General features: G+C 66.1%; 53 protein-coding genes and 2 pseudogenes (1 of these 55 only partly in view). 29 read left to right on the top strand and 26 right to left on the bottom strand.

From position 1 onward, the window contains the following. Positions 1-45, top strand: partial view of a class I SAM-dependent methyltransferase gene (locus FDW83_RS14395; RefSeq protein WP_240720994.1) — the 3' end only. The gene continues 597 nt to the left of window position 1, outside the view; 45 of the gene's 642 nt are visible here — the last part of the coding sequence; the start codon falls outside the window, past its left edge; it ends in the stop codon at positions 43-45. An 82-nt stretch (positions 46-127) separates the two neighbouring features. Here the strand turns inward: FDW83_RS14395 and FDW83_RS14390 are convergent, their stop codons facing one another. Continuing rightward, positions 128-1,669, bottom strand: coding sequence for a sodium:alanine symporter family protein (locus FDW83_RS14390; RefSeq protein WP_138138767.1), 1,542 nt, complete (start codon positions 1,667-1,669; stop codon positions 128-130). Positions 1,670-1,873: 204 nt separating this feature from the next. Between FDW83_RS14390 and FDW83_RS14385 the strand changes: the two genes are divergently transcribed. Together FDW83_RS14385 and FDW83_RS14380 are read left to right on the top strand one after the other, a co-directional pair. Beyond that, positions 1,874-3,139 carry a S8 family serine peptidase gene (locus FDW83_RS14385; RefSeq protein ID WP_138138766.1) on the top strand — a complete coding sequence of 422 codons (1,266 nt, stop codon included), beginning with the start codon at positions 1,874-1,876 and terminating at the stop codon, positions 3,137-3,139. A gap of 140 nt (positions 3,140-3,279) precedes the next feature. After that, a complete protein-coding gene (locus tag FDW83_RS14380) occupies positions 3,280-3,762 on the top strand; it encodes a DUF2087 domain-containing protein (protein WP_138138765.1) in 483 nt (160 codons plus the stop codon). 20 nt (positions 3,763-3,782) lie between these two features. Here the strand turns inward: FDW83_RS14380 and FDW83_RS14375 are convergent, their stop codons facing one another. Continuing rightward, positions 3,783-4,586, bottom strand: coding sequence for an alpha/beta fold hydrolase (locus FDW83_RS14375; RefSeq protein ID WP_171027568.1), 804 nt, complete (start codon positions 4,584-4,586; stop codon positions 3,783-3,785). A 2-nt stretch (positions 4,587-4,588) separates the two neighbouring features. Continuing rightward, positions 4,589-4,981, bottom strand: a complete 393-nt coding sequence (locus FDW83_RS14370) for a TfoX/Sxy family protein (protein ID WP_138138764.1) — start codon at positions 4,979-4,981, stop codon at positions 4,589-4,591. Positions 4,982-5,904: 923 nt separating this feature from the next. On the opposite strand from FDW83_RS14370, the gene FDW83_RS14365 reads away from it, so the two are divergent. Continuing rightward, complete coding sequence (locus tag FDW83_RS14365; protein ID WP_240720993.1) at positions 5,905-6,753, top strand: hypothetical protein; 849 nt, start codon at positions 5,905-5,907, stop codon at positions 6,751-6,753. A 17-nt stretch (positions 6,754-6,770) separates the two neighbouring features. Here FDW83_RS14365 and FDW83_RS14360 read toward each other — a convergent pair whose 3' ends face one another. The 3 genes from FDW83_RS14360 to pdxA all read right to left on the bottom strand — a co-directional run bounded on the left by FDW83_RS14360 (position 6,771) and on the right by pdxA (position 10,208). Next, positions 6,771-6,989, bottom strand: a complete 219-nt coding sequence (locus FDW83_RS14360; RefSeq protein WP_138138762.1) for a hypothetical protein — start codon at positions 6,987-6,989, stop codon at positions 6,771-6,773. Beyond that, the gene (locus FDW83_RS14355) at positions 6,986-7,759 is read right to left on the bottom strand and encodes a DeoR/GlpR family DNA-binding transcription regulator (RefSeq protein WP_138138761.1); all 774 of its coding nucleotides are present in this window, start codon (positions 7,757-7,759) and stop codon (positions 6,986-6,988) included. Before FDW83_RS14355 ends, FDW83_RS14360 begins: the two co-directional genes overlap by 4 nt. Before the next feature lie 76 nt (positions 7,760-7,835). Beyond that, a complete protein-coding gene (gene pdxA / locus FDW83_RS14350) occupies positions 7,836-10,208 on the bottom strand; it encodes a 4-hydroxythreonine-4-phosphate dehydrogenase PdxA (protein WP_138138760.1) in 2,373 nt (790 codons plus the stop codon). Between the two features lie 192 nt (positions 10,209-10,400). Here pdxA and FDW83_RS14345 point away from each other — a divergent pair, with 192 nt between their 5' ends. The 10 genes from FDW83_RS14345 (at position 10,401) to FDW83_RS14300 (ending at position 19,762) form a co-directional block, all read left to right on the top strand. After that, entirely contained in the window at positions 10,401-11,975 is a 1,575-nt protein-coding gene (locus FDW83_RS14345; protein WP_138138759.1) for an ABC transporter substrate-binding protein, read from the top strand. A gap of 3 nt (positions 11,976-11,978) precedes the next feature. Beyond that, entirely contained in the window at positions 11,979-12,914 is a 936-nt protein-coding gene (locus FDW83_RS14340) for an ABC transporter permease (RefSeq protein ID WP_138138758.1), read from the top strand. Then, positions 12,911-13,831: an ABC transporter permease gene (locus FDW83_RS14335; protein WP_138138757.1), complete on the top strand. Its 921-nt coding sequence runs from the start codon at positions 12,911-12,913 to the stop codon at positions 13,829-13,831. The genes FDW83_RS14340 and FDW83_RS14335 overlap by 4 nt, the downstream gene beginning before the upstream one ends. Position 13,832: 1 nt before the next feature. Beyond that, entirely contained in the window at positions 13,833-14,732 is a 900-nt protein-coding gene (locus FDW83_RS14330) for an ABC transporter ATP-binding protein (protein ID WP_138138756.1), read from the top strand. After that, complete coding sequence (locus FDW83_RS14325) at positions 14,729-15,559, top strand: ATP-binding cassette domain-containing protein (protein WP_138138755.1); 831 nt, start codon at positions 14,729-14,731, stop codon at positions 15,557-15,559. The genes FDW83_RS14330 and FDW83_RS14325 overlap by 4 nt, the downstream gene beginning before the upstream one ends. A 36-nt stretch (positions 15,560-15,595) precedes the next feature. Next, a complete protein-coding gene (locus FDW83_RS14320) occupies positions 15,596-16,585 on the top strand; it encodes an aldo/keto reductase (protein ID WP_138138754.1) in 990 nt (329 codons plus the stop codon). Between the two features lie 44 nt (positions 16,586-16,629). Beyond that, positions 16,630-17,406 carry an HpcH/HpaI aldolase/citrate lyase family protein gene (locus FDW83_RS14315; RefSeq protein WP_138138753.1) on the top strand — a complete coding sequence of 259 codons (777 nt, stop codon included), beginning with the start codon at positions 16,630-16,632 and terminating at the stop codon, positions 17,404-17,406. Positions 17,407-17,411: 5 nt separating this feature from the next. Next, positions 17,412-18,668: an exo-alpha-sialidase gene (locus FDW83_RS14310; RefSeq protein ID WP_138138752.1), complete on the top strand. Its 1,257-nt coding sequence runs from the start codon at positions 17,412-17,414 to the stop codon at positions 18,666-18,668. Beyond that, complete coding sequence (locus FDW83_RS14305) at positions 18,661-19,350, top strand: SDR family NAD(P)-dependent oxidoreductase (protein WP_138138751.1); 690 nt, start codon at positions 18,661-18,663, stop codon at positions 19,348-19,350. The genes FDW83_RS14310 and FDW83_RS14305 overlap by 8 nt, the downstream gene beginning before the upstream one ends. Positions 19,351-19,558: 208 nt before the next feature. Next, on the top strand, positions 19,559-19,762 hold the full coding sequence (locus tag FDW83_RS14300) for a cold-shock protein (protein WP_138138750.1): 204 nt from the start codon (positions 19,559-19,561) through the stop codon (positions 19,760-19,762). 140 nt (positions 19,763-19,902) lie between these two features. On the opposite strand, the gene FDW83_RS14295 is transcribed toward FDW83_RS14300, so the two are convergent. After that, a complete protein-coding gene (locus tag FDW83_RS14295; RefSeq protein ID WP_138138749.1) occupies positions 19,903-20,637 on the bottom strand; it encodes a FadR/GntR family transcriptional regulator in 735 nt (244 codons plus the stop codon). A 189-nt stretch (positions 20,638-20,826) separates the two neighbouring features. On the opposite strand from FDW83_RS14295, the gene FDW83_RS14290 reads away from it, so the two are divergent. Next, positions 20,827-21,372, top strand: coding sequence for a gluconokinase (locus FDW83_RS14290; RefSeq protein ID WP_138138748.1), 546 nt, complete (start codon positions 20,827-20,829; stop codon positions 21,370-21,372). A 43-nt stretch (positions 21,373-21,415) separates the two neighbouring features. After that, a complete protein-coding gene (locus tag FDW83_RS14285; RefSeq protein ID WP_138138747.1) occupies positions 21,416-22,819 on the top strand; it encodes a GntP family permease in 1,404 nt (467 codons plus the stop codon). 135 nt (positions 22,820-22,954) lie between these two features. On the opposite strand, the gene FDW83_RS14280 is transcribed toward FDW83_RS14285, so the two are convergent. Next, positions 22,955-24,538, bottom strand: coding sequence for an alkaline phosphatase (locus tag FDW83_RS14280; RefSeq protein ID WP_138138746.1), 1,584 nt, complete (start codon positions 24,536-24,538; stop codon positions 22,955-22,957). Positions 24,539-24,681: 143 nt separating this feature from the next. Between FDW83_RS14280 and FDW83_RS14275 the strand changes: the two genes are divergently transcribed. After that, the gene (locus FDW83_RS14275; protein ID WP_138138745.1) at positions 24,682-25,506 is read left to right on the top strand and encodes an SDR family NAD(P)-dependent oxidoreductase; all 825 of its coding nucleotides are present in this window, start codon (positions 24,682-24,684) and stop codon (positions 25,504-25,506) included. Here FDW83_RS14275 and FDW83_RS14270 read toward each other — a convergent pair. The 4 genes from FDW83_RS14270 to FDW83_RS14255 form a co-directional block, all read right to left on the bottom strand. Then, a complete protein-coding gene (locus FDW83_RS14270; RefSeq protein ID WP_138138744.1) occupies positions 25,503-25,802 on the bottom strand; it encodes a hypothetical protein in 300 nt (99 codons plus the stop codon). The genes FDW83_RS14275 and FDW83_RS14270 overlap by 4 nt on opposite strands. Positions 25,803-25,810: 8 nt before the next feature. Then, complete coding sequence (locus tag FDW83_RS14265; RefSeq protein ID WP_171027567.1) at positions 25,811-26,527, bottom strand: GAF and ANTAR domain-containing protein; 717 nt, start codon at positions 26,525-26,527, stop codon at positions 25,811-25,813. Positions 26,528-26,606: 79 nt separating this feature from the next. After that, on the bottom strand, positions 26,607-26,975 hold the full coding sequence (locus tag FDW83_RS14260; RefSeq protein WP_138138742.1) for an ANTAR domain-containing protein: 369 nt from the start codon (positions 26,973-26,975) through the stop codon (positions 26,607-26,609). 137 nt (positions 26,976-27,112) lie between these two features. Continuing rightward, positions 27,113-28,525: a PLP-dependent aminotransferase family protein gene (locus FDW83_RS14255; RefSeq protein WP_138138741.1), complete on the bottom strand. Its 1,413-nt coding sequence runs from the start codon at positions 28,523-28,525 to the stop codon at positions 27,113-27,115. Here FDW83_RS14255 and FDW83_RS14250 point away from each other — a divergent pair. Continuing rightward, positions 28,524-29,450, top strand: coding sequence for a DMT family transporter (locus FDW83_RS14250; RefSeq protein ID WP_138138740.1), 927 nt, complete (start codon positions 28,524-28,526; stop codon positions 29,448-29,450). The two genes, FDW83_RS14255 and FDW83_RS14250, sit on opposite strands and share 2 nt — an antisense overlap. A gap of 19 nt (positions 29,451-29,469) precedes the next feature. Beyond that, entirely contained in the window at positions 29,470-30,096 is a 627-nt protein-coding gene (locus FDW83_RS14245) for an FMN-binding negative transcriptional regulator (RefSeq protein WP_138138739.1), read from the top strand. Between the two features lie 2 nt (positions 30,097-30,098). On the opposite strand, the gene rlmC is transcribed toward FDW83_RS14245, so the two are convergent. Further along, positions 30,099-31,226, bottom strand: a complete 1,128-nt coding sequence (gene rlmC, locus FDW83_RS14240) for a 23S rRNA (uracil(747)-C(5))-methyltransferase RlmC (RefSeq protein WP_138138738.1) — start codon at positions 31,224-31,226, stop codon at positions 30,099-30,101. A 25-nt stretch (positions 31,227-31,251) separates the two neighbouring features. Between rlmC and mmuM the strand changes: the two genes are divergently transcribed. Further along, a complete protein-coding gene (mmuM, locus tag FDW83_RS14235) occupies positions 31,252-32,202 on the top strand; it encodes a homocysteine S-methyltransferase (RefSeq protein WP_138138737.1) in 951 nt (316 codons plus the stop codon). A gap of 82 nt (positions 32,203-32,284) precedes the next feature. Here the strand turns inward: mmuM and FDW83_RS14230 are convergent, their stop codons facing one another. Next, positions 32,285-32,836, bottom strand: a complete 552-nt coding sequence (locus FDW83_RS14230) for a dihydrofolate reductase family protein (protein ID WP_138138736.1) — start codon at positions 32,834-32,836, stop codon at positions 32,285-32,287. A gap of 207 nt (positions 32,837-33,043) precedes the next feature. Between FDW83_RS14230 and FDW83_RS14225 the strand changes: the two genes are divergently transcribed. Continuing rightward, complete coding sequence (locus FDW83_RS14225) at positions 33,044-33,481, top strand: hypothetical protein (protein WP_138138735.1); 438 nt, start codon at positions 33,044-33,046, stop codon at positions 33,479-33,481. Between the two features lie 2 nt (positions 33,482-33,483). On the opposite strand, the gene FDW83_RS14220 is transcribed toward FDW83_RS14225, so the two are convergent. Then, entirely contained in the window at positions 33,484-35,664 is a 2,181-nt protein-coding gene (locus tag FDW83_RS14220) for an EAL domain-containing protein (RefSeq protein ID WP_138138734.1), read from the bottom strand. A 164-nt stretch (positions 35,665-35,828) separates the two neighbouring features. Further along, positions 35,829-36,098, bottom strand: a complete 270-nt coding sequence (locus FDW83_RS14215; RefSeq protein ID WP_138138733.1) for a GlsB/YeaQ/YmgE family stress response membrane protein — start codon at positions 36,096-36,098, stop codon at positions 35,829-35,831. Positions 36,099-36,286: 188 nt separating this feature from the next. Here FDW83_RS14215 and FDW83_RS14210 point away from each other — a divergent pair, with 188 nt between their 5' ends. Beyond that, on the top strand, positions 36,287-37,183 hold the full coding sequence (locus FDW83_RS14210; protein ID WP_370281318.1) for an HAD hydrolase family protein: 897 nt from the start codon (positions 36,287-36,289) through the stop codon (positions 37,181-37,183). A 60-nt stretch (positions 37,184-37,243) separates the two neighbouring features. Here the strand turns inward: FDW83_RS14210 and FDW83_RS14205 are convergent. Beyond that, positions 37,244-38,614 (bottom strand): annotated as a pseudogene (locus tag FDW83_RS14205) (UDP-glucose/GDP-mannose dehydrogenase family protein); the annotation flags it as partial. Then, the gene (locus FDW83_RS14200; RefSeq protein WP_205754682.1) at positions 38,611-39,768 is read right to left on the bottom strand and encodes a glycosyltransferase family 1 protein; all 1,158 of its coding nucleotides are present in this window, start codon (positions 39,766-39,768) and stop codon (positions 38,611-38,613) included. The gene FDW83_RS14200 and the pseudogene FDW83_RS14205, both read right to left, overlap by 4 nt. Before the next feature lie 252 nt (positions 39,769-40,020). Between FDW83_RS14200 and FDW83_RS14195 the strand changes: the two genes are divergently transcribed. Next, positions 40,021-40,566 carry a PRC-barrel domain-containing protein gene (locus FDW83_RS14195; RefSeq protein ID WP_240720992.1) on the top strand — a complete coding sequence of 182 codons (546 nt, stop codon included), beginning with the start codon at positions 40,021-40,023 and terminating at the stop codon, positions 40,564-40,566. A 417-nt stretch (positions 40,567-40,983) separates the two neighbouring features. Further along, positions 40,984-42,297: a DUF6350 family protein gene (locus tag FDW83_RS14190; RefSeq protein ID WP_138138732.1), complete on the top strand. Its 1,314-nt coding sequence runs from the start codon at positions 40,984-40,986 to the stop codon at positions 42,295-42,297. A gap of 21 nt (positions 42,298-42,318) precedes the next feature. On the opposite strand, the gene FDW83_RS14185 is transcribed toward FDW83_RS14190, so the two are convergent. Then, positions 42,319-42,750 (bottom strand): hypothetical protein, encoded by a 432-nt coding sequence (locus tag FDW83_RS14185; RefSeq protein WP_138138731.1) that lies wholly within the window; start codon positions 42,748-42,750, stop codon positions 42,319-42,321. A 39-nt stretch (positions 42,751-42,789) separates the two neighbouring features. On the opposite strand from FDW83_RS14185, the gene purN reads away from it, so the two are divergent. Both purN and FDW83_RS14175 read left to right on the top strand, forming a co-directional pair. Next, positions 42,790-43,365: a phosphoribosylglycinamide formyltransferase gene (gene purN, locus FDW83_RS14180; protein WP_138138730.1), complete on the top strand. Its 576-nt coding sequence runs from the start codon at positions 42,790-42,792 to the stop codon at positions 43,363-43,365. 128 nt (positions 43,366-43,493) lie between these two features. After that, entirely contained in the window at positions 43,494-44,447 is a 954-nt protein-coding gene (locus FDW83_RS14175; protein WP_138138729.1) for a hypothetical protein, read from the top strand. Between the two features lie 49 nt (positions 44,448-44,496). On the opposite strand, the gene FDW83_RS14170 is transcribed toward FDW83_RS14175, so the two are convergent. After that, a complete protein-coding gene (locus tag FDW83_RS14170) occupies positions 44,497-45,849 on the bottom strand; it encodes an MFS transporter (protein WP_138138728.1) in 1,353 nt (450 codons plus the stop codon). A gap of 142 nt (positions 45,850-45,991) precedes the next feature. On the opposite strand from FDW83_RS14170, the gene purH reads away from it, so the two are divergent. Further along, positions 45,992-47,677: a bifunctional phosphoribosylaminoimidazolecarboxamide formyltransferase/IMP cyclohydrolase gene (purH, locus tag FDW83_RS14165; RefSeq protein ID WP_138138727.1), complete on the top strand. Its 1,686-nt coding sequence runs from the start codon at positions 45,992-45,994 to the stop codon at positions 47,675-47,677. A 181-nt stretch (positions 47,678-47,858) separates the two neighbouring features. On the opposite strand, the gene FDW83_RS14160 is transcribed toward purH, so the two are convergent. Continuing rightward, complete coding sequence (locus tag FDW83_RS14160) at positions 47,859-48,077, bottom strand: hypothetical protein (protein ID WP_138138726.1); 219 nt, start codon at positions 48,075-48,077, stop codon at positions 47,859-47,861. Continuing rightward, the gene (locus tag FDW83_RS14155) at positions 48,061-49,020 is read right to left on the bottom strand and encodes a serine protease (RefSeq protein ID WP_138138725.1); all 960 of its coding nucleotides are present in this window, start codon (positions 49,018-49,020) and stop codon (positions 48,061-48,063) included. The genes FDW83_RS14160 and FDW83_RS14155 overlap by 17 nt, the downstream gene beginning before the upstream one ends. Before the next feature lie 332 nt (positions 49,021-49,352). On the opposite strand from FDW83_RS14155, the gene FDW83_RS14150 reads away from it, so the two are divergent. Continuing rightward, on the top strand, positions 49,353-51,572 hold the full coding sequence (locus tag FDW83_RS14150; RefSeq protein WP_138138724.1) for an NADP-dependent isocitrate dehydrogenase: 2,220 nt from the start codon (positions 49,353-49,355) through the stop codon (positions 51,570-51,572). A gap of 87 nt (positions 51,573-51,659) precedes the next feature. Here FDW83_RS14150 and FDW83_RS14145 read toward each other — a convergent pair whose 3' ends face one another. Further along, entirely contained in the window at positions 51,660-52,580 is a 921-nt protein-coding gene (locus FDW83_RS14145) for a DMT family transporter (protein WP_240720991.1), read from the bottom strand. An 84-nt stretch (positions 52,581-52,664) separates the two neighbouring features. Between FDW83_RS14145 and FDW83_RS14140 the strand changes: the two genes are divergently transcribed. Then, the gene (locus tag FDW83_RS14140) at positions 52,665-53,561 is read left to right on the top strand and encodes a LysR family transcriptional regulator (protein WP_138138723.1); all 897 of its coding nucleotides are present in this window, start codon (positions 52,665-52,667) and stop codon (positions 53,559-53,561) included. A 52-nt stretch (positions 53,562-53,613) separates the two neighbouring features. On the opposite strand, the gene FDW83_RS14135 is transcribed toward FDW83_RS14140, so the two are convergent. From FDW83_RS14135 to FDW83_RS19200, 3 genes and pseudogenes are all read right to left on the bottom strand, one after another. Then, on the bottom strand, positions 53,614-54,174 hold the full coding sequence (locus tag FDW83_RS14135; protein WP_370281303.1) for a hypothetical protein: 561 nt from the start codon (positions 54,172-54,174) through the stop codon (positions 53,614-53,616). After that, the gene (locus FDW83_RS14130) at positions 54,171-55,388 is read right to left on the bottom strand and encodes a serine/threonine-protein kinase (protein ID WP_138138722.1); all 1,218 of its coding nucleotides are present in this window, start codon (positions 55,386-55,388) and stop codon (positions 54,171-54,173) included. The genes FDW83_RS14135 and FDW83_RS14130 overlap by 4 nt, the downstream gene beginning before the upstream one ends. Positions 55,389-55,671: 283 nt before the next feature. Beyond that, positions 55,672-56,343, bottom strand: a pseudogene (locus tag FDW83_RS19200) (hypothetical protein); the annotation flags it as partial.

The raw sequence follows: 56,343 nt of genomic DNA, 5'->3' as shown, positions 1-56,343 counted from the left end.
GCGCACATCCTCGGCAGGGCCACGAGCCCGGGTCTTCCCGATTGAACCGGCTGCGGCCGTTAACGGCAGTGCGCCGCGCCGACTAAGCGGCGCGGCGCACTGCCGCGTGGCTGGAATGCCTTGCGCGTTAGACGCGCGTGGCGTCCTTCTCGAGGTCCGCCTTCTTGTAGGACTCCCAGAAGGTGGCCCCGGTGATATCGAGGGGCCGCGGGTCGAAGACCGGATCCAGGCCGAGCTTCTGCTGCCGCTCGTAGTCCTTGAGGGCCTTGAGCGCGGGCTTCTGCAGGATCAGGATGCCGAGGATGTTCAGCCAGGCCATGAGTCCGACGCCGATGTCACCCATGGTCCACGCGTCGGCGGCCGTGTTCACGCAGCCGTAGGCAACCGCAATGAGGATCGCTACCTGCAGGGCCATGGTGGTCACCCGGCCGAGGCTTGCCCGGATTCCGGGGACCAGCCTGTTCGAGGACTTGCCCAGGAGGAAACGCAGGTTGGTTTCCGCCATGTAGTAGTAGGCGATGATGGTGGTCAGGCAGAAGAAGAACAGCGTGATGGCGATGAACGCGGCGCCCACCCCGGGGAAAACGGAATCAAAGCCCGTCTGCACGAACTGCGGACCCACCGTGGCGGTGGCAGAGAGCAGGCCGCCCTCAGCGAGGACTTCGCCGTCCTCGCTTCCTCCGGCGAAGACGCGGTAGGCGCCGGTGGAGAGGATCAGGAAGCCGGTGGCCGAGCACACGAACAGCGTGTCGATGTAGACCGCGAACGCCTGGACCAGGCCCTGCTTCGCCGGGTGCGAAACTTCAGCCGCGGCCGCAGCGTGCGGGCCGGTTCCCTGCCCGGCCTCATTAGAGTAGACGCCGCGCTTGACGCCCCACATCACGGCCAGGCCGATGATCGCTCCAAGGGCAGAGTCCATGCCGAATGCGCTGCGGAACACCAGGGAGAGGATTTCCGGTAGCTGGCCGGCGTTGAGGATCACGACGATCAGCGCAAGGAGGATGTAGCCGGCGGCCATGAACGGCACCACGAAGGATGCCACGCTGGCGATGCGCTTGACGCCGCCGATGATGACGAAAGCCAGGACGATGACGGTTCCAACGGCCACGATCCACGGTTCCACGGTCCACGCGCCGCCGATGGCGGTGGCCATCGAGTTGGCCTGGACTCCGGGGAGAAGGACGCCGCAGGCCAGCACGGTCACGGCCGCGAAGACGTAGCCGTAGACCTTGAAGAAACCGGCGCCCTTGGTGTGGGCGAACGCGCGGGAGAAGTAGTAGGCCGGGCCGCCGCGGTACTCGCCGGTCAGTGGGTCGCGGGTCTTGTAGATCTGGCCGAGGGTGGACTCGATGAAGGACGTGGATGCGCCGAGGAAGGCGACGGTCCACATCCAGAACAGGGCGCCCGGCCCGCCAAAGGCGATCGCGGTGGCGACGCCGGCGACGTTGCCGGTGCCGACGCGGCCGGACAGGGACATGGCCAGGGCCTGGAACGAAGAAACGCCGGAGGCCGACTTCTCGCCGTGCACCAGTTGCTGGAGCATTCCCTTGATATGCCGCACCTGCAGGAAGCGGGAACGGACGGAGAAGTAGACACCGGTGGCGAGGCACAGGTAAACGAGCCAGTCGCTCCAGATCACGCCATTGATGGCGGACAAAACATCGCTCATAAGTGTGGGTTCCCTCCATAAAGAGCGTGGGTGATGCTGTTTGTGCGGCGCATGGTCGGATGGACACACAGGGCGCGCACAGCACAAAAACCTGTGAAGCATCTCACATGGCAGCGGTGTTAGTCCAAACGGCTGTCGGGATCAACAGATTTTGGGGGCATTTACCCCTATCCAGCAGGTGCCCCCGCGCGCACTATTGGCGCTATGGGAAAAGTCGTCCTGGCTATCTTCGCCGCAATCATGATGGTGCTCGGCACCATCGCCTTGGCAGTTCCTGGCAGCGCAGCCCCGCCCGATCAGTCCCAAGCGGGCCGGATCCTGGTCAAATTCCGCGACAACGGCGCCGCGGCCGATATCCTGCGCCGCTACGGTCTCGGCGAAGGAGCCGAAATCGGTGGCACCGGCACCCGCGAAATCCCGGTGTCTGCCAGTCGGGAATCCCAATTGATTGCCGCGCTCAGCAACAACCCCGCGGTTGAGTACGCGGAACCGGACCACGTTGTCTACGCAGCCTCCGCTGACCCCCTGTTCGATTACCAGTACGCGTTGAAAAACGTCGGCCAGTCATTTCCCAACAACAACCCCGACTACCCCATAAACGTCCCCGGCGGCACGCCAGACGCTGACGTCGACGCCGACGAAGCCTGGAACGTCACCACCGGCATCGGCCTCAAGGTGGCAATCCTGGACTCCGGCGTGGACGGCAACCATGAGGATATTTCGCCCAAAGTGGTTGCGCGGGCGAATTTCAGCAGTTCATCAACCAGGACCGGGGACGTGATCGCCGAGGACTACTACGGGCACGGCACCCATGTGGCCGGGATTGTGGCGGCCACTGCCAACAACAGCCGTGGTGTTGCAGGAGTGTGCCCAGGCTGCACCATCCTTGCAGGAAAAGTGCTCAATGACAGCGGCGTCGGTACCAGCTCGAGCGTGGCGAACGGCATCAACTGGGCAGTCAGCAACGGCGCGAAGGTGATTAACATGAGCCTCGGCGCGCAGGCGTCACGAACACTTGAAGCTGCCGTGAACAAGGCCTGGAGCAAGGGGGTGGTGCTCGTTGCCGCGGCAGGCAACGGCGGCAACCAGGCCCGGATCTACCCGGGCGCCTATTCCAACGTGATTGCCGTCGGTGCCACCGACAACAACGATGCCAAGGCGGCCTTCTCAACCTACGGCTCAAGCTGGGTGGACATCGCGGCGCCGGGGGTCAACGTCTACTCCACCTTTCCGAACCACCCGTATGCACTGGCCGGGCCGAACAACCGCGCCTTGAGCTACGACGTCGGCAGCGGCACATCGATGTCCTCACCGATTGTCGCCGCGGTCGCGGCGCTGGTTTGGAGCTCGCATCCAGGGGCCACTGCCGCGTCAGTCCGGGAAAAGGTCGAATCCTCGGGCGAGGTCAAGAGCGGTATGGAAACGTTCTGGGCGCACGGCCGCGTCAACGCCTACCACGCCGTCGAGTAGCGTCGGTCTGCTCCTTCCGGAAGGCTCAGGAAGCTGGGTTTATGAATCAGGTGCCATACTGAGCCATGGTCTCTTCGTTTGGTCGAAGCACTATGGGAGCGGCGGCGGCAAGCCAAAGCGGTCCGCACTGGCGCCGCGTAATGGCCGCCCTGGCAAGCGATGACGCGCGGACTGCTTACGCCCAAATAGTCCTCGGTGCCCGCCCTGCGGATGTACTTCCTGACGTGAAGGAGCAGCGGCGGGACAAGGCCATGCGGGTCCTGCTGGAAGCAGGCCTGGTGGAGACGACGGCGGACGGCGGGCTGGGAGCCTCCGGAACCATCTTCCGCGACTTGCTGTCGCAGCAGCCGCGGCAGCCGAAGACCGGGGTGGCCAGGTTTTTGCGCCTGGGCCGCATCGACAGGTATCCATCGAGCCTGAGTGAACGCCGGGAACTGTTGGCCTGGGTTGCCGCCGACGCCATCCGCCCGGACGAGGTCCTCACCGAACGGCAGGTCAACGACCGGCTCCTGAACTACACCGACGACGTCGTCCTCCTTCGCCGCTACCTCGTCGACTTCGGCCTGCTGGAGCGGACGCGGTCCGGGTCAGCCTACGCCCGGCCGGCAGCAGACGCCTCCTAGGCATCCACGGGCGGACGGTGTTAGCCGGTCCGGGATCCCGTCCGTTCGTGCCGGTCTTCGGCCTCTCCTTCCGCGGCTGCCCAGTGCCTGCGGAGCCCATCCGCTAGCCGCTCCGGCTCCACCCGGTGAGGCGGGTCGAAGTGGTGGCGCCGGGGGAAAACCTCCAGGTGGAAGTCGGGAAAGAACACCCGGGCCAACCGGGCGGCAACCTCTCCATAGTCCTCCTGGCGGCTGAGGCCGCCCAGGGCAAAGAACACCGGCTTGCTGAAAGCGGCGAGCCGCGCACGGTCCAGGTCATAGCTCGTGAAAGCCCGCAGGAAAGCCCTGATTCCTGCCAGCCGCTTGCCCATCCACGGCGGCGGGGGACCGGGCTCCGGAGGCGGCAGGACGACGTCGTGCTTCACGCCCAGCCTCATAAAGGCGGGCAGGAGCTCCTCCTGCGGGAGCGCCTGCAGTTCGTCGTACTTCCGCCGGTGTTCGGCGTAGGACGGGCTCCAGTCCCAACTGCCCGCCCAGGCCGGCTCCAGCAGGGACAGGCTCTGCAGGCGCCCGGGGTGCCGGGCAGCGAACGCCAGTGCCACGCTTCCGCCGTCGGAATAGCCCACCAGGTGGAAGGTCTGCCAGTTCCGGGCGTCGGCCTCCCGCAGGACACCCTCAACCTCGATGTCCAGGGTCCAGCCCGACGGCGGCTGGTCGTCCCGGTACAGCTCAAGGTCCTTGGCCACGGCCTGCACGTCCGGACCGAGGGCTTCGATGAGGGGCCCGTACGCAAGGTCCGCGGGGAGCACCGAGCCGGGGAGCAGAATCACGCGGGTTGGCTCCATGGCTACTTCCTGGCCGTATTCTTCGCAGTCTTCGCCGCCTTGGGCTCCTTGGGCGGCAGGGTGCAGACGTATTCGTAGGCTTTGGTGGCCCAGGCCCTGGCTCGTGTATCGTCGCCGTCGCCCTCCTCATTCCACACCTCCGGCAACCCCGAATAGCCGGCCATCGGGCGGTCCGCCGGTCCGAACGGCACCGTCCGCTCGGACGACTCGAGCATCACGCGGTCCTCGTCCGAGAGCTTCACGCCGATGGTTGCCCCGAAGAGTCCAGCGAACATGTTGCCGTTGACGAAGGCGCCCATATTGCCGAACATCGGCTTGACCACGACGTCCGGCCGGTCCGGCACTACCTGCCGGAAGCGTTCCTTGTCTTCCTCGGTGGCTTTGGGCATTTCCATGGCTGGCTCTCCCGTCCGCAGGCGTTTCCGCAGGTCTGGATGCAGGATATGCCCGGGCTCCGGCAGGCTCAACCACCATCCCTCCCGCCACCCCAACTGACTCGCAGTTAACGTGGCGAACTCGCGTTTTCACGACGTTAACTGCGAGCTACTTGGGTGGGGAAGGGGAAGACCGGGAGAACCAGCCCTTGCGCATGCCTTCGTACCAAGGCCTACCCCGAGGGAGTTCCGGGGAGGCCTATTCGCGGGATTTCAAGGCATCAAACTGTTCCTGCCAGAGGGCCAGTTCTTGGTCCTTGTACCGCCGGTGGGATGCGTTCCACTTTGGCCAGATTCCGGACGGGTCCGTGGGGCCTGCACCGACGGGTGCAGGGGGAGTGCCCGGAGGCCCGGGCCGGGCCGAAACCGGCATGGCGTTCCGGCGACTAAGGCTGGACGCGCGTCTTCTTGCGCTTACTGTCCCGTCCACGAGTTCCAGCAGCCACCAAACTGTCTTGCCGACAATCCAGAGAATTTCGCACAGAACCAGGATGGCGAGCAGGAATGCGACCAATAGAAAGAGCCCAATCAGCACCATGGCCCATTTTACCGAGGGTGGGCCCTGTTGGACGAGGTTTGGTTTTCGAAGGCCTGGCTCCGATAACGCCCATCCGGTTCCCATCCCTTGACAGCCAGTCCGACCGTTTAGGAGTATCAAGGGGCCGGGGGGCTTGCTTGGGTGTTTTTCGTGAGCCGGCCTGCGGTCCGGCTTCTGGAAGGGGGTTCGGATGCAATCGGCATCCCGGTTGAGACCCTTCAAGCGTGTGGCCGCGATCGCTGCGGTCCTTTTCGCGGTTTCTGTTTCCGGTTGCACAAATCCTCCTCCCGAGCCGCCTCCGTCCCCGACCCCGGTACCAGATGTCCATATTGCCGCCGTCGGTGACATGAACCCCGAACGCAACGTTGACCCGGACAGCCCCTCTGGCCGGAACGCCGCGGCAATTACCCGGCTCGTCGAAAACAACGAGATAGACGCGTTCCTTGGACTCGGCGACTTCCAGTACCGCACCGCATATTGCGAGGACTACGTGGAGTACTGGGCGCAACTGTGGGGCGGCACGATGCCCAAGTTGTACTGGGTGTCCGCCCCGAACCACGACTGGGAACCGGGCCGCAACACGGACCTGGACAACTTCATGGACGGCCAATGCCCGGGATCCACCGCGAAATCCGCGGCGAACCAGGAGCTGGGATTCATCTGGAACGGGCAACCGTACTCAAAGGACTTCGGCAACTGGCACTTCGCGTTCCTGTCCTCGGCGCACTGGAAGTACAACACGAAGCGGGCCCGGGAGCTGACGAAGTGGCTGGACAAGGACCTGGAAAAGGCGAAGGCGGCAGGCAAGCACCTGGCGGTGGTGTACCACGAACCGTATTACACCTCGAATACCGAGGCGCACAGGCGGGCCGACGACCATAAGCCGTGGATCAACGTGATGTGGAAGCACCGGGTCCGTTTGACCCTTTCAGGGTCGCAGCACAACTACGAGCGGTCTTGCCCGGTGAACGCTTCAGACCGGTGCGTTGATGACGGGATGACGGCCTTCCAGGTTTCCACTGGAGGTATCGACCTCCGCGAATTCACCAGCAGGCCGCGGTACATCGAGGAGCGGATCAGCGACACCCACGGGTTCCTCCGGCTGACCCTGCGGGGTGACGGATCGTTCGACTGGAACTTCGTTGCAACCACCGGTGACGGCACGGACTCCGGGACGCGTTCCGCGCCGGAGTAGGACTGGTTGCGGCTGGTTTAACTCCCGTCACCAACGGCTCCGCCCAACAGAGGCTCGCCCCGTTCGACTGCCTCCCACGCCGCCTTCAGGTGGACTGGGCGGTATTTCTCGCGGGTCTCAAGGTAGTTGTCCTCGTAGGTGTATTCGAGCACGGCGTACATGCGTGTCTCCAGTCCGTGTTCGGTCTTGCTCGTGGTTAGTAGAAGAGTACCCAGCGCGATCAATTCCGGGCTCAAGCGCCGACTGATGCCACCTCAACCTGGATTCCCGCGTCCCGGAACTTCTGCACCTGGCCGGGGTCGGCGCCGTCGTCCGTCACCAAAGTCCAGGGCAGAGCAAGCCGCGCCCAGGCGTGGAACGGGCGGTGGCCGAGCTTGGAGGAGTCCGCCAGCACATATACCTCGCGTCCGCGGCGGGCCATCAGTTCCTTGAGCCGGGTCTGGGCGTGGTCCGCCTCGCAAATGCCGTCCTCGGCGGTGACGGCGTCGGCGCCCAGGAAGACGCGGTCGAAGCTCATCCGCTCCAGGGCCGCCTCGGCGAGCGGTCCCACGAAACTCTGCGAAACGCCCCGGAGCCGGCCGCCCAGGCAGTCCACCTCGATGCCCTCCGAATCGGCCAGCTCCTGCAGCGTGTTGATACCCGGCGTGGTGACGGACAATGGACCGAACCCGCGCAGTTCGTGGGCAAGGGCACCCGCGGTGGAGCCGGCGTCGAGCAGGATGTTTTCCCCGGACTGGATCACGGACGCGGCCCACCGCGCGATCGCGTGCTTCTGCTCGAACGCCTCGCCCGTGCGTTGCCGCAGCGACGCCTCCGGGTGCGCGCCCAGGGCCATGGCCCCGCCGTAGGTGCGGGCCAGCCGGCCCTGGCTGTTCAGGAGCGCGAGGTCGCGGCGGATTGTGGACGCCGTCACCTCGAACCGGGCGGAGAGCTCCTCCACGGAGGCCAGGCCGGTGGTGACGGCGAGGTGGTAGATCTCCTCGCGGCGCGCGTTTGCGCTCAGCATTCCCGGGCTCCTTCCCGCGGCAATGGTAACCATGCTAGTCACCAGTGGGTTTCGACAGGTTTCAACCAACGGTAAGCTACACGGCGACGGATGGCCGGGTGGCCATCTCCGCAGCCTGGTGCAACGCCTCCACCATGGAGCGGGAGTCAGCGATGGCCCTGCCGGCGATGTCGAACGCGGTGCCGTGGTCCACGGAGGTGCGGATTACGGGCAGGCCCACTGTGATGTTGACGCCGGCCTCGATGCCCAGCACCTTCACGGGGCCGTGCCCCTGGTCGTGGTACATGGCCACCACCAGGTCGTAGTCGCCGCGGCCGGCCAGGAAGAACAGGGTGTCCGCCGGGAGCGGGCCCACGGCGTTGATTCCGTCAGCCTGCGCAGCCTTGACGCCGGGTTCGATTTTCTCGGCTTCCTCGCCTTGCCCGAACAGGCCGTTCTCGCCGGCGTGTGGGTTGATGGCGCAGACGCCGATCTTCGGGTTCGGGATGCCCGCCCGGACCAGTGCTTCGTGGCCGCGGCGGATGGTGCGCTCCACCAGGTCCGGGTTGATCTTGCGGATCGCGTCCATGAGCCCGATGTGTGTGGTCACGTGGATGACGCGGATTTTGGGGGTGGACAGCATCATGGACACTTCCTCGGTGCCCGTCAGGTGGGCCAGCAGCTCGGTGTGTCCGGGGTAAATGTGCCCGGCGGCGTGCAACGCCTCCTTGTTCAGCGGCGCGGTGCAGATGGCCTGCACCTTGCCGGCCATCGCCAGTTCGCTGGCAACGCGAATGTATTCATACGCGGCGTGGCCGGCAACGGGAGAAAGCTGTCCCCAGGCCAGGTCCTCCGGCAGCAGGTTCAAGTCGATCACGTTCACCCGGTTCGGCGTGAACACGGCGTCCTCCACGTTCTCGATAGTCTGGATGTCCGCCTCGACGCCAACAATCCCGGCGGCCTGGCGCAGCCGCAGTGCGTCGCCCACCACCACCGGCCGGCATTCCTGCAGGATGCCCTGGTCCAGGACGGCCGGCACGATGACCTCCGGGCCGATGCCGGCGCCGTCGCCCATGGTCACGGCCACGTAGGGGAGGGCGTTCTGCTGGGTCTTGCTTGCTTCGGTTGTCATGGGTGCTCCAGAGGGTTGGTCCAGCGGGGGAAGGTTAGTGGTGGGAGCCTGCGCGGACTGTCCGCGGCGCTCCCGAATTGCGTCGTAAAGCTGTAAGAGGGCCAGGCCATCGCCGAAGCTGCCGGGCTTGGTGCCCACCAGCGTCCCGTCATCGGCGCGGCTGAGCACCGCCCCGTGCTGCACCGCGGCGAGCGGCACCAAACTGGAGCGGCCGACGGCGTTCAGGACTTCCCGGGCCGTCTCACCGCCGGTGAGGATCAGGTCAGTGGGTGTTGCTTTTGCTGCCTCCGCGGCGAACGTCGAGAGGGCCCGCATGATGCGCGCTGATCCAGAGGGGTCCACTTTCGCGGCCGCAAGCGTGATGGCCACGCTGGTTCCTGCGTACAAAAGGTCCCAAACCTGGGCCAGTTGGGAAGCATAGGCATCCCTGGCACCGGCATACTGCGGATGCAGCCGGACCACTGTGACACCGCGCGCTTCGAGCCGGGCCAACTGCGCCTGCGCGGTTCGGGACGCTGAGCCGACGACGGCGAGTACCGGTCGGGCGGCACCCTGCGGTTCCGCGGTGGATGTTTCCGCCGCTGTCATGCTTTGCGCATTCCGCGCAGTTTGTGCTTGGAGATGCTGCGCGAGGACGTCAGCGGTTCCGCCGGTTCCCACCAGCACGATGCGCCGGCCACCGGCCTGGAAATCCAGCTCCAGCAGGGCGTCCACCACGTGCTCCAGGTCCTGCACGGTTTCGCCGTCTGCCACCACCAGTTGCGGCTGGGTGGGATCCAGCAGCGCGGACAGTTCCTTGGCCAGCGAACCTGACCGGACAGCGGGCAGATCCAGTGTCTTAACCGAGGTCGGATCCTCCGGGCGCAGCAATGCCGGAATGTCGGCCGGCGGAGCCGACTGTTCCGCCTGCCACAGGTCCGTCTCCGCCAGGGGAGTGCCAACCATCAACGGCCTGCCGTCCACCACGGAGCGCTGCAGCTGGGGGAGGGCTCCTGCAACAACAGCATGGAAACCATGGCTTGCCAGCGCGGAAACCTCGGTGCGGACGTTGCCGCGCCACAGGGAGTCCATCTTCTTGAACATCACCTGTGCACCCGATGCTTCGGGACTGGAAAAGGCGTCCTTCACCAGCGCCTCGGCAGCAGTCTCAGCAAGTCCGCGGGTGTGTGTATCCGCCACCACCACGTCGGTGAGGGACCCCTCAAAGGAGGCGCCGTGCCTTACCGAAGCAATGTTCCCGCCCAGCAGGACCTGCGCGGAGAGCCCATGCCGGACAAAGCAGTAGCCAACCTCCGCGGCGCCGGAGAAATCGTCGGCCTGCACAAATACGGAAGCCACGTTGCTCCTCTCGTCCGTAGTCGGCTGGGATCCCGCCACTAAGCGGGAAGCTCCCCATCATCATGTCACGGCTGCGCGAATCGCGCTAGAGGGGTTGCGTAATTCGCGCAAGAGTGGCAAAGTGATGGACACAACATTTCGGCGCAGCCACTCCGGCCGGCAGCCGTCCCCCGATCTACCGAGAGGTCAACGATGACCGTTCTTCCTCAAGGAAGTGAGATTTCCCGCCGCCGCCTGCTGCAGTTCAGCGCGGCCGCTGGGTTTCTGCTGGGCACCGGCAGCCTCGCAGGCTGCGCCGGCCCCACCGGCCTTCCCGGACCCAGCTCCCTGACCCTCGCCCTGAACCGCTCACTGGTCAGCCTTGACAACAAGCTCAACCAGTTCGACGCCGCCGTCACCGTGCAGCGCGCCGTCCGCCAGGGCCTCACCGCCATCGGCCCCGAAACCAAGCCCGTGCTGGTCCTGGCCGAACGCTTCGAGATGACCGGCGCCACCGAGTGGACCGTCCGGTTCCGCGAAGGCATCCGCTACTCTGACGGCAGCCCCGTGACAGTGGAGGATGTTGCCACCGCCCTGAAGATGTACCAGCAGGTGCAGGGCTCCTTCGTGGCCGGCTTCTTCCCGGAATTCCCCGAGGTGGTGCCGGTGGATGACCGCACCTTCAAGATGGTGTCCAAGAAGCCCATCCCCATCCTGGACTCGCTCATGAGCATGATCCTGATTACCCCCGCCGCGCAGAACAAGCCGGAGGAACTGCAGGAAGGCCTGGGCACCGGCCCCTACGTGGTCACCAGGTTCAACCGCGGCGCCGGCACCTACAGCCTGGCCCGCAACGAGAACTACTGGGGTCCGGCCCCGCAGGTGGACAACGTGGAAGTCCGCTTCCTCCCCGAGGAATCCAGCCGCGTCATCGCCCTGCGCAGCGGCGAGGTGGACGTCATCGACTCCATCACCCCCGATTCGCGTGAGCAGCTGGCCGGACTTCCAGGCGTCGAGCTGCAGGAAGCGTCCAGCCTCCGCCTGAACCAGATTTTCTTCAACTTCCGCAAGCCCGCCGGCCACCCGCTGGCCGATCCCCGCGTCCGCCAGGCACTGAGCATGGCGATCGACGGCGAGGCCCTGGTCCGCGACGTGCTGGTGGACTCCGTCACCCAGGCCGAGGGCGTCACCCCCTCCAGCCTCACCGGCTACTACAAGACGGGCGAGTACGTTTACGATCCCGAGAAGGCCAAGGCCACCCTCGCCGAGCTTGGCGTGAAGGACCTGACCGTGAAGATCATCTGGGAAACCGGCGAGTTCGCCTCCGACACCTCCGTGATGGAGGCGCTGGTGGAGATGTTCGGCAAGATCGGCGTCAAGGCCGAGCTGCAGCAGTTCGAACCCGGCGGCAACATCCTGGCCTGGCGCCAGGGCAAGCAGGGCGACTGGGACCTGCTCGGCAACGGATACCCCAGCCCCACCGGTTTGGCCATCACCATGCTGCAGGGCATGTACGCCGGCACCCCCGAAAAGGAAGCCACCCGCGACACCTACCAGGGCTACGTCATCCCCGAGGTCACCGCCAAGATCCAGGCCGCCTCAGAGGAGGCGGACCCGGCCCGCAGGACCGAACTGCTCAATGAAGCCCAGCAGGCCGTGTGGGACACCTGGCCCTGCGCCTGGGCGTTCGTTCCCAAGTCCGTCCTCGCCCACCGGGAACGGGTGTCCAACATCAACCTGGCACCCACCAACTCCTACCCCCTCGTCGATGTCCGGCTGGAGGCCTAAGCCATGACGAACTACATCCTCAAGCGCCTGGGACAGGGCCTGCTCACCGTGTTCCTCACGGTGTCCACCGTGTTCATCCTGATCCGCATGGCACCGGGCGATCCCGCCGTCTCTTATGCCGGGCCGCTGGCCACTAACGAGCAGCTCGCCGCCGTCCGGGAGCAGTTTGGTTTGGACCGGCCCGTGCTGGAGCAGTACTGGATCTTCATCCAGCAGCTGTTTACCGGCAACCTGGGCCAGTCCTACTCCTTCCAGGCCCCCGCCATGCAGGTTGTCTTCGAGCGCATGCCGTACACCCTCACCCTGGCAACGTCGGCGATCCTGCTGACGGCCGTCGTCGCCATTCCGCTGGGTGTGTGGATGTCCCGCCGCCCGGACACCGGCCGCGAATTCGGCGTCAACGTGCTCACCATCGCTGGGCAGTCCATGCCCGACTTCTGGACCGGCATCATGCTGCTCACGGGCTTCGCGGTGCTGATCCCGTTGTTCCCGGCCTCCGGCTTCGCCACCTGGGGCGGACTGGTGCTCCCCACCATCACCATCGCCATCCTGCAGATCGCCCTGATCTCCCGCATGGTCCGGCGCGAAATGACCAACAACCTCGCTGCGCCGTACCTCACGGTGGCCCGCTCCCGTGGTGTCAGGAACTCCCTACTCACCTGGCGCTACGCCATGGGCAACTCCGCAATCCCCGTCTTCACCGCTTTGGGCACCCGCTTTGCCGCGATGCTCAACGGCGTGGTGGTGGTGGAAGTGGTGTTCGCCTGGCCCGGCGTCGGCTCCCTGATTGTGCGGGCCCTCGAAACCCGCGACTACCCCCTCATCCAGGCGACCGTCCTGGTCACGGCCCTCCTGGCCGTGGCCGTGCAGCTGCTGATCGACCTCGCCTACCCGCTCCTTGATCCCCGTGTTCGTCTCGGAAAGGCGGCAACAGCATGAGCCTCGACACCGCAACACCTGCCGGCACCCCGGCGCGGCAGCCCAGCCCCAGCGCCGTCACCAAGGCGGACATCGCCAGGGCAGGCGCCACCCGCCGTCGTAAATCCGCCCAGTGGAAGCTCATCATCGGCACCGTCTGCACCCTGCTGGTGATCATCCCGATCATCCTGGCCCAGGTGCTGCCGCTGCCGGATGCCAACTTCCAGGACCTCTCCGCCCGGCGCCTGCCGCCGCTGACGGACGGACACCTGTTCGGCACGGACCAGCTGGGCCGCGACCTGCTCTCCCGTGTGCTGCACGGCGGCCAGGTCTCGCTGACCATCGGCCTGCTGGCTGTCCTGGTGTCAGGCGCCATCGGCGTCATCCTCGGTGCGGCCGCCGGCTACTACGGCGGCTGGGTGGACGCGGTGGTCTCCCGCCTCCTTGAAGCCCAGATGTCCCTGCCGCTGCTGATGATGCTGCTGCTGGTGGTGGCCCTGTTCGGCCCCTCCATCCCCGTGATCACGTTTGTGATCGCCATCGCCCAATGGCCGGAAGTAGCCCGCCTCACCCGCTCCATGGTGCTGGTGGAACGCGAAAAGCCGTACGTCTCCGCTGCCCGGATCCTGGGCCTGCACAAGATCCAGATCCTGATTCAGCACATCATCCCCAACGTCATCAAGCAGGCAACCCTGGTGGTGCTGCTCCTGCTGGCCCAGGCCGTACTTCTGGAATCCGCGTTGTCCTTCCTGGGCGCCGGCCCGCAGCGGCCCTTCGCCACCTGGGGCCGCATTATCTCCGACGGCCAGGACTACATCACCACCTCCTGGTGGATGGTCACGCTGCCCGGCCTGGTGATCGTGCTCCTGGTGGTGGGCGTGAACCTGCTGGGCGACGGCCTGCGCGACCGCCCCCGCCGCAAGAAGAAGGGTGCCTGACATGAACGCTTTCAAAGAACAGCCGCTCCTGGAGGTCCGCGACTTCCAGGTGGAGCTGATCACCGACGCCGGTATCATCCGTGCCGTGGACTCCGTCAGCTTCAGCATCCACCGCGGCGAGACCGTCACCATCATCGGCGAGTCCGGCTCCGGCAAATCCACGACGGCGATGGGCATCCTCCGCCTGCTGCCCGAGGACCTGGCGGTCCTGTCCGGCACTGTGATGATTGACGGCGTCGATATTTCTGCAGATACCAAGGCCATCGACAAGGTGCGCGGCAAGACCCTCGCCCTGATCCCGCAGGACCCCATGACGGCGCTGAGCCCGGTGCACTCGATCGGCAGCCAGCTCTTCGAGGCCATCCGGATCGCCGGTGCCGCCTCCGCCAAGGACAAGGGCGCGCTGCAGGCGCGGGCCGTCCGGCTGCTGGAGCAGGTGCACATTCCGACGCCGGAGAAGCAGCTAAAGAAGTACCCGCACCAGCTCTCCGGCGGCATGCTGCAGCGCGTGCTGATCGCCATCGCCCTGGCTTCCGAGCCGCAGTTGCTGGTGGCGGACGAGCCGACGTCGGCCCTGGACGTCACGGTGCAGGGCGGCATCCTGGACCTGTTGCTGGAGCTGCAGGAGCAGCGCGGCATCGGCATCCTGATGATCACCCACGACCTCGGCGTGGCCCGGCTGATGTCTGACCGCATCCACGTGATGAAGGACGGCTCCTTCGTGGAGTCGGGCGACGTCCAGCAGATCGTGGACCACCCCGCCACCGAGTACACCCGGACGCTGCTTTCCGCCGTGCCGGTGCTGGGGCCGTGGGACGAGACGCCCGCCGCCTCCCGTACCGGTGGCGCCCATGCCGCGACCCCTGACCCTGCCCTCACCCAGACCGGAGCAAAGCCATGACCAAGCCGTTCCTCGCCGTTGACAATTTGGTGGTGGACTACCATGTGCCCGGCGGCACCTTCCGGGCCGTTGACGACGTCTCCTTCTCCGTGGACAAAGGCAAGACGATCGCCGTCGTGGGTGAATCCGGCTGCGGCAAGTCCACCGTGGCCAAGGCACTCATGCGCCTGGTCACGCCTACCAGCGGAAGCATCACCCTGGACGGGACGGACATTGCCGGCATGAGCGAGGCCAAGCTGCGGCCGCTGCGCTCCAAGTTCCAGATGGTGTTCCAGGACCCGTACGGCTCGCTGGACCCGCACATGACCGCGCAGGAGATCGTGGCCGAGCCGCTGAAGCTGCAGGGCATCCGCTCCAAGGCTGAGCGGCACAAGGCGGCGGCCAAGCTGATTGACCAGGTGGGCCTGCCCGTCCGGTCCCTGGACAAGCGCCCGTCCGAGTTCTCGGGCGGCCAGCGCCAGCGCATCGGCATCGCCCGCGCGCTCGCCTCCAAGCCGGAACTGCTGGTCTGCGACGAGGCCACCAGTGCCCTGGACGTGTCCGTGCAGGCCCAGGTGCTGCGGCTGCTGAAGTCCATCCAGGACGAAACCGGCATCACCTACGTGTTCATCTCCCACAACCTCGGCGTGGTGCAGGAGATCAGCGATACGGTCATGGTGATGCAGCGCGGCAAGCTGGTTGAGCACGGCACCACCGCGTCCGTCCTGACCGCCCCCAAGGAGGACTACACGCGCAAGCTCCGCCGCGCGGCGCTGGACCCCACCGTAATGACAGGCCTGAAGCCGCGGCACGTGGTCCGGTCCCTGGCTCTCGCCAACCAGGCCTAACTCCTATTCACGAACGCAACCACGAGGAATCAACACATGAGCACGCAGCCCGAAGGCGCCCAGGTGGGCGGCCTAAAACTTCCCATCTCCCGGCTGGTCCTGGGGACCATGACGTTCGGCGACACCGCGGACGAGGCCACCGCCGGGCGGATGGTGGAGGAGGCGCTCGCCGCCGGCATCACCACCATCGACACCGCCAACGCCTACGTGGGCGGGGTGACGGAGGAGATGCTTTCGCGCATCCTGAAGGGAAAGCGCGACGGCGTCATCCTGGCTTCCAAGGCCGGCATGCCGCATGCGGACCACGGCTCTCATTCACCGCTGTCGCAGGCGGGGCTGCGTGCCAGCGTCGAGGGGAGCCTGCGCCGGCTGGGCGTGGACAGCATCGACCTGTTCTACCTGCACCAGCCGGACCGGGCCACGCCTTTGGCTGACACTTTGTCCACGGTGGCCGAGCTGGTGGACGAGGGGAAAATCGGCGCGCTGGGCGTGTCCAACTTCGCCGCCTGGCAGATCGCCGACGTGATCCACACCGCCCGTGAGGTGGGGGCACCGCGGCCCGTGGCCGCGCAGCAGCTGTACAACCTGGTGGCCCGCCGGCTGGAGGAGGAATACCTCGAGTTCGCCGCCACCCACAACGTCCACACCATGGTCTACAACCCGCTGGGCGGCGGTCTGCTCACCGGCAAGCACAGCTTCGACACCAAGCCCACCGAGGGGCGCTACGGCGATTCCAAGCTCGCGGCCATGTACACCCAACGGTACTGGGACAAGCAGCTGTTTGACGCGATTGGCGAGTTGTCCCGCCTCGCCTCGGACGCCGGTATTTCCCTGGCCGAACTGTCCCTGCGCTGGCTCGCCTACCGTCCCGGTGTGGGGTCCATGCTGCTGGGCGGGTCCAAGGTGGAACAGCTGCGCGCCAACATCGCCGCCGTCGCCAACGGGCCGCTGCCAGCCGACGTCGTCGAAGCCTGCGACGCCGTGGGCACCTCGCTGCGCGGCCCGATGCCCGCCTACAACCGCTGACCCCTTTCCTCACCTCCTGAACCGACTCTGACTGAAGGACTCTGATGACCTCCGAACTGGCCCTCGAATTCGCCCGCAAGATCCGCGCCCGTGAGCAGGCGGTGGGCTACTGGGCAGTGCTGGACGCGCCCGTGGCCACCGAACGCATCGGCCGGCTCGGCTACGACTACGTGGCCCTGGACGCGCAGCACGGCCTCCTCGGCTACTCGGGGGTCCTGAACGGGCTGATGGCCATCGACGCCGGGCACGTTGCCGTCGGCATGGTCCGGGTGGAGGCCAACGACTTCACCGCGATCGGCAAGGCGCTCGACGCCGGCGCCGTGGGTGTTATCGTCCCGCTCATCAACAACGCCGAAGATGCCGCCGCGGCGGTTGCCGCGGCCAAGTACCCGCCTTTGGGCGGCCGCTCCTACGGGCCCATGCGCTCGGCTTTGCGGATTGGCCCCGTGCCCGCTGATGCGAATGCGAGCACCCTGGTGTTCGCCATGATCGAGACGCCCGAGGGGCTGGCCAACGTCAAGGAAATCTGCGCCACGCCGGGCCTGGACGGCATCTACGTCGGCCCGTCCGATCTGTGCATTGCAGTGGGCGGCGCATTCCCCGGGGATCCCGCCGTCGACGCCGAATTCAACGCCGCCCTGGAAACCATCGCACAAGCGGCTGCTTCTGCAGGCATCGCCGCCGGCATTCACACCCCTGCCGGCACCGTCGCGAACCAGCGGCTGAAGCAGGGCTATACGTTCACCACCATCGCCTCGGACCTGACGCACCTGGAACAAATCGCCAGGTCCCACCTCGACGCTGCCACCAAGAAGGACTAATTCTTATGCAGAACACCACCACCGACGCCTACAGCACCATCACCCCGGACGGGCAGGTGAAGCGGGCCGACGGCGCCGACTTCGCCTACCTGCCGGCCCCCACTGTGCAGAGCCATGCGGCTAACCTGCTCATCCTGCCCGACGGCCGGCTCGGCTGCGTCTGGTTCGGCGGAACCCAGGAAGGCGTGCCGGACATCTCCATCTGGTTCTCCGCCCTTGAACCCGGCAGCAGGCAGTGGTCCTCACCCGAGCAGCTGTCTGATGATTCCACCCGCTCGGAGCAGAACCCCATCCTGTTCACCGCCCCCGACGGCCTGCTCTGGCTGCTGTACACCGCGCAGAAGGCGGGCAACCAGGACACCGCCGAGGTCCGCCGTCGTATTTCCACGGACAGCGGCCGCACCTGGGGTGAGGTGGAGACGCTCTTCCCCGCGAACGAAACCGGCGGAGTGTTCGTCCGCCAGCTGCCCGTAGTCCTGCCGTCCGGACGCCTGATCGTGCCGATCTTCCGCTGCATCACCACGCCGGGGGAAAAGTGGGTGGGCAACAGCGACGACAGCGCCGTGATGATCTCCGACGACGCCGGCGCCACCTGGACCGAGCGCGTCCTGCCGGGAAGCCTGGGCTGCGTCCACATGAACATCCAGCCCGTGGCCGACGGCTCGCTGCTGGCCCTGTTCCGCAGCCGCTGGGCCGACTCCATCTACGAATCACGCTCCACGGACGACGGCTCCACCTGGAGCGAACCGGTCCCCACCGAGCTGCCCAACAACAACTCGTCCATCCAGTTCACCGCGCTCGCCGACGGCCGCCTGGCTTTGGTTTACAACCACAGCCGGGCAGGGGCTTCCACTGAACGGCGCCTCTCGCTCTACGACGAGATCGACGACGACGGCCTGGTCGAGGAGCAGGGGCAGGTCGCCGAGCCGGACTCATCCGTCACGGACGACGGCGCCAAGAGCGCGTTCTGGGGCACACCGCGCTCGCCGATGACCCTGGCGATCTCCGAGGACTCCGGCCGTTCATGGCCCATCCGGCGGAACCTGGACGTGGGGGACGGGTACTGCCTGTCCAACAACTCCCGCGACGGGCTCAACCGCGAATACTCCTACCCGTCCATCCACCAGGGCCCGGACGGCTCCCTGAATATCGCGTACACGTACTTCCGTCAGGCCATTAAATTCGTCCGGGTGGACCCGCAGTGGGCATATGAGGGCACTCAGACCCCAGGCGGCCTGGAAGACGGCTCAATCAATGCCTGAGTCAAGGCCTGCGCAGCATGCCGTTGTGACGGGCTGCAGTTCCGGCATCGGCCTGGCCATCACCCGCCGGCTCCTGGCCGACGGCTGGTCGGTGACCGGGCTGAGCCGGAGCGAGACGGCCCTGGACGGGAAGTTCGAGTGGCTGCGCGCGGACCTGTCTGAACCGGAGTCCCTGGCTGACGCTGTGGAGGGGCTGCGGCCGGTGACCGCGCTGGTGCACGCTGCCGGGTTCCAGCGGACCGCGCACCTGGGTGATCTGGATCCGGCTGCGCTGGAGGGGATGTTCACAGTGCACGTCGCGGCCGCTTCCGTGCTGGCGAATGCCCTGGTGCCGTCCATGCCCGACGGCGGCAGGATCGTCCTGCTGGGCAGCCGCACATCGACGGGATCGCCGGGCAAGAGCCAGTACGCCGCGACGAAGGCCGCGCTGATGGGGCTGGGCCGGACGTGGGCCCAGGAACTCGCGCCTCGGGGGATCACGGTCAACGTGCTCTCCCCGGGCCCGACAGACACCCCGATGCTCAACGACCCGGGCCGCGCCGCCACCCCGGTGAAGCTGCCTGCCCTGGGCGCCCTGGTGGACCCGGATGACGTGGCTGCCCTCGCAGCTTTCCTCCTGAGCCCGCACGGCAAGTCCATCACCGGCCAGAACTACGTCATTTGCGGAGGTGCCTCGCTGTAGCCCTGGGGTTAGCCCGTTTGGACACGTGGTAGGTGGTGGCCGCAAACTCATGTAGTGTTGAACCTGTTGTTGTGTTTATGCAGTTGGTAATTCAGGCAGTACGCGCGGTCGAAAGTCCGCGTCCTTCTGAAGTAGCGGTTTTTGAACACCCCACACCGGAGGCCCCGAAAGTCGGGACTTTTCCTCCACCTTCACGAAGGACAAAATAATGGCTACTGGCACCGTCAAATGGTTTAACGCTGAAAAGGGCTTCGGCTTCATCTCCCCGGACGACTCCTCGCAGGATGTTTTCGCGCACTACTCCGCGATCAACTCCTCCGGCTACCGCTCCCTCGAAGAGAACCAGAAGGTTTCTTTCGACACCGAGCAGGGCCCCAAGGGTCCCCAGGCCACCAACATCCAGGCACTCTAATTTACTAGGGTTTCCGGGACCGTTAGGTTTCCTCGAAGCAGGGCTTGCCAATGGCAGGCCCTGCTTTTTCTTAACCCACTTTGTGCGGGCGCCCCACTTCGGTTTCAATCGGCCCAACCACCGGCGAGGGTTTCGGCGACTCAGCCACCGAGGCCCATCGCCTCCCGTACTTCATCCAAAATGTGGTGCATCGCCCGCTCCGCCACCACCGTGTCGCCATTGGCTACGGCCGCAGCAACATCCTCGTGCGCCCGCAGGGCCTCGTTCCGCGGCTTGAACGGCATCAGTCCCTGCTGCGTGCGGCTGGTGAGCACCTCGGCCACCATGTCCTCAAGTGCCCGGAACATCTCGTTGCCGCAGCTCCGCAACAGCAGTTGGTGGAATTCGATGTCCGCCGCGAGGAAGTTTTGCAGGTCGCCGGCCTCACCCAGCCGCCGTAGTTCGGCTCCCAGAGCCACAAGCTGGGCGCGTTCGGCCGCACTCGCCCGACGTGCTGCTCCGGCGGCAGCAATGGGCTCGACGGCGATGCGCAGCTCGGTCAGGCTGCTGTACTGCTCGGCACGGCGTTCGGACGCGAGGCGCCACCGCACCAGCTTGGGGTCGTACACGTTCCAGAGCGCCGGGTCCTGCACCACGATGCCCACCCGGCGGCGCGAGTAGACCAGGTTCATGGACTCCAGGACCTTCATGGTGTCCCGCGCCACGGTCCGCGAAATGCTGTACTCCTGCTGCAACCCCTCTAGCGTGAGCCGGCTGCCCGGGGCCAGCCTCGAGGAAGCGATGGCTATGCCAACCGCCTCCAGAACGCGCTCATGCATCGCGGGGGAGGCCCCGCCGTCGTACGCGTTTTCCGCGTCCCCTGCTGTCGCCGACATGTCCGCCGCCTCTCTCTGCGCCGCAGCGCTTCTCCAGAATACCGGGAAAGGGGCGAAAGGTATGACTTGTGACACCGATAGGTAGTACCTAAAAGCAAGAAAGGTGATACCTTATGGCGTAGCCCACTTCACAGGGGCCCCGCAGTGCGCTTCTTCGAAAGCCAAAGACGTCTTCTCCGGAGGTATGACATGCAGTATCCACCCACGCACCTCGTGGTGATGGGCGTTGCCGGATCCGGCAAGTCCACGCTGGCCGCGGCCCTGTCTGAGAAAACGGGCTGGGCCTGCGCCGAGGCCGACGAGTTCCACCCGGAAGCCAACATCGCCAAGATGAGCCAGGGCATCCCGCTGCAGGACGAGGACCGCTGGCCGTGGCTCCGCGAGATCCGCGACTGGATGACTGCCCAGGCCAAGGCCGGCTGCAGCACCGTCCTCACCTGCTCTGCCCTGAAGAAAAGCTACCGCCGGCTGCTCTCCCAAGCTGAGGGGCGGGTGATCTTCCTCCACCTGCACGGTGGCCCGGACCTGATCAGCCAGCGCATGCAGGGCCGCGAAGGCCACTTCATGCCGCCCACGCTGCTGCCGAGCCAGCTCGCCACACTGGAGGCGCTCAGCCAGGAAGAACTCGACGCCGGCAGCCTCCGCCTCGATATCTCGCACACACCGGAGGAGCTGGTCGCCGCCGTCGTGCAGGCTTTGGACCTTCCCACCGGCCAGGCACCCTGCGCCTCCTAAACCCCCAAACCCCAACAATTCCCTTCTGTTTCAAAGGAGAACCATGACCATCGAAGGATGGACCCAAACGCTGGGAGCAGGCCCCCTGCTGCTCATCGCAGCGGCAGCGATTGCCGTCCTGCTGTTCCTGATCATCAAACTGCGCGTTCATGCCCTGATTGCCCTGATCCTGGTCAGCCTCGGCACCGCATTCGCCACCGGCATCCCCGCCAACCAGGTGGTCCCGGTCCTGATCAACGGCTTCGGCACCACCCTCGGGACCGTGGCGCTCCTGGTGGGCCTGGGCGCGATGCTCGGGCGCATCGTGGAAACCAGCGGCGGCGCCAAGGTGCTGGCCGACTACCTCATCGGCGTCTTCGGTGAGAAGCGCGCCCCGTTCGCGCTGGGCCTGGCCTCGCTGATCTTCGGCTTCCCCATCTTCTTCGACGCCGGCCTGGTGGTCATGCTGCCCGTCGTCTTCGCCGTTGCCCACCGTCTGGGCGGGGGAGTTCTCCGCTACGGCCTGCCCGCCGCCGGTGCGTTCTCCGTGATGCACATCTTCCTGCCGCCGCATCCCGGTCCGGTTTCCGCCTCCGCGTTCTTTGACGCCAACGTCGGCCTGGTCACCATCGCCGGCCTGATCGTGGCCATTCCCACCTGGTACGTCACCGCCTACCTTTACGGCCTGTACACGGGCAAGAAGCTCGTCCTGCCCGTGCCGGAAATCCTGGGCCACGCCAGTGCCGAGGCCGAAGCGAACCCGCCCAAGTTCCGCACCATCGTTGGCCTGTTGCTCCTCCCGCTGGTCCTGATCTTCATGAACACCGGCCTGAACACCCTGGCCTCCTCCGGCGTCCTCCCCGAAGGCGCCAAGGACGAGCAGTGGTTCCAGGTCCTGCGCACCATCGGTGAAACCCCGGTGGCCCTGCTGATTGCCGTGCTCGTGGCCATGTTCGTCCTGGGTGCCAAGCGCGGCAAGGACGCCGGCGCCCTGGAGAAGCTGCTCGAGTCCTCCCTGGGTCCGGTCTGCTCCGTCATCCTGATCACCGGCGCCGGCGGCATGTTCGGCGGCGTCCTGCGCACCTCCGGCATCGGCAAGGCACTGGCGGACGTCCTGGGCGGCGTGGGCATCCCGCTCATCCTCGCAGGCTTCCTGATCTCGGCCATCCTCCGCATCGCCCAGGGCTCGGCCACCGTGGCGCTCACCACCACGGCCGGCCTGGTCGCTCCCGCTGTGGCCGCCGCCGGTTTGAACGGCATGCAGGTGGCCGCCATGGTCCTGGCCGTGGCTGCCGGTTCCGTGGTGGTCTCCCACGTCAACGACTCGGGCTTCTGGCTGGTGGGCCGCTTCTTCGGCATGGACGTCAAAACCACGCTGAAGACCTGGACCGTGATGGAAACCTTGATCGGTGTGATGGGCTTCGCCATCGCCGCGGTGATCTTCCTGGTGGCCGGCCTGGCTGGCTAGCCCACAACTGGCTCGCGGTTAACGTCGTGAAATCACGTTTTCAGGACGTTGTCTGCCAGCTACTTGATGACGAAAGGGCGGTCCAGCAGATGTGCCGGGCCGCCCTTTCGTCGTCATTCCCGGGCTCCGGCTGGCTCAGGCCTGAAGGCCCGGGACACCGTCCTGGATCTTGAAGGAGGCCAGCGTCTTGACGGGGGATCCCGGCGTCGTGACGTAGTCCAGCACCCGGAAATCGGCGGTCATCGCGTCCCTGGTGATCCTGGTGTTCACGTAGCCGCGGCTGTCGTTGTAGAACTTCAGGTGCGGGTTCCAGGCCATCACCGGGTCCGTGGTGGAACCGCTGCCGTTGCCGGTGGACGTGATGGACGTGCACACCAGCTCGGAGCCGACCACCGGCGACGCGGGATCCTTGTAGTCCACCTTGAGGTCGTTGGCCCAGTTACGGTGCACGTCGCCGGTCAGCACGACGGCGTTACGCACCTTCGCGTCGATCCACCCCTGCGTGATGCGGCGGCGGGAGGCGGCGTAGCCGTCCCATCCGTCCATGGAGACGTCGTCGACGTCCAAAGCCCGGGCACGGTCGCGTTCGGCGAAGAAGACCTGCTGGCCCAGGATGTCCCAGCGCTGGGTGGAGTTCTTAAACCCTTCCAGCAGCCACTGCTCCTGCTCGGCGCCGGTGATGGACCGGTTCTCGGCGAGCCGCTCGGCCACGTTTTTCTTCCAGCCGTCGCCGGCGAGCTGGTCGTCGCGGTACTGCCGGGTGTCCATCATGTGGAAGTTCGCGAGCTGGCCCCACTGGATGACGCGGTAGATCTTCATGTCGTATCCGGCCGGCACGGACGAGGCGCGCAGCGGCATGTTCTCGTAGTACGCCTGGAACGCGGCCGCACGCCGCTGCCGGAACCGCTCGGTGGTGTCGTTCATCTGGCCCGCGTCGTTGTTCTCCGGGACCTCGTCGGCCCAGTTGTTGTCCACCTCGTGGTCATCCCAGACCACCAGCCAAGGTGCGATCGCGTGCGCTGCCTGCAGGTCGGCGTCGGACTTGTACTGAGCGTGCCGCTGCCGGTAGCCCTCCAGCGTGACGGTCTCCGGGCCCCGGTGGTCACGCGGGTTGCCGCCGCCGATCACGTAGCTGTCCTTCTTGTACTCGTAGAGGTAGTCGCCCAGGTGCAGCACCAGGTCCGGGTGGTCCTCGGCCATGCGGGTGTAGGCGGTGAAGTAGCCGTGCTCGTACTGCGAGCAGCTGGCGAAGGCCATGGCCAGCGCGGCCGGAGTCTCGTGCAGCGCCGGGGCGGTGAGGGTGCGGCCCACTGCGCTGAGGTGCTTGCCTGCGCGGAACCGGTAGAAGTATTCGCGGCCGGGCTTCAGGCCGCGCAGCTCAACGTGGACGGAGTGCGCGGTTTCGATCCGGGCGTGTTCGACGCCGCGGGCTACTACAGAGCGCATGTTCGGGTCCTCGGCCACTTCCCAGGCAACGGCGACGTTGCGGGACGGCATGCCGCCCAGGCCGTTCCCGGCCAGTGGATCCAGTGCCAGGCGGGTCCAGATGACAAAGCCGTCCGCCCAGGGCTCGCCCGACGCGATGCCGAGCGTAAAGGGATCAGTGCGGAGGCCGGCGTCGTCAGCTGTTGATACAGCGACGGCGGCACTCGGCAGGGCGGCGACAAGGCCGGCCCCCAGGCCGGCGGAAATAAGGGATCTGCGGGAAATATTATCCATGCGTGCAACGTAGTAAAGCTGGTTGGACGGGCGGGGAGGAGGACGTGAATGGGGGGTTAAGGGAACGTGGCGGGTGACGCTGTCGTTATTCTCCTTTGTGCCCTGCAACCAGCAGTCACATCCACCGGACCAAAGGACAACCCGTGACTCCTCGAACCATCGTGATCACCGGCGCAAGCGACGGCATTGGCGCTGCAGCCGCCCGGACGCTGGCGAAGGCGGGGGAGCAGGTGGTGGTTGTCGGCCGGTCGGAGGAGAAGACGCGGGCCCTGGCCAAGGAACTGAACGCGGACTATCTCCTGGCGGATTTCGCCGAACTGGACCAGGTCCGCGCCCTCGCGGCCCAGCTGAAATCCGACTACCCGCGTATCGACGTCCTGGCCAACAACGCCGGCGGCATCATGGGCAAGCGGACCCTTACCGTAGACGGGAACGAGGCCACCTTCCAGGTCAACCACCTGGCGCCGTTCCTGCTCACCACGCTGCTGATGGACACCCTCAGGGCGAGCAGCGCGAAGGTCATCAACACGGCCAGCATGGCCAACAACTTCGGGCGGCTGGACCTGGCGGACCTCGCGGCCGGGCACGGTTATTCCACCAACCGCGCGTACGGCACGGGCAAGCTCGCCAACATCCTGTTCACGTCGGAACTGCACCGCCGCTTCCATGATCAGGGAATTACGACGGCGGCCTTCCACCCGGGCGTGGTCCGCACCAATTTCGCGGCGGACTCCAGCAGCTGGTTCCGGCACGTCTACACCACACTATTGAACCGCTTTATGCTCACCCCCGACCAGGGCGCCGACACCCTGCTCTGGCTCGTCAACGGCACCCCGGGCAAGGACTGGATCTCCGGCGGCTACTACGCCAAGCGTGCGCTGGCGAAGGCCAACCCGCAGGCGTACGACGCCGGCCTGGCCCGCGGGCTGTGGGACAAGAGCGAGGAACTGGTGGCGGTCCGGCCCTAGCCGTTCTCCTCCGCCGAGTCACGGTCCAGACGGGGTTGTAGCTGGTTGGTGCTGTAGGGCGCCATCCGCGGGGGCGGAAGTTCCTTAATCAATTCATTGACGGCATGGGCCAGCAGATCCCGTTCGTGTGCCGGGAGTTCCAGTGATCCGTTGAGATAGGCGTCGATCTCGTATTCACCTGCAGCGCCGGTAAAGCTGAAATATCGCATCCAGACGGCATTGACCGAAATTCCGGCTTCTTCCATGGCTTGCCGGGTCGCCTGTGCCTGGTGTTCGCGCTTATCAAAGTCGTCCATGGAGGCTCCTACCGGTCAGCGATACCATAAACGATTTCCCGTGCGACCTCCTGGAGCGGCTTGTCTTCTTCCCGGGAGGTGCTGAGCATCATGGTAAGCGCTTCCGGGGAGCTTATCTTCATCCGCTCAATCAGGATGCCCTGGGCCTTGGAGATCATGTCCCTGTTGGAGAGGGCCTCCGCCAGCTGTGAGCTCAGCCGCTGGGTGGCTTCCCTGTCCCGGGCGTGGCCAAGGATGACGGCGGCAGGGCTGGCAAGGCGTTCAATCATAAAAACCGAATGGTCATCGAAGACGAGCGGGGAAGGGGAGTAGACCTTGAGGGCTCCGATCCGCCGTCCCTCTGTAGTCAACGGTGCGCTGAGGACGGACCGCAGCGGAAGGTCCGCAACGGCCGCCGTCCATTTCGGCCAGCGGGTTTCCTGCCTGGTGTCCTGGATGATGATGGCGCGCTGTTCCGCCCAGGCACTCAGGCACGGACCTTGGCCGAGCTCGTACTGCAGCTTGTCGGCGCGCAGCACCACGGGATCCGTGGCACCGGCCGTTTCACGGCGGCCGCGGGAGTTGATGATCGAAGCTCCGGCTCCCGCTGCCCGGGGTACCGAGTCACGAAGCACGTATGCCAAGGACTGCACCGCCTTGGCGGCATTTTCCTCCGTGAGGAAACCGCCTGCGACCTGACCGGTCAGCCCGGCCAGCACGTTTGCCAGCGGTTGGGAAGCGTCCATCGTTGTCACCTTTTGTCTAAGCGGGCAACCCTCGGTTGCTGCTGGGCCTGTAAATGCGGTTGCTCCTACTGCAATGGAGCTATATCGAGTCAAAGTGGGTGGTGGGTTTCGTGTCCCCGCTGAACCTGGCCAGAATGGGATGCGCCACGTCGCGCATCTTTTCATTGCGGTTGTTCGAGGCTTTCATCATGATCTCCACGGCCTGCTGTTGGTCACAGCCGGTCTGGGCCATGTTGACGCTGGCGGCGAGGTCGATGGCAGTCCGTGATTCGAGTGCTGCTGTGAGGTCCGCGGACTTGTCCGCCTGCGGGGCCTCGCGGCTCGAGGCCGGGGCGAGTTCTGTCCCCGCTATCGTCATCAGGCGCTGTAGGAAAACAGCCATGTCCGGGCTGTCAAGGAGCGCGTCGATCAGGACCTCAGTCCCGGACGAGGTCAATGCATCGTTCAACGTACCTCCTGTTGCCCACCGGCGGCAGTTCTGCGAAGTCCCCGTCTCCAGAGTTGCGCATACCTGTCGATGTGTCGGGACGAGGGCCGGCCGGTGCAGCCCATTGCCTAGTCCAACAGTAGTATCTGGGGGCCATGCTAAAAACTGTTAATGGCGAGCGCCTCGCCAATGATCCGGGCACCTCCCGGATATGCCCCCGGATTCGGGCCGGAGTAGTTGAGCCGGATGAAGGGGCCGGCGGGTTCGGCCGGGAACCACTCGGTGCCGGCGGCGATCACTACACCTCGATCCTCGCAGTCGCGCGCCAGGCGCGGCAGGTCGGTTCCGTCCGGCATGCGCAGCCAGAGGTTCAGCCCGCCCTTGGGAAGGGATTCGAGATGGGCCTGGGGAACGTGCTCCCGGACACTTGATACCAGCAGGTCCCGCCGCGACTGCAGTTGCTGGCGCAGGTTCCGCAGGTGCGTCTGCCACCCGGGCTGCGTCACCACATCGAGCGCCGCTGCCTGCAGCAGCCCGCTCACGTACATGGACTCGGCGGCGCGGTGCGCCAGGATGCGCTCTCGGGCCGGGCCACGGGCAATAACGGCGGCGATCCGGATGGCGGGGGACACGCTCTTGGTCAGCGACCTGATGTAGATGACATGCCCTGAATCGTCCCGGACCGCAACCGGCATGGAGTCTGACGTGATGCCGAAGTCGTGCGCCCAGTCATCCTCGATCAGGAAGGCCCCGTGCCCGCGGACCACATCCAGGACCTCATCACCCCGGCCGCGCGACCATTGGGCACCCGTGGGGTTGGCGTAGTTCGGCTGCGCATAGAACGCCCGGGCCCCGGTTTCCTCGAACCCGCGGGACAGTTCCGCCGCGTCGGGACCGTCGGGACCACTGGCCACCGGCACCACCCGCACACCCGTCTGCGCGGCTGCCAGGATGGCCCCCCAGTAGGTGGGCGACTCCATCAGAAGTGGCTGCCCGGCACCCACCAGGGCACGGAAGATCGAACTCAGGCCGCTCTGGCTGCCCGGGAGCACAATCACGTCGCTCGACGTCGGGGGTGTGATGCCCGACGGCGTTGCGGATCCCAACTCATGGGCGAACCACTGCTGAAGTTCAGGTACGCCGGCCGCCGGAGGGCGGAACAGTGCCGCATCGGCGCGGGCTGCCCGGGCCAGGGCCGCGCGGACCAGCCGCTCCGGCAGCAGCTCGCGGTCCGGGTAGCCGGAGTGGAACGCGATCACGCTGTTGGGGACGTCGCGCATGGTGCCTGACGCCGTGGGAAGGGCCGACGGCGGGGTCCCCAGCGCCGCCGTCTGCCAGCCGTAGTCAGCGGGCCGGGCAGTCCGTACCGCCCGGACGAAGGTCCCGACGCCGGGACGGCTTTCAATCAGCCCCTGTGTGGTGAGTGCCTGCAGCGCTTTCTGTACCGTCACCGGGCTGGCCGAGTATTCGGCCACGAGCGAGCGGGTGGACGGAAGCCTGGCACCCGGGGCGGCGGCCGAAATCCACTTCCGAAGTTCCAGCACGATGCGGGAACTGCTATCGTTTGTCATGAGAGATCATAGTAGCGCTACTCACCAGGTTCGCCCAGTGATATCACCGCGAACCTCCGCCGGCATCGGATGGGGACTCCTGGGCGTGGTGGCGTTTTCCTTTACGGTTCCCTTCACCCGCGTGGCCGTGGCGGACCTGTCCCCGCTGCTCATCGGCTCAGGCCGGGCCGTGGTGGCCGCCGTCCTCGCAGCCGCAGCCCTGGCACTCACCCGGCAGCGGCTTCCGCAACCACGCATCCGGGCGCGGCTCGCGCTGGTGGCCGGAGGCGTTGTCGTCGGCTTTCCGCTCCTCACCTCCTACGCCTTGACCGCCGTCCCGGCCGGGCACGGCGCAGTGGTCATCGCCCTGCTCCCCGCCGCCACTGCAACAGCTGCCGTGCTGCGCACCCGCGAGCGACCGCCCGCAGCCTTCTGGGCAATAACAGTCCTGGGCTCGTTGGCCGCCGTTACCTTTGCCTTCCTGCAGTCCGGCGGCATCGGCCGCCTGCACTGGGCGGACCTTCTGCTGCTCGGCGCCGTGGGATGCGCCGCCGTCGGATATGCGGAAGGCGGACTGCTCGCAAGGGAGGTGGGGCCCTGGCAGACCATCGCGTGGGCCCTGGTCCTCGCAGCACCACCGATGCTGGTCCTGGCGGTGCTCGCGGTGGCCGCCCGGCCGCCGTCGGCCGCGCCGGTGCAGTGGGCCGCCTTCGCCTACCTCGCCGTGGTCAGCATGTTCCTCGGCTTTTTCGCCTGGTACCGGGGCCTGGCGATCGGTCCTATCGCGCAGGTCAGCCAGATCCAGCTCACCCAGCCGGTGATGAGCATTGCCTGGGCTGCCCTCCTGCTGGGCGAAGCCATCACCTGGACCACCATCGTTGGCGGCTTGGCCGTCATCCTTTGCGCCGGCGCCGCCGTCCGCGTCCGGCTCAGCCCAACTTCCTGACCAACCGAAAGGACCTTCCATGTACATTCCCGCACACTTCGCCGCCCGCCCGGACGCCGTCAAGGACCTCCTGGCCCGCCCCGGGGCGGCCAACCTGGTCACAATGACCGGCGGCGGCCTGCTGGCAACACTGCTGCCCCTCGTGTTCGAGCCGTCCGTGGGGGAGCACGGCGCCCTGCACGGCCATCTCGCCCGGAACAATCCGCAGGCGCTGGCCCCCGCGCTGGGCGAGGCAATGGCCATCCTCCAAGGCCCCGACGCCTACATCTCGCCGTCCTGGTATCCCTCCAAGGCGGAGCACGGCCGGGTGGTGCCCACCTGGAACTACAGCACCGCCCACGTGTACGGCGAGTTGAGGATCCATGACGACGCCGGCTGGCTGGCACGGCACGTCCGTCGCCTGACCGGGCTGCACGAGGGCGGACGGAAACATCCCTGGAGCGTGGACGATGCGCCGGACAAGTTCATTGCCGGGCAGCTGCGCGCGATCGTGGGGGTTGAACTGATGATCACCCGGATCGAGGCGAAGGAGAAACTGAGCCAGAACCGGTCCGCCGCGGACGCCGCGGGGGTCGTTGCGGGACTGCGGGCGGGCGGGCAGGAAGCCAGCGCGGCCGCCGTCGAACGGGTGCGGGCGCAGCTGTAAGGTCAGGCGGCCCGCTCCAGCAGGACCATCACCTCGTAGTGCTTCGTCTGCGGGAACATGTCCAGCACCCGTGCCCGCCTCGCCGTGAATGACGGAAGGGCCGCCAGGTCGCGCGCCAGCGACTGGGCGTTGCAGCTGGAGTAGACCACGTGCTGCACGTCCGACGATTCCAGCCAGCCGCAGAGCTCCTTGCCGATGCCGCGCCGGGGCGGGTTCACGATCACCAGCCCGGGCGACTGCCCTGCTTCGACGGCAAAAGCCGTGGCGTCCCCGGCCTGGAAGTCCATTCCCTGCAGCCCCGCCTCCTCGCTGCTGATCCGGGCGGACACGATGGCCTCGCTGCTGAATTCGATGCCGGTGACCGTACGGGAGGGATCGGCAACATGCAGGGCGAAGCCGCCGACGCCGCAGTACAGGTCCCACACCGAGGCGGGCGCCAGCTCGTTGACCCACTCGCGGCCCTGCCGGTACAGCGCCGCGGCCATCTCGCTGTTGGTCTGGAAGAAGCTCTGCGGCCGCAGGTGCAGGTTGATATCGTTGACCCGCATGTTCAGGGTGGACTGCTCCGTCAGCAGGATCTCCCGGTCGCCCTCCAGGACGGCTTTGTGTTCCGGAAGCAGGTTGACCGAGACCACCTTCACCTGCGGCAGGGCGGCCAGGAGCGCGGGGAGGTTTTTCCGGATCCGCGGCACCAGCTGCTCCGAGCGCAGGACCAGGCGGAGCATGATCCCGCCGTCCGGTGATTCGGTGATGATGACGTGCTTGAGTTCCCCGCTGCGTCGCGGGATATCGTAAGGCGTCAGGCGGTTGGAGCGGATGAATCCGGCCAGTACGGGGAAGCATGCGCGAAGGCCCGGGGAGCAGACGCCGCATTTGCGCAGATCCACGCCGTAGCCGTCGGCGTCGAGGATTCCGATGGTGGGCCTTGAGGCTGTTCCACCGATCACCATCTTGGCCTTGTTCCGGAAACCGGATTCGCGGCTTGCCAGGGGCGGCAGCCATTCCAGTTGCGTGTGGCCGGCGAGGAGGGTCTGGCAGTGCGACTGCTTGCCGGCCAGCTGTTCCTCGTAGGGGGTGCCCATGAGGGTGCACGAGCGGCAGCGGGCGGCATCAAAGTAGGAACACTGCATGACCGGTCAATTATAGTGGCCATTTATGTCCGGCAATCCATCGCTGTCCGCCCTGCTCCCGCGCCACGGTTTCCTCGTCTCGGATGGCGCCCTCGCCACCGAACTCGAGGCGCGCGGCTGTAACCTTGACGATCCGCTGTGGTCAGCAAGAGTCCTGCTGGAACAGCCCCAGCTGATCAAGGACGTGCACCGGGACTACTTCGCCGCAGGCGCCAGGATCGCCACCACGGCCAGCTACCAGGCTACGCCGCAGGGCTTCGCGCGGCGCGGGATCAGGGGGGACGAAGCGCTGGAGCTCATCGCCCTGTCGGTCAGGCTCGCGGACGAGGCGCGGCAGGAACACCTTTCCGGACGGTCCGACGCCGGTCCTTTGCTGGTTGCCGGATCGGTAGGGCCCTACGGCGCTTACCTCGCGGACGGATCCGAATACCGCGGCGACTATCTGCTGTCCGTGGACGAGTTCCGCGACTTCCACCGTCCCCGAGTGGCGGCGCTGGTTGAGGCCGGCGCGGATTTCCTCGCGTTCGAGACACTGCCTTCCTTCGCCGAGGCCGAGGCGCTGCTGGCGCTCGCGGAGGAGCTCGACGTCGAATCCTGGTTTTCCTTCTCCCTCCGGGACGGCGGGCACATCAGTGACGGAACGCCCCTGGCGTCTGTTGCCGAACTGCTGGACGGCAAGGCGAACGTGGCGGCGGTCGGCGTGAACTGCGTTCCGCTGCACCTCGTGACCCCGGCGCTTGCCGCCCTGGGCCAGGCCACGGGCACGCCGCTGCTGGCCTACCCCAATTCAGGGGAGACCTATGATCCGGACACCAAGACCTGGGGGCCGGCCGCCGGCGAAACCGGACAGCCGGCCCCGCATGACCTTGCCGGCGGGGCCAAGGCCTGGCAGGAGCTTGGCGCCCGCATCATCGGCGGCTGCTGCCGGACAACTCCGGCGGACATCGCCGCCGTCGCCCGCGGCGGGGCACTATGAGACGGATCTTAGGCGCCTGAGCCCTGGTCTTCGGCGTGTCCGTGTCAATGTGCCCCGGGACGGCAGCGGGAATCTGCCGGGGCTATGCCTCGAGCCGCCCGTAGGTGCTGATCACGTTGCCCTTGCTGGTGGTCCGCTGGTCCTGGAGCACCAGGCGCGTGGTGGGATCGCCGTCCTCGAAAAGGCGCCGGCCGGTCCCGGCGATCACCGGGTGGGTCATCAGGGTGAGCGAGTCCAGCAGCCCGGCGAACAGCAGCTGCCGGGTCACCGAGATGCTGCCGCAGACCGCAATCTCACCGCCGTCGCGGGCCTTCAGCTTCGCGACGAACTCCTCCAGCGGCGCATCCATTAGATGCGAGTTCTGCCATTCCAGCGGTTCGGTGAGGGTGTGCGACGCCACGTGCTTCTCGATGGGGTTGATAAAGGCGGCAAAGTCCTCGTCCACGGAGGCGTTGGGCCAGTACGCCGCCCACTCCTGGTAGCTCACCCGGCCCAGGACCACAGTGTCCACGGTCTCCATCATTTTGGTGAGGCCTTCGCCCAGTTCGTCATCAAAGCTGTCGAACTGGAATTTGTACGGATCGGACACTACGCCGTCCACGGAATGGAACAGTCCGGCGGTTACTTTGCGCATTCAAAGCCTCCTGGGAATCGGGCGAACAAACCCACCGTAATAGGGCTTTTTGAAGCGCGGAAGAACCTTGGAAAAACGCACGACGGCGGCCTTTCAGTTACGTTCATCACTCGCCACGGTGTCTTGCACGGTTTCCGTAATTTCCAACCCCATACTTGTGTTGATGCGGCCACTTTCCGCAGCCCCCGGCCAGGCAGGAGGAAGTGCATGGAAACCTTGAAAAAAATTGTGAACAGCCAGTATTTTCCCGCCGCCGCCGTCCTGGCGGCAGTGCTCCTCTTCTGGGCCGTGGGACTGCTGGGCGGACTGTCCCTCCTGCACAACAACCAGCCGCCGCTGACTACCCTGGCCTGGATGCTGTTTGTCTACGGCGCCGCAGTGCTGACGCCCCTCGCCGGTGCGCTCGCCGCCGCCGACCTCCTTCGCCGCTGGCGCCGGAACAAAGACGCCGCAGCCGCGGATGAAGCTGCGTCATCCGCAGGAGAAGCCGTGGCCGCCGGCGAGGCAGAACCGTCCGGCTTTGCCCCCGCCGAACCGTCCGCTGGGGACACTGCCGCGCCGGCACCTGCACCGGCTGAACCGTCCGTAGCCAAACCGGCGGGCGGGAAGAACGGCAAGCAGCCGGGGCGAAAGCAGGCCGCCTAGGCTTAGCGCGCCTTGAGCGCCTGCAGGGCTTCTTCGGCGTGCCGCAGCGCGTGCCCCAGCCGTTCGCCGGGCTCAGGCAGCGAGAACAGGTACCCCTGCAGCGAGTCGCATTCCAGCGCCGTCAGGTAGTCCGCCTGTGCCGCGGTTTCGACGCCCTCCGCGGTGACCGTCAGCCCCAGGCTGTGCGCCATGTTGATCATCGAGCTCAGGATGGGCAGCCGCTCCTGGCCGGTACGCACCATCGACACAAACGTCTTGTCGATCTTCACCGTGTCCACGGGCAGGTCCTGCAACCTGCCCAGGGAGGAATAGCCCGTCCCGAAATCGTCCAGGGCCACGCGGGCGCCCGCATCCCGCAGCGTGCTGAGCTGCTTGATCAGGCTGCAGTCGGCGTCGAAAAAGACACTCTCGGTCACCTCCAGCACCAGCTGGTAGGCAGCCACGCCGCTGGCTTCAGCCAGCGTGAGCACACTGGCCGCGAAGTCCTGGTCCTGCAGCTGGACACCGGAAACGTTGACGGACAGGGACCGGGACGGGTCCTCGCCCAGCCACTCCGCCAGCTGCACCATCCCCAGGGCCATGACTTCGGCCCCGATTTCGTTGATAAGCCCGGTGCGTTCGGCCAGCGGGATGAAGACCGACGGCGGGATGCGCTCGCCGCCCCGGTTCCACCGCGCCAGCGCCTCGAGTTTCACCACCTGTCCCATCCGGTGCGAAACGATTGGCTGGTAGTCCACCGTGATTTCGCCTCGCGGAACGGCCAGCTGCAGGGCACTTTCCATGTCGGTCCGCCGCACCAGGGCCGTCATCATGTCCGGGTGGAAGCGCAGGAAACGGTTCTTGCCGGCAGCCTTCGCCGCGTACATGGCGATGTCCGCCTGGCGCAGGAGTTCGGAGGGGCCGACGCTGTCCTGGCCCAGCGATGCCAGCCCCAAACTAAGCCTGGGGCGCAGCACAGTGCCGTTAATGGTGACGGGGACATGCAGGCAACGGACGATGCAGGCGGCGATTTCGTCAGCATCGGGGCACGCGGTCAGCAGCACCACGAACTCGTCGCCGCCCAGCCGGGCCACGACGTCGGCGGTCGTGACGCAGCCGCGAAGCCGCCGGGAGACCTCTATGAGCATGTCGTCGCCTGCCTGGTGGCCCAGGATGTCGTTGACTTCCTTGAAATCGTCGAGGTCCAGAAGGAGGACATCCACCGCTTTGAGTCGGGGTTCCTGCAGTGCCTCGGCCAGGGCATCATTGAAGACCGCCCGGTTGGCCAGCCCGGTCAAGGGGTCCTGGAAGGCCATGGCCCGGAGTTTTTCCGCCTGGGCCGCCAGGTTCAGCATGGCCTGGTGGGCCTGCTCCTGGGCCTTCCGCCGCGGGGTTACATCGCGGAAGCTCCATACGCGGCCCACGATGTTGTCACCCACCCGCTGGGGGCGCGAGTACCGTTCGAACGTCCGGCCGTCCTTGAAGTCCAGCACGTCATGGCTTTCGGCTTCCGGATCGTCCTCCAGTTCCTGGAGCCGGGCTGCAAAAGCGATGGGATCGGAAACCTGGGCGCCGATGAGGCGCATGATGGGCTCCTCGCTGTCACCCCTTAGGAGTTCCGCGTGGATATTCCACATGGTGAGGAACTGCTCGTTGAAGCCTGCCACGTGTCCGTCGGAGCTCATCACCAGGATGCCGTCGGCAGTGGACTCGAGGGTGGCGGTCAGCAGGGACATGGCCTCCCGCAGGTCCGCGTCGGCGGCCTGCCGGTGTGAAGTACTCCGGACGGACAGGAGGAGCCGCGTGCCGGCCGGGACGCCGTCGTCGAACTCTGCCTGGCCGTTGCCTGGCAGATCGCCAGGACGGCCCCGGGAAGGAATGCGGGAACCTGCTACCTCCGCGGGAAATTCGGTTCCGTCACTATGCACAGCCGTGATCCCGCGCGGCGGCGGAAACGCTTCGGCTCCGCTGGCAAGCTGCTGTATGAGGTGTTCCGCTTCCGCTCGGGAGGCGGGTGAAAGGAGGTTCAGGTAGTCCCGGCCCGCCAGTTCCTCCCGTGGGTAGCCGAACAGCCTGGCCGCTGCGGCGTTGGCCAGGGTCACGGTGCCGTCCCCGGCGAGGGCCAGGAGGGCGTCGGGATTCGCATCCAAAATCGAACCGAACGCATGAGCCGCCGAATTCCTGCCGTGGCCTGAACCAGCCATAACATCACCCCCCTCGCACATCATAATTGCCCGCGCAGGACTTTTCCGTGCAAGAGGGAAACGGTCACCAGCAGTTGTCCGGGATTTTGGCCCGTCGGGCTGGAAGCAAGAACGCCGCCCTCCTTGTGGAGGACGGCGCTTTGCTTTGGAAATTAGTGGTGCCGCTACACCCTGCGGTGGCTGCGGTTGGTGACTGCCCCGTAGACCAGCAGCACGATGACCGAGCCGAGAATGGCCAGGAGCCAGGTGCGGATATCGAAGAATTCCGCCAGGCCGCCGCCAAAGATCAGCGAGCCGATCCAGCCGCCGAGGATGGCGCCAACAACGCCCAGTACCAAGGTGACCAACCAGCCTCCGCCTTGGCGGCCCGGCAAAATTGCCTTTGCAATAGCGCCGGCGATCAGGCCCAAAATGAGAAATCCGAGAATGCCCATGTTGTCACTCCTTAATCAGTAAGTTGTGCCGGGCCCCCATTTCCGGTGTCCTAATTCAATCAGTGTGCTTACTTCCCTGCAAGACTTTGAATGTCACAGGATGACTGTCAGTTGGCGGCCGGGAAAAAGTTACTTCCACCCTTTGACGTGCGGAAAGATTCCAATTTCGGGGGCTTCGGTAGGATTGAATGCCCCGCCAGCAGACTAAGGAGCCCGGCATGTCCAGCCAGCAGACCCAGCGGCCGCGTGCCATTTTCCTCGACATCGACGGCACTTACGCGGACCACGGACTGGCTCCCGAAGCCCATGTTGAGGCGGTCCGGACCGCCCGTCGGCTGGGCCACCTGGTGTTCGTCTGCACCGGCCGGCCGCTGTCCATGGTCCCCGGGCACATCCTGGACGCCGGGTTCGACGGCACCATCACCGGCGCCGGCGCCCGCGTTGAACTCAACGGCGAAGTCCTCAAGGACACCCGGTTTGAGCCGGAGGTGGCGGCCCGGATTGTGGAAACACTCGATGCCAATAACGCGGCCTACATCCTGGAGGCGCCGGAGGCCCTGCACGGCCGCACGGGGGTGGACCAGCGGCTGCGGCAGGTGCTGGGTCCCATTTTCGCGGGGCGCCCGCAGCATGACGGCGTCCTGAGCACCGACGTCGATCCAATCGAGGACATCCTGGGGCCGATGCAGTACAGCAACGACCTCCGCTCCGCGTCCTTCGCCAAGATCTCGTGCTTTGACTCGCCGGTGCCGCTGACGGACTTGCTGCCGACCTTCGGTCCGGCGGTGGGCCTGATCCCGAGTTCCCTGTCCGCGCTGGGAGACCGGGCCGGGGAGATCTTCATGGCCGGAACGCACAAGGCAGTGGGCATCCAGGTGTTGGAGGACCGGCTCGGGCTGAAGCGCGAGGACATCGTGGCGATCGGCGACAGCGCCAACGACATCGAAATGCTGGAGTATGCGGGTACGGGCATTGCCGTTGAAGGCGGCCACCCGGGAGTGCTGGCCGTGGCTGACCGGACCACTCCGGCGCCTGCCGGCAACGGCGTAGCGCTCGCCTTCGCCGAACTGGGCCTGTTGGGCTGAACGGCGCGGGCCCGTTACGCCCCGCACCTGGTGCGGGTTCAGCGGAGGGCGCTCCTGCCTGCCGGCACCGGCTCGGGCAGCGGTAGACGCGCTGCCCGATGTACCCAGTCCGCGCATCGTCCAGCCCTCGGCCTGCCAGGCGGCAGCGTCCAGGACGTTGCGCGCGTCCAGGACCACCCGCCGTCGGACCAGCCCTGCCGCGATGGCGGGGGAGAGCCGCCGGTACTCGTCCCACTCGGTGAGGAGCAGCACCAGTTCGGCGCCCTCAAGCGCACGGTCCGTCGACTTTTCGAAACGCAGCCGCGGGTAGCGGCGCCAGGCGTGGTTGACCGCTCTCGGGTCGGTGACAGTCACGTGCGCCCCGGCGGCTGCGAGCCGGTCCGCCACGTCCAGGGCAGGGGAGTCCCGGATATCGTCCGTGTCCGGTTTGAACGAAGCGCCCAAAACGGTGATGGACCGGCCGGAAACGCTGCCTCCGCAAAGGCCGGCGGCGAGGTCCACGGTCCGTGACCGCTGGCCCAGGTTCACCAAGTCCACCAGCCGCATCCAGTCCTCCACAGCCGTGATGCCCCGCTCGGTGGCCTGGGTCCGGAAACTGCGGATGTCCTTGGGCAGGCAGCCGCCGCCGAACCCAAGGCCTGCGTGCAGGTAGCGGTTTCCGATCCTGGGGTCCAGGCCCATCGCCTCGCTCAACTCCGCCACGTCCGCGCCCGACGCGTCGCAAAGTTCGGCAACCGCATTGATGAAGCTGACCTTGGTAGCCAGGTACGCGTTCGCCGCGGACTTGATCAGTTCGGCCGTGGCAAAGTTGCAGACCAGCCGCGGAATTCCGGCGCTCAACAGCGGCTCGTAGACGGCGTCCAACGCCGCTGTCACGCCCAGCGGAGCACCGGTGGACGGGTTGAAGGCCGCCGCGCGCCCGCCCTCAACGCCGTAGACCAGCCGGTCCGGCACCAGAGAGTCCTTCACAGCCGTGCCCTGCCGGAGGAACTCCGGGTTCCAGCCGAGCCTGACGTCCGGGCGCCGGGCCAGCACGCCGCGGAGCATCTCCACGGTGCCGACGGGCACGGTTGATTTACCAACGACGACGGCGCCCGCGGCCAGGTGCGGCAGCAGCGCCCTGGCGGCGGAGACCAGGAAGGTGAGGTCGGCGGCGTCGGACGTTTTGTCCTGCGGGGTACCCACACAGAGGAAGTGGACCTGGGCGCCCTTGGCGTCCGCAGGGTCGGTGGAGAACCGCAGCCTGCCGTTGGCGCGTTCGTCCCGGAGGAGTTCGTCCAGCCCGGGCTCGTGGAAGGGTGCCACGCCGCGTCCCAGCTGCTCCACCTTGCCGGGATCGACGTCGATGCCCACAACAGTGTGTCCCATCGACGCGAGGGTGGCGGCGTGGACGGCCCCCAGGTAGCCGCAGCCGATGACGGAAATCCTCACAGTTTTGCTCCCTTGGCGTTCGCGGGGCCTGCCGACACAGGGGTCGCGGCAACCGCAGCCGTGTAGTGGCCCACGAGTTCCGTACACAGTGCCAACCAGGTCCTGCCCTGCACGGACGCATGGGCGGCGGTGGCGAAGGCACGGCGTTTGGCGTCGTCGCCCACCAGGTCCAGGACGTGGGCGCGCATGGCGGACAGGTCGCCGGGTTCGTACAGCCAGCCTGTCCGCGAATTTTCCACCAGGTCCAGCGGGCCGCCGCGGCCCGTGGCTACCACCGGAACCCCCGAGGCCATGGCTTCCTGGATGGTCTGGCAGAACGTCTCGAACTCGCCCGGATGGACGAACAGGTCGAAGGACGCCACGGCCCGTGCCAGTTCTTCACCACCCAAAAAGCCGGCGAAAAACGCATTGGGCAGGGCGTCCTCCAGGGCTGCCCGTTGTGGTCCGTCGCCCACGATCACAAGCTTCGCGTTCGGCACGCCGGCCAGGGCCGCGAGGTCCTCAACCTGCTTTTCCGCCGCAAGCCTGCCCACGTAGCCGATGATCCGCTCCCCGCCGGGAGCCACTGAAGCCCGCCACCCGGCGTCGCGCTTGTCCGGGGAAAAACGGACGGTGTCCACGCCCCGCCGCCAGATGTGCACCCGGGGAATGCCGCGCCCGCGCAACTGGTTCAGCGCGAACGTTGAGGGCACCAGGGTGCGCGTGGCCAGGAGGTGGATGTTCTCCACCCGGTTCCAGGCCCAGTTCTCCAGGAACGGCACACCGTACCGTGCGGCGTAGCCGGGAACTTCGGTCTGGTAGACCGCAACCGTGGGGATGCCCAGCTGGTGGGCCGCCTGGACCGCCCGCCAGCCGAGGACGAACGGCGAGGCAAGGTGCACGACGTCCGGTGCGTAGTCGGCAAGGATTCGCTTGACCCGGTACACACCGCCCATCGCCACCCGGACATTCGTGTAGCCCGCCAGCGGCACCGCCGGCAGCCGGTGGATGTCCGCGCCCTTGACCTGGTCCGGCGCCTCCCCGTCCTGGGTGGACGGTGCAATGACCAGGACATCGTCGCCCCGCTCCTGCAAATGGTCCAGAACCCGCAGGATGGAATGCGTAACGCCGTTCATCAGTGGCAGGAATGATTCAGCAACAATTGCGATCCTCACTCCTCCACGGTGGGTGCCGGCGCTGACGGAGCGGGGGAGAACACGTAACCCCAAGGGAAAGGTTGGGTGAACAGGAGTCCGGCCGAAAAAATTACTAAGTAGGCTTGGCATTTGATGCTAAGCATGCTTACGGTAGAGGGGCGGTCAGCGAAGCCTCCAGCAGCCGGGGCGGAAGCCGGACAGCGGGGGACACCCGTGCCGGAGTTTCCATTGTTGGCGAGCCCAGCGCAAAGACACATCCAAGGAGACGTCATGCTCAACCGGGAAACCATCGAAGACCTGCTCAACAGGAACGGCAACGTCATCGGGTCCGACGGCGAGAAGATCGGTTCGATCGGACAGCTGTATGCAGATGACGACACAGGTGAGCCCACATGGGTCACCGTCAAGACGGGCCTGTTCGGCACCTCCCAGTCCTTCGTCCCCGTCGAGGGCGCCCACACGCAGGGCGAGGACCTGGTGGTTCCGTACACCAAAGAACACGTCAATGACGCACCCCGCGTGGACGCTGACGGCCACCTCACCCCCGAGGAAGAAGACCGGCTGTACACCCACTACGAGCGCGGAGCCCGCACCTACTCCGACACCCTCACGGAAGACGTGGGCGATGTGGATTTCCAGGGTGACGCTGATCTTAACGCCGGCACCCCCACCACCGGTCTTACTTCTGACCAGGACACACCTGACAGCGATCCGGACGGTGTCCGTGGCACTACGGGCCAGGATACCTCCGGCCTTAATTCGGACGACGCCGGCCGTGGGCGGCTCCGGAAGTACCAGTACGGAGAACGCCAGTGAGGCTGTTTCGTCCCGCGTGACCAAACCCCCAGCAGCCGACGCCGGGAGTCTACTTGGGGCTCCCGGCGTCGCTGTGCCTGCAGGTTTTTGTATGTAAACGCTGGTGCAGCCGCGCCGTGAGCGGTGACTGCACCAGCCAGTAGGACGAATATCTTCAGAACTTAGTGTTCATCTTTCATTCGCGGCTCCTGTTTTCCCGGCTTACGGTTTCCGGGCTTTCGCCGGCCCCGCCGTTCGATAAGAGGCCAGCCGCAATCCTGACGCACCATCCCGGTGCCGGTCATTAGAAGTAAGTCCTATTTTACGGCCGTTCCATGGAAAAAGCGCCGGAAACGGACTCGTCAAAGTACGGCCAATACGGGCACCAAGCCTGTCGCTTCCGGGCGGGGCGGACGGGCCGTGACACCATGGGACACGATGAAACTGCGCGCTGACCAGACCGGAGACCGTGGCCTTCCCATGCCCCTGTGGATGCAGGGCGCCCTCGAAACCGCGCAGGCTGCGTTCATCTCCGCGCTCGTGGTGATGGCCCCGATCGTCGCAGTCCGGGCGACCGCCGGCTTCCAGAACGGCCAGTTTGACGCCCTCGCGCGCCTGGCCGGTCAATCCTGGCTGCTGGTGCACGGCGTGCCGCTGGAGCTGACTGACACGGGCTCCGATGCCGCAGCCCGTGGGGATGCCAGCGCCCTGACCCTCGTCCCGCTTGGTCTGACGTTGATTCCGTTCCTCCTGGCCTGGCGTGCGGGCAGGCGGCTTGCCCGCGCCTCCTATACGGACCAGCTGTGGCAGGCGCTGCTGGGGTCCTGGGCGGTCTACTCGGCCTTCGGGGCGGCCACAGGGTTCGTCTGCCGGACACCGGACGTCGGCATCAACCTCGGCTACGCCATGCTGGTGCCCCTGGTTCCCTACGCCCTTGGCATGGTGATCGGGGCCCGGAGGGAGGCGGGGTCGTGGAGCCGGCTCATCGGCGTCGATGCCGTGGACTGGATTTCGCGCACCAGCCAGCACTCGCGGTGGGCGGGCTCGTACCTTGCTTCCGCCGCCAAGGCCGGTTTTGTGGCAGTTGTGTCAGCCCTGGCGCTTGCCTCGCTGCTGCTCGCCGTGGACCTGTTCATCCACTGGAACCTGGTGGTCGCCGTGTATGAAGCGCTCGACGCCGGCGCCACAGGAGGTGCCGCCCTCACCGTCGCCCAGCTAGGCTACCTCCCCAACCTTGTCGTCTTCGCCCTCGCCTGGGTGTCGGGCTCGGGCTTTGCGATGGGCGTGGGATCGCAGGCGGGCCCGCTGGGCACCGCGGTGGGACCGCTGCCCTCCATTCCTGTGCTTGCCGCGATTCCCGGCGGCCCGCTCGACTACGCGTTCGTGGCCCTGATTGTCCCGGTGCTGGCAGGCGTCCTGGCGGGCTGGTGGTTCCTGCGCGAGGGTGAGAACCACTTTGACGAGTGGCTCTCCATCAAAATCCGCGCCCGCTGGTTTACGGCTCCGGTGTCCACCCTGGTACTCGGTGTGCTGGTGGGGGTCGCCGCAGGACTGTTGGCCATGGCACTGGCCTGGCTGGCCCGGGGTTCGGCCGGGATCGGAAGGCTGACCGAGATCGGCCCTGATCCGCTATGGACGGGAGTCTGGCTTGCCGCGGAGGTGTGTGCCGGCGTCGTGATCGGTTACGCTGCCGGACCCTGGCTGGAGCGTGAGCGGGCTGCAACGGAGGAGGCCTCGGAACTCGTCCACTAGACGCCCGGACCTGTCAGCACGCTAGGGAATCTGTGTGGGCAGCGAGCCTTCGAGCTGCACCCGGCAGGCCGACCTTGCCTGGTCCGTCAGCGCCCGGGCCAGGCAGGCCTGGTAGTCGCGTACTTCCGTGAAAAACAGTGCGGTCACGAGGATCAGCAGCATCAGGATCGCGGTGACCACCAGCCCGGCGATGGTGCCGATGAGGACAAGCTTTGACTCCCGCAGCCGTGCGGCGCGGACCAGCAGGACAACTCCGAGGACCAGGCTGGCTACGGTGAGGAACGCCGTCAGCCAGAGGTAGTTGACGTCGAGCTGGTAGACAAAGAACGCTCCCAAAACGGATACGACGAACATCCGGAACAGCGTGTGGGTCCTGGCCAGCGAGGCCTTTGCCGCCTCGCTGAGCGGAGGTTTGGTCCGCTGCTGCTGCGCCGGTTCCGGAGTGCCATTCATGTTTTCCAGCCTACGCGAGCGTGCCCATAAGCTAGACCAATGCGCATCGTAGTCCTCGTTTCCGGAACCGGGTCCAACCTCCAGGCAGTCATTGACGCGGTTAAGGCGGGGGATCTCGACGTCGAAATTGCGGCTGTGGGTGCCGACCGGCCGGGTACCTACGGCGTGGAGCGCTCCGCAGCGGCGGGAATCCCTACGTTTGTGGTGGACTTCAAGGCGTACCAGGACCGGGCCGAGTGGAACGCCGCATTGACGGAAGCTGTTGCCGCGTTCGAGCCGGATGTTGTGGTGTCCTCCGGGTTCATGCGGATCGTCAGCCCCGAGTTCATCGACGCTTTCCATGGGAAGTACCTCAACACCCACCCGGCGCTGCTGCCGGCCTTCCCCGGAGCCCACGGAGTGCGGGATGCGATGGCGTACGGCGTCAAGGTCACCGGCTGCACCGTGCACTGGGCCGATGCCGGAGTGGATACCGGTCCTATCATCGCCCAGGAGGCCGTGACCATCGAGGACGGCGATACCGAAGAAATTCTGCACGAGCGCATCAAGGTGGTGGAACGCCGGCTCCTGGTGTCCACCCTGGCAGACCTCGCAACCGCTTCCCCTTCCCCCTGACTCAACTAACTGGCACTTAACGTCGTGAAAACCCAATTTCGCGACGTTAAGTGCCAGTCACATTCGCGGTCCGCCCGCTCCTGTGGATAACCCGAGGGGTTGCGCCCCCGTTCTTGCAACCATGGGGCATGAGGATTCCCCCGCAGTTGCCCGCAGGTCTCGGCACAATTCCATTCACGGTCACTGAAGCAATTGACGCCGGAGCCAGTGTTGGGCGTCTCCGCTACAGGGGCTTCTCCATCCCGTCACGGGGAATTCGTGTCCCTGCATCTGCGACGGAGGACAACAATCACTCAAGCATCCGGCCTTACACAATAGTCACGGCATTTTCTGCCGCTTCCCACGCAACTGCATTTGTCCTGTGGCAATTTCCTGGTTACCTGCCGGGCGTCGGCCGTCAGACCATCCATATCTCCCGCCCGGATACCATGGCAATTGTCCGGCGTCGGGGTGTCACCGGATACGTCGGCCAATTCTTTGATGACGAGATCGTAAGCTGCGAGGGGCTCCTCGTCACTTCGAGAGTCCGCACCTGGCTCGACTGTGCCCGTAGGATGTCGGTAGACGAAATCACCGTTGTTGCCGACCACTTGCTAAGAGAACCAAGACCGGCGCTGGAGGGACGTGATGCCCCCTTCGCAACGATGGAAGATTTGGAAGAGATGCTGGACCGGCACAAGGGAACGCCAGGTATCCGGAAAGCCCGGCTCGCTTTGAAACAAGCACGGGTCGGGGCGGATTCCGCGCCGGAGACGAGGCTGAGGCTGGCACTGGAATATGCAGGCGTGCCAGAACCGGAACTGAACGTGCCAACTGTCCTGGGGGCCGGCGTCGTACGCCAACCTGACCTGAGCTATCCGGAACAGAAAGTTGCCGTGGAGTACGACGGCGAGGTGCATTCAGACACGGCCAGGATCATCCGGGACATCACCCGCGAGGAAGACTACACGCGGGCTGGTTGGCTCATGGTTCGAATCTCGAAGCTGCATATGGAGAACGAGGCCAAGGCCGCGGTGCGCAAAGTCAGCCGGGCGCTCCGATCGCGGGGTTGGATGCAAAGCGACTCGCAATTGACGTCGTGAACGGGTGATTTCACGACGTTAAATGCGATCCAGTTGGGAGGGGGAGGGGTCACTCGAGCCGGCGCTGCTTGGTTTCCGGCGAGAAGAAGGCCATCCACAGCACCGATACGAGCACCAGGCCGCCGGCCAGCGCGAAGGACGTGGCCAGGCCCAGTTCCGGCCAGAAGTAGCTGGCGAAGATCAGCGGGCCGAAACCGGCACCGATCCGCGAGAACGTGGACGCCCAGCCGAAGCCGGTACCCCGCAGTTCGGTGGGATACAGCTCGGACACATAGGCGTAAAGCACAGGAATGGCCACCTGCACCACAAATCCGAATACCAGCAGCCAGAACACCGCCGCGCTCGGGATGTCCACCACAAACGCCACGATCACCAGGGTCAGCGCGGACAGCGGGCCGGTGATCGCAAGGATCCATTTGCGGCCCACCCGCTCCACCAGCAGGGCAGCAACGATCACGCCCAGCAGCCCGACGGCGGCCATGGACGCCGTGGTCACGAACGCCTTGTACTCGGCGAACCCGGCCCCGATCAGGATCCGCGGCATCCAGGTCAGCGACAGGTAGTAGACAAGCAGGATGCTGAAGAACAGGGCCCAGGCCGCTGCGGTGATCTTCCAGTTGAACTGCCAGACGGAGCGGAGCTGGGTCCACGCGCTGCCCGCGGAGAGCCGCGGCACGTCCCTGGCATCGGGCAGGCTGTATACCCGGGCTTCCGCCCCAGTGGCCTCCACAAGGCCGTCAATGACCCTGGCCGCTTCCTCCCGACGGCCCTTGCGGATCAGGAACAGCGGGGATTCCGGAACGCTGCGGCGCACCCAGAACACCAGCAGCGCAGGCAGGACCATCACCAGCATGGTCAGCCGCCAGTCACCGTACAGTGCCACCAGGCCCGCCGAGACAAAGCCGGCCAGCGCTGCGCCGATGGGCCACCAGCCGTCCATGGCCGTGAGAACCCTGCCGCGCTGTTTCCGGGGCGTGAACTCACCCACCAGCGCGTAATCCACCGGGATGCACCCGCCCAGGCCAAAGCCGGCCATGAAGCGGAAGACGCAGAACCAGACGAAGTCGGGGGAGAAGGCACCGAAAACGGTGAACAGCGAGAAGATCAGCAACGTGGCCGTGAAGGCCTTCTTGCGGCCGATGGTATCCGCGATGGTGCCCCACACGAAGGCCCCCAGGGCCATGCCGATGAGGTTGGACGTGCCCACCCATGCCACCTCGCCCGGAGTCAGCGCCCAGTGTGTTGAGAGCAGCGGAATGAGGATCCCGTTCAGGGTCACATCCCAGGCATCGAACATAAAGCCCAGCCCGCCGATCAGGAAGATCCTGCCTTGGACCTTCCATCGCCATGGCAGTTCCTGGACCACCTGCTCCCCGCTTGGCACAGTGGTGTAAGTATTCATCGCAGCCTCCTGCGGAAAACTCTAGTCGCGTGCACCGGCCTTCATACTCCGGAGGACTCACGGGTCAACTGGCGCTTCACGATAAACTGGCCGTATCCCCACCAACCGCGGCGCTGTTCCGCGAGATAAGACGGAGACATTTGTGAGCTTCACGCAGCATGAGCGCGTATCCATTGACCGTGTTCCCATCCGCCGGGCGCTGATCTCGGTCTACGACAAGACCGGTCTGGAGGAGCTCGCACAGGGCCTGCACGCAGCGGGGGTGAAGCTTGTCTCCACCGGGTCCACGGCCAAGAAGATCGCCGCCGCGGGGATCCCGGTCCAGGAGGTCGAGGAAGTCACCGGTTCGCCGGAGATGCTGGACGGCCGGGTCAAGACCCTGCACCCGCGCGTCCACGGCGGCATCCTTGCCGACCGCCGCGTGGCAGCGCACATGGAAACCCTGACTGCCATGGAAATCGAGCCTTTCGACCTGGTGGTGGTGAACCTCTACCCGTTCGTGGAAACGGTGAAGTCCGGCGCCGCCCAGGACGACGTGGTGGAGCAGATCGACATCGGAGGCCCCGCCATGGTGCGCTCCGCCGCGAAGAACCACGCCGCCGTCGCAATCGTGGTGGATCCCTCCTTCTACAGCCAGGTGGTCACCGCAGCCGCTGAAGGCGGCTTCGACCTCAAGACCCGGCGCAGGCTGGCCGCCAAGGCGTTCGCCCACACCGCCTCCTACGACAATGCAGTGGCCACCTGGACCGCCAGCCAGTTCCTGGACGAGGACGGCGACGGCGTCATCGACTGGCCAGCCTATGCCGGCCTGTCCCTGGAACGCTCAGATGTCCTGCGGTACGGCGAGAACCCGCACCAGCAGGCGGCCCTGTACGTGGACAAGGCCGCGCCCGTCGGCATCGCGCAGGCCGACCAGCTGCACGGCAAGGCCATGAGCTACAACAACTTCGTGGATGCCGACGCCGCGCTCCGCGCCGCCTTTGACTTTAGCGAACCGGCCGTGGCCATCATCAAGCACGCCAATCCCTGTGGAGTGGCTGTCGGTTCCGCGGACGCCGCCGACCCCATCGCCGATGCGCACGCCAAGGCCCACGCCTGCGACCCCGTGTCCGCGTTCGGCGGCGTGATCGCCGCCAACCGTCCCGTCACTGCAGGAATGGCAAACACCGTCAAGGACATCTTCACCGAGGTTGTCATCGCCCCGGGCTTTGAGCCGGAGGCCGTGGAGATCCTTTCCACGAAGAAGAACATCCGCCTGCTCGCGCTTCCTGAGGGCTACGGCCGGTACCCGACCGAAATCCGCCAGGTCTCCGGCGGCGTTCTGGTGCAGGTCACAGACAAGGTGGACGCAGACGGCGACAACCCCGCCAACTGGACTCTCGCCGCCGGCGAGGCCGCGGATGAGAAGACCCTCGCTGACCTAACCTTCGCCTGGACCGCATGCCGCGCCGCCAAGTCGAACGCCATCCTCCTCGCCGCCGACGGCGCCGCCGTCGGCATCGGCATGGGCCAGGTCAACCGTTTGGACTCCTGCCGCCTCGCCGTGGAACGGGCCAACACCCTGGGCATCAAGGTGGAGTCCGACGTCGACGGCGCCGGCGGTGCGTCCAATGCCGACGCGGGCGGGGCACCCCAGCGGTCCCGCGGCGCCGTTGCCGCCTCCGATGCCTTCTTCCCGTTTGCCGACGGCCTGCAGATCCTGATCGACGCCGGCGTCCGCGCCGTGGTGCAGCCCGGCGGATCCGTGCGGGACGAGGAAGTCATTGCGGCAGCGAACGCGGCCGGAATCACCATGTACTTCACCGGCGCCCGCCACTTCTTCCACTGATCCCCACCGGCGCCCTAACCTCGCAAGTCCGCACCGGCTCCCAGCCCTCGCAAGCTCCGGGCCGGGGCCCTCGCCGGAGCGGCTCCACGGCCAGGGAACCCGGCCGGCGCCGGCCCAGTCATAACGACGGCGCCTGCCCCCGCGAAGGGGACAGGCGCCGTCGTTGTTTCCTGCGGCAGGTTTAGGGCGAGGTTTCGGCCGCGCCGCCGCCCGTGTCACCAGTGTCTGCGTCCCTCTGATCGAGACGCGCACCTTCCGCCGGAAGCCGGAGCTCCCGCGGCTTGGCTTCCGCCATCCGCTGCCTGGTCCAGTACTCGAGGATCTCCTCGCGGGTCTGGCGCACGTCGCTGCGGGTCACGGGATCCCGGCCGCTGGAGTCGCTGCTAGGAGACTGCTGCACTGTTGTAGGTCGCCTGGATGACGGTGCCCCAGTAGGGGCCGTACATGAATTTCGAACCGCTGTAGCCGTAGCTGTTGACGGTGTTCTGGGTGCCGGCGGAGCTGGTGCCGATGAACCACGGGCCGCCCGAGGACCCGCCCGTCATGTCGCAGGGGATGCCCTGCGTGCCGAACTGCGGATTGGTGGTGTCCGGGGTTGCCGTTCCGGTGCAGCTCTTGAGGGTCTGGCCGTCGAAGGGCGATGCTGCGGGGTAGCCGAAGGACTTGTAGGTGAGGCCGCGCGCCTGGTTGAACGCCACTCCCGATCCGCCCACCACGTCCGTCAAAGTCTGGTTGTCCAGCTTGTCCATCACTGCGAAGCCGGTGTCGTAGGCCATGTCGCCGGACGCGCTCCACTGGGTGGGGGCGTGGTAAGACCGTGCCGTCCACTTGCCGTAGGGCGCGGCGCCATTGTTGTAGGCCGGAACAAAGATGAAGTTGGTGGCGAAGGCGCCGGGGCCGTCGTTCAGGCAGTGGCCGGCCGTGGAGACGGTGCTCTCGTTGACCGAGGCAACAGCGTTGGCGGAACAAACATAGTTGGCTCCGCCGAGGGTGAAGAACACCTTGCCGATGTGCTTGACCGGAGTCTCGCTGACCGCGATTGTCTGCTTCCCCCGGGTGGACTTGACCTCGCTGCTCTTGCCCTTTTCAACCGCCTTCGAGCGGTTGCCCCGCTCCAGTGCCTTACTTGCCAGGACATCGCCCGGGATGGCGGCGCGCATCTTGTCCGCCGTCCAGTACTCGGCCGCACCGGCGCCCTCGACGGTGATGCTGACGACTGAGGGATCCTTTTTGTCATTGAAACCGGCCGGCTTGGCGGTGGCTGCGCCGGCGGAGGCAAGTGCCAGAACGGCGGCCGATGAGAGGCTCAGGAGGCCCGTGGCGAGTGACCTGGTGCGTGTCATTGTTGTCCTGTCTGAACGGGGAATCGGCCCCGGGGCGAGCCGGAGAGTGACCTAGCAAATTTATCGTCATATGACAAATTTGTAAATAGTAGTGACGTTTCATGTAGCGCTTCCAGGCGCCTCTCCGGGGCGTCGAGGACGGGAAAGTACGACGTCGGCCCCGCACCCGAGTGCGTGCCGCCGTCGTCCGTTCTCCATCGCTGTAATCTGCTCACCGGCGGGGTAATCATGAACGGCCGGTACGGTCCAATTCCCCGTCCTCGGGTAAGTTGTAGGTGGTGGAACAGACCGACATTCCACAACCAAGCCGACCCACAGGGAGACGCCCGCGCATGTCCAAGATTATCTACACCCACACCGACGAAGCGCCGATGCTGGCTACCTATTCGTTCCTGCCCATCATCGAGGCGTTCGCTTCGACCGCAGGTGTGGAGGTGGAGACCCGCGACATTTCGCTCGCCGGCCGCATCATTGCCCAGTTCGGTGACTACCTCACCCCGGAGCAGCAGATCGGTGACGCCCTTGCTGAACTGGGTGAACTGGCAAAGACGCCTGAAGCCAACATCATCAAGCTGCCCAACATCAGCGCCTCCATCCCACAGCTGAAGGCCGCCATTGCAGAGCTGCAGGGCCAGGGATACGCGCTGCCGGACTACCCGGACAACCCCTCCTCGGACGAAGAGACGGCCATCCGCTCCCGCTACGACAAGATCAAGGGCTCCGCCGTGAACCCGGTCCTGCGTGAAGGCAACTCGGACCGCCGCGCCCCGCTGTCCGTCAAGAACTACGCGCGCCAGAACCCCCATTCCATGGGCGCCTGGACCGCGGACTCCAAGACCAACGTGGCCACCATGGGCAAGGACGACTTCCGCTCAAACGAGAAGTCCGTGGTCATCGAATCCGAGGGCACCATCGCCATCCAGCTGGTCCGCGAGGACGGTTCCGTCAAGGTCCTGAAGAAGGCCTTCCCGGTGCAGGCCGGCGAGGTTATCGACGGCACCGTTATGCGCGCCGCGGCACTGGATGAATTCCTCAAGGCCCAGGTTGCCCGCGCCAAGGAAGAGGGCGTGCTGTTCTCGGCACACCTGAAGGCCACCATGATGAAGGTCTCCGACCCCATCATCTTCGGCCACGTGGTCAGGGCCTACTTCGCCGAGCTCTTCGACACCTACGGCAAGCAGCTCGCCGCCGCAGGCCTGAGCCCCAACAACGGCCTCGCCAGCATCCTCAGCGGACTCGAGGACCTGCCGGAGGACGTCCGCGAAGGCGTCCAGAACCTCATCAAGAAGGGCCTCGAAGAGGGCCCCGCCCTGGCCATGGTGGACTCGGACAAGGGCATCACCACCCTGAACGTGCCCAGCGACGTTATCGTGGACGCCTCCATGCCTGCGATGATCCGCAGTTCCGGCCACATGTGGGGCCCGGACGGCAAGGAAGCCGACACCCTGGCAGTCCTGCCGGACAGCTCCTACGCCGGCATCTACCAGGTTGTCATCGACGACTGCCGTGCCAACGGCGCCTACGACCCCACCACCATGGGCACCGTGCCGAACGTTGGCCTGATGGCGCAGGCGGCTGAAGAGTACGGCAGCCACGACAAGACCTTCGAAATCCAGGAACCGGGCACCGTCCAGATCGTGGACGGCTCGGGCAACGTCCTGATCGAGCACCAGGTCTCCGCAGGCGACATCTGGCGCGCCTGCCAGACCAAGGACGCCCCCATCCGCGACTGGGTCAAGCTGGCTGTCACCCGCTCCCGTGCATCCCAGACTCCGGCCGTGTTCTGGCTGGACGAGGACCGCGCGCATGACGCCAACCTCATCGCCAAGGTCAACGAGTACCTCAAGGAACACGACACCGAGGGCCTGGACATCCAGATCATGTCTCCTGTGAAGGCCATCGCGCACACGCTGCAGCGGATCCGCAAGGGCGAGGACACCATCTCCGTGTCCGGCAACGTCCTCCGCGACTACCTGACGGACCTGTTCCCCATCCTGGAACTGGGCACCAGCGCCAAGATGCTCTCCGTTGTTCCGCTGATGAACGGCGGCGGCCTCTTCGAAACCGGCGCCGGCGGTTCCGCCCCGAAGCACGTCCAGCAGCTGCTCCAGGAAAACCACCTGCGCTGGGACAGCCTGGGCGAGTTCCTGGCGCTGGCAGTCAGCTTCGAGCACCTGGCCACCACCGCCGGCAACGCCCGGGCACAGGTCCTGGCTGACACGCTGGACCGTGCCACCGGCACCTTCCTGCTGGAGAACAAGTCCCCGAGCCGCCGTGCCGGCGAGCTGGACAACCGCGGCAGCCACTACTACCTTGCCCGCTTCTGGGCTGAGGAACTGGCCAAGCAAACGGACGACGCCGACCTGGCCGCCGCATTCAGCCCGGTCGCCGAAGAGCTGTCCTCACAGGAGCAGACCATCGTGGGCGAGCTGGCAGAGGTCCAGGGTTCCCCGGTGGACATCGGAGGCTACTACAACCCGGACGACGCGAAGGCTTCTGCCGTGATGCGCCCGTCCGCCACGTTGAACAAGGTCATCGCGAGCCTGAGCTAGGCTGGGCGGCTGCCGCAGGCAGCTGAAGGCAAAGAGGCGGCGTCCCGGGGTGTCCCGGGGCGCCGCCTTCTTTGTTTTTTGGTGTTGTTAACGGGCCGCCGGCGCCTCTGTCCGTGAAGCGCCGTCGTCCCGAACATCGGGGCCCGGACGCCCTTCCCGTCCGGACTGCAGGGTTACACCGACCCCGGCCGCCATCACCAGCGCGACGCCCGCGAGTGCGGTCAGTCCCGGTGCCTGTCCAAGCACCACAAAGCCAATGGCCACGGCGATGGCGGGCTCCAGGCTCATCAGCGTTCCGAACACGGACGCTTTCAGGCGGCGCAGGGCCAGCAGCTCAAGGCTGAAAGGAATCACCGGCATCAGGAGCGCCAGACCGGCTCCAACAAGCAGCAGCTGCCAGTCCAGCCGGCCAACTACGGCCGGGCCCACCAGCACAGTGGTGGCAGCGGCGGCGACCGGCAGGGACACCGCCAGCGCCTGAAGGCCATTGACCTCATCGCCGGCGCGCTGCGTCAGGAGGATATAAGCGGCCCAGCACGCGGCCGCTCCGAGCGCCAGGAGCACACCAATGGGATCGCTGCCGCCGCCATTCCATGGCTCGGTCAATGCGGCCACTCCTGCCGCTGCCACCAGGGCCCACCACCGGCCGGCCCCGCGGCTGCGGACCACGGCAACAGCCAGAGGGCCGAGGAACTCCAGCGCGCTTGCGGTTCCCAACGGGATGCGCACGGCCGCGGCCATGAACATCAAGGTCATGCCGGCCGTCGCCAGCCCAAGCAGGATACATGTGACCAAGCCGGACCGGCTCAGGGGGGACCGCCACGGCCGGGTGAAGGCCAGGAGGAACACTGCAGCCCAGGCAAGGCGAAGCCACGAAACTCCCTCTGGACCCAGCGCATCCGAAAGCCCTACCGAAGCGGCGAGTCCCAGCTGGACACAGCACATCGCTGCTCCTGCCATTGCTGTTCCGGTCTTTGCGTTGTTGCTGCCCTTGCCTGAAGAAGTCACCCACTTAGTAGAGCGGGTCCATACTGTTGACGTCCACGTGACGATAGTGAACACACCGTCCGTAAATGACGGACAATAAGTTGCATGGAAACCCGCAGCCTGGAAGTCCTCCTGGAACTTGCCCGCCAGGGGTCGATGCGCAACGTCGCCGACTCCCTGGGCACCACCACGTCCACCGTGTCCCAGCAGATCGCGGCCCTGGCACGTGAAACGGGCACGTCCCTTCTGGAACCCGCAGGCAGGGGAGTTCGCCTGACCCCGGCCGGCCGGCGCCTGGTGGACCATGCGGTCACCATCCTTGCAGCAGTCGGCGCTGCCACGGCAGAACTGGATCCGGAGGCCGAACCCGAGGGAACGGTCCGTGTTGCCGGTTTCGCCACCGCAGTCCGCAAGGTGCTGATGCCCGTCGTCGGTATCCTGGCCGGCACGCACCCCCGCGTGAAGATCGAAGTGCGGGAGCACGAACCGGCTGAAGCACTGGCACTCCTGGCCGCTGACGCCGTCGACCTCGCCCTGACCTATGACTACAACCTGGCCCCGGACAGCAACGGCAGCACCTACGATTCACTCCATCTGTGGAGTACCCCGTGGAGCCTGGGCATGCCGGAGGCAGCAGCGGTGCGTGGCACGGCTCCAGAGGTTTTCCGCCTCCTGAAGGACAGCGACTGGATCGGCAACTCCCGCAACCGGGCAGACGAGGAAGTCCTGCGACTCATCTCATCAATGGCAGGGTTCGAACCCCGGATAAGGCACCAGGCCGACAGCCTTGACCTCGTGGAGGACCTGATCTTGGCCGGCATGGGAATCGGCCTCCTGCCGGCTGACTGGCAACCCCGCAACGGGGTGGCACTGATTCCGCTCCGGGAACCCGAGGTTGTGGTGCGTGCCTACGCCCGGACCCGGCACGGCAACAACAGGTGGCCCGCACTTGCGGCAGTCCTCGCCGGTGTCACCGGGGCGGTGGAGAGCCCTGGGGACTAAACCCAAGCCCGGGCTGCTGGGCCGACGTCCTGCCCTGCCTTCCCGGAAGGGTTCAGTCCTTGCCCTTGCCCTTGTCCTTTTCCTCGTCTTTCTTGTCTTCCTCTTTGTCCTGCTCCGGGACGGGGACCGGCGCAGGCTGGGGAATCACGGGCGCCGGTGGTTCCGGCAAGGGCGACGGAGACAGGGCTGCTTCGGCCGCCGCCTTTTCCTCAGCCGCCTTGGCCTCTGCCGCCTTTTCCTCAGCCGCCTTCGCCGCTGCCGCCTCAGCCGCCTGCGCCGCTGCCGCCTCAGCTGCGGCGATCACATCCTTGAGGTCGGCCCGGACCGCGGTAGCAATGGTGGTGATGCTGCGGCGGCGTTCCTCGGAAATGTCACCCCTGCCCTGCGCGGCCTCCAACTCAGCCTCGAGCCCTTCGAGGGCCTGCAGCGCAGCAACGGGATTATTCTGCGACGACGCCTGTGTCACCTCAAGTACACGGGCCTGGAGCTGCCGTGCGGCATCGCGCTGCAGGCCCGTTTCCTGTGCGCCGCAGCCGGCCAGCAGACCCGCGGCCAGCGAGCCGGCCAGGCAGGCAGTTAACAGGCGTTTACCTTGTGCAAGCCGCAGCCTCACGGTTCAACGCTCTTCTGGAGCTCCTCCAGATGGTCTCCCAGCACCCCGGTCACCTCTGGATAGGGCACGACGTCGGCGGGAGACTGCGCGGACAGCGTCATCATGACGGCGGCCACCGCAGCCGCGACCACCACAAGGCTCAGAACCACAGCCAGCCAGAAGCGCTTGGTCCGGGCTTGCGGATGCAGTGACTGCACCGGGTCAGAATCAGCTGCCGCCTTGTCCGTGGCTACAAGCCGGTTCTCCTGCGCAGCGGCCTCCCGGATCTCGTCCACTGATTCTTCGGCAGTGATGGACGGGGGATGGAACGGCATCGCGGGCAGCACACGCGTAGTTTCGGGCGCCAGTTCCCCGGGCGTGGACGCCGGTGAGACGAGGGCCTGGCGCAGTGCCACCTCGATATCCGCAGCAGCCGGCCTTTCCAGGGGCTCGATCGAGGTCATGGAGCGAATGAGGTCGGCCCACTCCTTCGGGACGTCATCAGGGATCTCGGGGGCACGGTGCAGACGCGCGACTGCCGATTCCACTGCACTGCCCGGATACTCCACTGTTCCCTTGATGCACTCAAGCAGCACGAGGCCGAGCGAGTAGATGTCGGTTGCGGGCGAGAGCGGCTGGCCCATCGCCTGCTCCGGGCTGAGGTAGGCGGCAGTGCCCACCATGGTTCCGGTGGCCGTCAGCCTGGTCGAGTCGACGATCCTGGCAATGCCAAAATCGGTCAGCTTGGGGCGGAGCGGTTCGCCGGGCCGGATCTGGACCAACAGGATGTTGGCCGGCTTGATGTCCCGGTGAATGATGCCCAGCCCGTGGACATATGCCAGCGCGTCGGCGATCCCGGCGCCAATGACTGCCAGTTCCTCCAGGGGGACCGTGCTGTGCCGGATACGTGTCCGCAGGTCCTGGCCCTCCACCAGTTCCATGGTAAGGAACGGCCGGGGTTCCTCCGGTATACGGTTATCAATGCCGGCGTCGAAGAGCGTGACCAGCCCGGGATGATTCAACGTGGCCAGCAACTGGATCTCTGCTTCCTGGCGCTTCAGTTCTTCAGCGTCAGGGGCCTGTGGAGCGAAAAGCTTGAGGGCAACATCACGGCCCAGGTTTTCGTCCCGGGCAGAGTAGACCGAGGACATCCCGCCGCGGCCAATAACTTCGCCCAACCGATAACGTCCGCCGACAACTTCATTCGTGATGGAGCTAGGCGATTCCGCCACCATGACCGTTCCTCCCGGTGCGCCGCGGCACTCTCGTACACAAATTATACGGGCGCTACGGTGAAACTCACGATTGGCCTTGGCAGTTCCGGTCAGGCACACCGGCGGTCCGGCGGCGAACTTCGGGGATTTCGCCGCCGGACCACCGGCCACAAGGACATGTGTGCTGAGGACATGTTTGCGTTTGCTTTATGCGTTTTCCTGGGCAGACCTCCCTTCCCTCAGCCTGCTGGCTGCAGCCGCTTCAAGCGCAAAGTGCAGGCGTTGTCAGAAGCTTTGGAGCCAGCTAGGACACCCGGCGCTTGCGAAGCATCAGGAGTCCGGCCGCCAGAAGCAGCAGGGCGAGCGGGGCCAAAGAAGCGTCCACGCCCGTGTTGGCGAGGGCGGTGCGGCCCTGGCCTGGCGCGCTGCGCGGGGTGGTGTCAGCGGCAATGGCACCACCAACTGCAGTGGAACCTGCGGGGGCTACCGAGAAGCCGCTGGTACCGGTTGTGCCGTTTTTCCCGCCGTTGGTGTTGCCGTTGCCGGTATTCCTACCGGAGGTGCCGTTGTCCGTACCGTTTCCTGTGCCCGAGCCATTGCCCGTGCCGGGGTTGTTGGTGCCGGTGCCAGGGTTGTCGGTGCCGGGATCAACAGTGCCTACGCCGCCGGTGTTACCGTCACCCGGATCCGTGCCGGGGGTTTCGGTGCCGGGGTTCTCGGTGCCCGGGGTGCCGGTGCCGTCACCGATCAGGCCGAGACCGAGGTCAACGTCCAGGCCCGCTCCCAGGTCCAGTCCGCCGCTGCCGCCGGTGGTGCCGTCTGTGCCGTTGCCGCCGAGGTTGATGTCGACGACTGCGTCTACGACGGTCTCGAGTCCGCCGGTGGTGCCGTCAGGGCCGTTTGTTCCCAAGCCGACCAGGGTGACGTCGAGTGCAGCATCTACAGCGGCGCCCAGGCCACCGGTCGTGCCGTTGTG

It is taken from the genome of Pseudarthrobacter sp. NamE2, from assembly GCF_005796205.1.
Classification (GTDB): Bacteria; Actinomycetota; Actinomycetes; order Actinomycetales; family Micrococcaceae; genus Arthrobacter.
Note: the sequence above shows the minus strand (reverse complement) of the source record. Positions and strands in the feature narration are given on the sequence as shown.

Coding starts and splice junctions, on each gene's coding strand:
- FDW83_RS14270 (WP_138138744.1), bottom strand. CDS start 25,802: ATGGACGACTTTGATAAGCGCGAACACCAGGCACAGGCGACCCGGCAA.
- FDW83_RS14285 (WP_138138747.1), top strand. CDS start 21,416: ATGACCATCGAAGGATGGACCCAAACGCTGGGAGCAGGCCCCCTGCTG.
- FDW83_RS14320 (WP_138138754.1), top strand. CDS start 15,596: ATGAGCACGCAGCCCGAAGGCGCCCAGGTGGGCGGCCTAAAACTTCCC.
- FDW83_RS14315 (WP_138138753.1), top strand. CDS start 16,630: ATGACCTCCGAACTGGCCCTCGAATTCGCCCGCAAGATCCGCGCCCGT.
- purN (WP_138138730.1), top strand. CDS start 42,790: ATGCGCATCGTAGTCCTCGTTTCCGGAACCGGGTCCAACCTCCAGGCA.
- FDW83_RS14370 (WP_138138764.1), bottom strand. CDS start 4,981: ATGGAAATGCCCAAAGCCACCGAGGAAGACAAGGAACGCTTCCGGCAG.
- FDW83_RS14330 (WP_138138756.1), top strand. CDS start 13,833: ATGAACGCTTTCAAAGAACAGCCGCTCCTGGAGGTCCGCGACTTCCAG.
- FDW83_RS14215 (WP_138138733.1), bottom strand. CDS start 36,098: ATGGGCATTCTCGGATTTCTCATTTTGGGCCTGATCGCCGGCGCTATT.
- FDW83_RS14290 (WP_138138748.1), top strand. CDS start 20,827: ATGCAGTATCCACCCACGCACCTCGTGGTGATGGGCGTTGCCGGATCC.
- FDW83_RS14345 (WP_138138759.1), top strand. CDS start 10,401: ATGACCGTTCTTCCTCAAGGAAGTGAGATTTCCCGCCGCCGCCTGCTG.
- FDW83_RS14175 (WP_138138729.1), top strand. CDS start 43,494: ATGAGGATTCCCCCGCAGTTGCCCGCAGGTCTCGGCACAATTCCATTC.
- rlmC (WP_138138738.1), bottom strand. CDS start 31,226: ATGCAGTGTTCCTACTTTGATGCCGCCCGCTGCCGCTCGTGCACCCTC.
- FDW83_RS14295 (WP_138138749.1), bottom strand. CDS start 20,637: ATGTCGGCGACAGCAGGGGACGCGGAAAACGCGTACGACGGCGGGGCC.
- FDW83_RS14130 (WP_138138722.1), bottom strand. CDS start 55,388: ATGGTGGCGGAATCGCCTAGCTCCATCACGAATGAAGTTGTCGGCGGA.
- mmuM (WP_138138737.1), top strand. CDS start 31,252: ATGTCCGGCAATCCATCGCTGTCCGCCCTGCTCCCGCGCCACGGTTTC.
- FDW83_RS14335 (WP_138138757.1), top strand. CDS start 12,911: ATGAGCCTCGACACCGCAACACCTGCCGGCACCCCGGCGCGGCAGCCC.
- FDW83_RS14170 (WP_138138728.1), bottom strand. CDS start 45,849: ATGAATACTTACACCACTGTGCCAAGCGGGGAGCAGGTGGTCCAGGAA.
- FDW83_RS14155 (WP_138138725.1), bottom strand. CDS start 49,020: ATGACACGCACCAGGTCACTCGCCACGGGCCTCCTGAGCCTCTCATCG.
- FDW83_RS14390 (WP_138138767.1), bottom strand. CDS start 1,669: ATGAGCGATGTTTTGTCCGCCATCAATGGCGTGATCTGGAGCGACTGG.
- FDW83_RS14375 (WP_171027568.1), bottom strand. CDS start 4,586: ATGGAGCCAACCCGCGTGATTCTGCTCCCCGGCTCGGTGCTCCCCGCG.
- FDW83_RS14340 (WP_138138758.1), top strand. CDS start 11,979: ATGACGAACTACATCCTCAAGCGCCTGGGACAGGGCCTGCTCACCGTG.
- FDW83_RS14385 (WP_138138766.1), top strand. CDS start 1,874: ATGGGAAAAGTCGTCCTGGCTATCTTCGCCGCAATCATGATGGTGCTC.
- FDW83_RS14365 (WP_240720993.1), top strand. CDS start 5,905: ATGAACCCCGAACGCAACGTTGACCCGGACAGCCCCTCTGGCCGGAAC.
- FDW83_RS14265 (WP_171027567.1), bottom strand. CDS start 26,527: ATGGACGCTTCCCAACCGCTGGCAAACGTGCTGGCCGGGCTGACCGGT.
- FDW83_RS14380 (WP_138138765.1), top strand. CDS start 3,280: ATGGCCGCCCTGGCAAGCGATGACGCGCGGACTGCTTACGCCCAAATA.
- FDW83_RS14255 (WP_138138741.1), bottom strand. CDS start 28,525: ATGACAAACGATAGCAGTTCCCGCATCGTGCTGGAACTTCGGAAGTGG.
- FDW83_RS14300 (WP_138138750.1), top strand. CDS start 19,559: ATGGCTACTGGCACCGTCAAATGGTTTAACGCTGAAAAGGGCTTCGGC.
- FDW83_RS14150 (WP_138138724.1), top strand. CDS start 49,353: ATGTCCAAGATTATCTACACCCACACCGACGAAGCGCCGATGCTGGCT.
- FDW83_RS14325 (WP_138138755.1), top strand. CDS start 14,729: ATGACCAAGCCGTTCCTCGCCGTTGACAATTTGGTGGTGGACTACCAT.
- FDW83_RS14230 (WP_138138736.1), bottom strand. CDS start 32,836: ATGCGCAAAGTAACCGCCGGACTGTTCCATTCCGTGGACGGCGTAGTG.
- FDW83_RS14310 (WP_138138752.1), top strand. CDS start 17,412: ATGCAGAACACCACCACCGACGCCTACAGCACCATCACCCCGGACGGG.
- FDW83_RS14195 (WP_240720992.1), top strand. CDS start 40,021: ATGCTCAACCGGGAAACCATCGAAGACCTGCTCAACAGGAACGGCAAC.
- FDW83_RS14280 (WP_138138746.1), bottom strand. CDS start 24,538: ATGGATAATATTTCCCGCAGATCCCTTATTTCCGCCGGCCTGGGGGCC.
- FDW83_RS14220 (WP_138138734.1), bottom strand. CDS start 35,664: ATGGCTGGTTCAGGCCACGGCAGGAATTCGGCGGCTCATGCGTTCGGT.
- FDW83_RS14210 (WP_370281318.1), top strand. CDS start 36,287: ATGCCCCGCCAGCAGACTAAGGAGCCCGGCATGTCCAGCCAGCAGACC.
- FDW83_RS14355 (WP_138138761.1), bottom strand. CDS start 7,759: ATGCTGAGCGCAAACGCGCGCCGCGAGGAGATCTACCACCTCGCCGTC.
- FDW83_RS14190 (WP_138138732.1), top strand. CDS start 40,984: ATGAAACTGCGCGCTGACCAGACCGGAGACCGTGGCCTTCCCATGCCC.
- FDW83_RS14140 (WP_138138723.1), top strand. CDS start 52,665: ATGGAAACCCGCAGCCTGGAAGTCCTCCTGGAACTTGCCCGCCAGGGG.
- FDW83_RS14245 (WP_138138739.1), top strand. CDS start 29,470: ATGTACATTCCCGCACACTTCGCCGCCCGCCCGGACGCCGTCAAGGAC.
- FDW83_RS14250 (WP_138138740.1), top strand. CDS start 28,524: ATGAGAGATCATAGTAGCGCTACTCACCAGGTTCGCCCAGTGATATCA.
- FDW83_RS14225 (WP_138138735.1), top strand. CDS start 33,044: ATGGAAACCTTGAAAAAAATTGTGAACAGCCAGTATTTTCCCGCCGCC.
- FDW83_RS14305 (WP_138138751.1), top strand. CDS start 18,661: ATGCCTGAGTCAAGGCCTGCGCAGCATGCCGTTGTGACGGGCTGCAGT.
- FDW83_RS14185 (WP_138138731.1), bottom strand. CDS start 42,750: ATGAATGGCACTCCGGAACCGGCGCAGCAGCAGCGGACCAAACCTCCG.